Origin of the sequence: Gardnerella sp. KA00243, from assembly GCF_049244105.1 — a bacterium.
In the GTDB taxonomy this organism is placed as follows: Bacteria; Actinomycetota; Actinomycetes; order Actinomycetales; family Bifidobacteriaceae; genus Bifidobacterium; species Bifidobacterium leopoldii.
In genome coordinates this window covers 1-57,671 of the sequence record NZ_CP058375.1, presented here as the reverse complement: position 1 = coordinate 57,671, position 57,671 = coordinate 1, and the positions used below count along the sequence as shown (strand labels likewise).

General features: G+C 43.3%; 31 protein-coding genes and 3 tRNA genes (1 of these 34 running past the window's edge). 10 read left to right on the top strand and 24 right to left on the bottom strand.

What is annotated here, in order from left to right:
* A protein-coding gene (dusB, locus tag HXT50_RS00170; RefSeq protein WP_004573903.1) for a tRNA dihydrouridine synthase DusB crosses the window boundary here: on the bottom strand, positions 1-515 show its 5' end (the start). Its footprint begins 640 nt before the window's first position; only the first 515 of its 1,155 coding nucleotides appear in the window; it begins with the start codon at positions 513-515; its stop codon lies off the left edge, out of view.
* Positions 516-584: 69 nt separating this feature from the next.
* Positions 585-2,105, bottom strand: a complete 1,521-nt coding sequence (locus HXT50_RS00165) for a glycine--tRNA ligase (RefSeq protein ID WP_004105144.1) — start codon at positions 2,103-2,105, stop codon at positions 585-587.
* A 191-nt stretch (positions 2,106-2,296) separates the two neighbouring features.
* On the opposite strand from HXT50_RS00165, the gene HXT50_RS00160 reads away from it, so the two are divergent.
* Both HXT50_RS00160 and HXT50_RS00155 read left to right on the top strand, forming a co-directional pair.
* Positions 2,297-2,662: an MTH1187 family thiamine-binding protein gene (locus HXT50_RS00160; protein WP_116442637.1), complete on the top strand. Its 366-nt coding sequence runs from the start codon at positions 2,297-2,299 to the stop codon at positions 2,660-2,662.
* 84 nt (positions 2,663-2,746) lie between these two features.
* Positions 2,747-3,979 (top strand): M20 family metallopeptidase, encoded by a 1,233-nt coding sequence (locus HXT50_RS00155; RefSeq protein ID WP_004573901.1) that lies wholly within the window; start codon positions 2,747-2,749, stop codon positions 3,977-3,979.
* A gap of 17 nt (positions 3,980-3,996) precedes the next feature.
* Here HXT50_RS00155 and HXT50_RS00150 read toward each other — a convergent pair whose 3' ends face one another.
* Genes HXT50_RS00150 through HXT50_RS00140 form a run of 3 tightly spaced genes read right to left on the bottom strand, consistent with a single transcriptional unit; the run spans position 3,997 to position 7,089 of the window.
* Complete coding sequence (locus HXT50_RS00150) at positions 3,997-4,791, bottom strand: isoprenyl transferase (protein WP_004105147.1); 795 nt, start codon at positions 4,789-4,791, stop codon at positions 3,997-3,999.
* A gap of 2 nt (positions 4,792-4,793) precedes the next feature.
* On the bottom strand, positions 4,794-5,540 hold the full coding sequence (recO, locus tag HXT50_RS00145; RefSeq protein WP_101885947.1) for a DNA repair protein RecO: 747 nt from the start codon (positions 5,538-5,540) through the stop codon (positions 4,794-4,796).
* Positions 5,541-5,571: 31 nt separating this feature from the next.
* A complete protein-coding gene (locus HXT50_RS00140; protein ID WP_421776857.1) occupies positions 5,572-7,089 on the bottom strand; it encodes a DivIVA domain-containing protein in 1,518 nt (505 codons plus the stop codon).
* Between the two features lie 118 nt (positions 7,090-7,207).
* Between HXT50_RS00140 and HXT50_RS00135 the strand changes: the two genes are divergently transcribed.
* Positions 7,208-7,281, top strand: a tRNA-Val gene (locus tag HXT50_RS00135).
* A gap of 58 nt (positions 7,282-7,339) precedes the next feature.
* Here the strand turns inward: HXT50_RS00135 and HXT50_RS00130 are convergent.
* Positions 7,340-8,227 carry a YlbL family protein gene (locus HXT50_RS00130; protein WP_004105150.1) on the bottom strand — a complete coding sequence of 296 codons (888 nt, stop codon included), beginning with the start codon at positions 8,225-8,227 and terminating at the stop codon, positions 7,340-7,342.
* A 260-nt stretch (positions 8,228-8,487) separates the two neighbouring features.
* On the opposite strand from HXT50_RS00130, the gene HXT50_RS00125 reads away from it, so the two are divergent.
* On the top strand, positions 8,488-10,221 hold the full coding sequence (locus HXT50_RS00125) for a zinc-dependent metalloprotease (RefSeq protein ID WP_421776856.1): 1,734 nt from the start codon (positions 8,488-8,490) through the stop codon (positions 10,219-10,221).
* Between the two features lie 208 nt (positions 10,222-10,429).
* On the opposite strand, the gene HXT50_RS00120 is transcribed toward HXT50_RS00125, so the two are convergent.
* Entirely contained in the window at positions 10,430-12,001 is a 1,572-nt protein-coding gene (locus HXT50_RS00120; protein WP_421776855.1) for an ATP-dependent helicase, read from the bottom strand.
* A gap of 155 nt (positions 12,002-12,156) precedes the next feature.
* Between HXT50_RS00120 and HXT50_RS00115 the strand changes: the two genes are divergently transcribed.
* Both HXT50_RS00115 and HXT50_RS00110 read left to right on the top strand, forming a co-directional pair.
* Complete coding sequence (locus HXT50_RS00115; RefSeq protein ID WP_421777135.1) at positions 12,157-13,905, top strand: phosphotransferase; 1,749 nt, start codon at positions 12,157-12,159, stop codon at positions 13,903-13,905.
* Positions 13,906-13,971: 66 nt separating this feature from the next.
* Complete coding sequence (locus tag HXT50_RS00110; RefSeq protein WP_004105154.1) at positions 13,972-14,190, top strand: DUF3107 domain-containing protein; 219 nt, start codon at positions 13,972-13,974, stop codon at positions 14,188-14,190.
* Positions 14,191-14,392: 202 nt separating this feature from the next.
* Here HXT50_RS00110 and HXT50_RS00105 read toward each other — a convergent pair whose 3' ends face one another.
* Entirely contained in the window at positions 14,393-15,313 is a 921-nt protein-coding gene (locus HXT50_RS00105) for a PHP domain-containing protein (protein ID WP_410297421.1), read from the bottom strand.
* Between the two features lie 112 nt (positions 15,314-15,425).
* Between HXT50_RS00105 and HXT50_RS00100 the strand changes: the two genes are divergently transcribed.
* Entirely contained in the window at positions 15,426-16,076 is a 651-nt protein-coding gene (locus tag HXT50_RS00100; RefSeq protein WP_101885943.1) for a vitamin K epoxide reductase family protein, read from the top strand.
* Positions 16,077-16,129: 53 nt separating this feature from the next.
* Here the strand turns inward: HXT50_RS00100 and murI are convergent, their stop codons facing one another.
* Together murI and ileS are read right to left on the bottom strand one after the other, a co-directional pair.
* Positions 16,130-16,900: a glutamate racemase gene (gene murI, locus HXT50_RS00095; protein ID WP_421776854.1), complete on the bottom strand. Its 771-nt coding sequence runs from the start codon at positions 16,898-16,900 to the stop codon at positions 16,130-16,132.
* A 133-nt stretch (positions 16,901-17,033) separates the two neighbouring features.
* Positions 17,034-20,480 carry a mupirocin-resistant isoleucine--tRNA ligase gene (gene ileS / locus HXT50_RS00090; protein WP_421776853.1) on the bottom strand — a complete coding sequence of 1,149 codons (3,447 nt, stop codon included), beginning with the start codon at positions 20,478-20,480 and terminating at the stop codon, positions 17,034-17,036.
* A 382-nt stretch (positions 20,481-20,862) separates the two neighbouring features.
* On the opposite strand from ileS, the gene HXT50_RS00085 reads away from it, so the two are divergent.
* The gene (locus tag HXT50_RS00085) at positions 20,863-21,012 is read left to right on the top strand and encodes a DNA-binding protein (protein WP_004105159.1); all 150 of its coding nucleotides are present in this window, start codon (positions 20,863-20,865) and stop codon (positions 21,010-21,012) included.
* A gap of 6 nt (positions 21,013-21,018) precedes the next feature.
* Here HXT50_RS00085 and HXT50_RS00080 read toward each other — a convergent pair.
* The 14 genes from HXT50_RS00080 to HXT50_RS00015 all read right to left on the bottom strand — a co-directional run bounded on the left by HXT50_RS00080 (position 21,019) and on the right by HXT50_RS00015 (position 56,565).
* Positions 21,019-21,091, bottom strand: a tRNA-Arg gene (locus HXT50_RS00080).
* Between the two features lie 281 nt (positions 21,092-21,372).
* Positions 21,373-21,705: an exodeoxyribonuclease VII small subunit gene (locus HXT50_RS00075; protein ID WP_004573891.1), complete on the bottom strand. Its 333-nt coding sequence runs from the start codon at positions 21,703-21,705 to the stop codon at positions 21,373-21,375.
* Positions 21,706-21,750: 45 nt separating this feature from the next.
* A complete protein-coding gene (gene xseA, locus HXT50_RS00070; protein ID WP_421777134.1) occupies positions 21,751-23,226 on the bottom strand; it encodes an exodeoxyribonuclease VII large subunit in 1,476 nt (491 codons plus the stop codon).
* Positions 23,227-23,346: 120 nt separating this feature from the next.
* Positions 23,347-23,420, bottom strand: a tRNA-Lys gene (locus HXT50_RS00065).
* Between the two features lie 432 nt (positions 23,421-23,852).
* A complete protein-coding gene (locus HXT50_RS00060; protein ID WP_421776852.1) occupies positions 23,853-24,932 on the bottom strand; it encodes a class C sortase in 1,080 nt (359 codons plus the stop codon).
* Between the two features lie 93 nt (positions 24,933-25,025).
* On the bottom strand, positions 25,026-26,795 hold the full coding sequence (locus HXT50_RS00055) for a SpaH/EbpB family LPXTG-anchored major pilin (RefSeq protein WP_421776851.1): 1,770 nt from the start codon (positions 26,793-26,795) through the stop codon (positions 25,026-25,028).
* Positions 26,792-29,746, bottom strand: coding sequence for a hypothetical protein (locus HXT50_RS00050; protein WP_421776850.1), 2,955 nt, complete (start codon positions 29,744-29,746; stop codon positions 26,792-26,794). The genes HXT50_RS00055 and HXT50_RS00050 overlap by 4 nt, the downstream gene beginning before the upstream one ends.
* Positions 29,747-30,115: 369 nt before the next feature.
* Positions 30,116-35,812, bottom strand: coding sequence for a S8 family serine peptidase (locus HXT50_RS00045; protein ID WP_421776849.1), 5,697 nt, complete (start codon positions 35,810-35,812; stop codon positions 30,116-30,118).
* Positions 35,813-36,517: 705 nt separating this feature from the next.
* Positions 36,518-37,276: an Abi family protein gene (locus tag HXT50_RS00040; protein ID WP_102155368.1), complete on the bottom strand. Its 759-nt coding sequence runs from the start codon at positions 37,274-37,276 to the stop codon at positions 36,518-36,520.
* Positions 37,277-37,717: 441 nt separating this feature from the next.
* Complete coding sequence (locus HXT50_RS00035) at positions 37,718-43,858, bottom strand: S8 family serine peptidase (protein WP_421776848.1); 6,141 nt, start codon at positions 43,856-43,858, stop codon at positions 37,718-37,720.
* Positions 43,859-44,762: 904 nt separating this feature from the next.
* Positions 44,763-45,896: a class C sortase gene (locus tag HXT50_RS00030; protein WP_415696238.1), complete on the bottom strand. Its 1,134-nt coding sequence runs from the start codon at positions 45,894-45,896 to the stop codon at positions 44,763-44,765.
* 210 nt (positions 45,897-46,106) lie between these two features.
* Positions 46,107-47,540 carry a SpaH/EbpB family LPXTG-anchored major pilin gene (locus tag HXT50_RS00025; protein WP_421777133.1) on the bottom strand — a complete coding sequence of 478 codons (1,434 nt, stop codon included), beginning with the start codon at positions 47,538-47,540 and terminating at the stop codon, positions 46,107-46,109.
* Between the two features lie 576 nt (positions 47,541-48,116).
* Positions 48,117-54,416, bottom strand: coding sequence for a Rib/alpha-like domain-containing protein (locus HXT50_RS00020; RefSeq protein ID WP_421776847.1), 6,300 nt, complete (start codon positions 54,414-54,416; stop codon positions 48,117-48,119).
* 1,186 nt (positions 54,417-55,602) lie between these two features.
* A complete protein-coding gene (locus HXT50_RS00015) occupies positions 55,603-56,565 on the bottom strand; it encodes an ORF6N domain-containing protein (protein ID WP_421776846.1) in 963 nt (320 codons plus the stop codon).
* A gap of 671 nt (positions 56,566-57,236) precedes the next feature.
* Here HXT50_RS00015 and HXT50_RS00010 point away from each other — a divergent pair.
* On the top strand, positions 57,237-57,512 hold the full coding sequence (locus HXT50_RS00010; protein ID WP_004105185.1) for a type II toxin-antitoxin system RelB/DinJ family antitoxin: 276 nt from the start codon (positions 57,237-57,239) through the stop codon (positions 57,510-57,512).
* A gap of 5 nt (positions 57,513-57,517) precedes the next feature.
* On the top strand, positions 57,518-57,671 hold a 154-nt coding region (locus tag HXT50_RS00005), incomplete at its 3' end, for a type II toxin-antitoxin system YoeB family toxin (protein WP_421777132.1).

The following is a 57,671-nucleotide window of genomic DNA, read 5'->3' as shown; positions in this document are numbered from 1 at the left end:
TCTTGTGCAATATGACCAGCTTGAATAAAAGTTTCATGATTCTCGTCAATTCCAACACGGAATTTAGCCGTAACAGGGATTCCTGCAGGCTCACAAACAGAAACAACGCGATGCAAAATTTCTTGCAACAAATCAGTTTTCCAAGGAAGAGCAGAACCGCCGCCGCGTCGCGTCACTTTTGGAACTGGACAGCCGAAGTTTAAGTCAACGTGGTCAGCCATGTTTTCGTCGACAACAATTCGAGCTGCCTGCTCAACAATAGAAGGATTTACACCATAAAGCTGCAAAGAGCGCACTTTTTCGCTAGGAGCAAAACGGCAAAGTCTAAGCGCTTTTGGATTTCGTGCAACTAGAGCTCGCGCTGTAATCATTTCTGCTACGTAAAGCCCGTCCGGACCAAATTCGCGGCAAATTACGCGAAATGGCCAGTTAGTGATCCCAGCCATTGGAGATAGAACAACAGGAGTTGCAATATGAACTTTCCCTAAATCCACTGGTTTTATAGAAAAATTCATATTGCTTTAACTCCGTTCACTATAATAATAATTTTGCTTATTAATGCTTAAGCACTACTCAAACGCGTATTAGTACAATCCGCCAGCAGTAGCGATTTGTACAGGCTTAGACTCGTCTTCGCCAGCTTCTTTAGCAATATCCGTAGCACCGTCGGCTGCACGAGTACCAACGATTTCAACAGGACCTTGCGGATACTTAACACGTTTTTCGTTAATTCGGCTAGCAACGTAATCTGCAACCTTGTCCAAGGAAACGCGCTCTTGTTGCATAGTGTCGCGCTCGCGAATTGTAACAGCATGATCTTCCAAAGTATCGAAGTCGACTGTTACGCACAAAGGAGTACCAATTTCGTCCTCACGACGATAGCGGCGACCAATAGCACCAGCCTCATCGTAATCGATAACCCAATCATGCTGACGCAAATCTGCAGCCAAATCTTGAGCAACAGCTTGCAATTCTGGCTTCTTGCTCAAAGGCAAAACTGCAGCTTTAACAGGAGCCAAACGAGGATCAAGTCGAAGAACAGTGCGCTTGTCAACTCCGCCCTTAGTGTTTGGAGCTTCGTCAACGTCGTAAGCATCAACCAAGAATGCCATAAGCGAGCGCGTGAGACCAGCCGCAGGCTCAATAACGTAAGGCACATACTTTTCGCCAGTAGCCTGGTTAAAGTAGCTCAAATCCTCGCCGGAATGCTTAGCATGAGCAGACAAATCGTAGTCAGTACGGTTTGCAATACCCTCAAGCTCTCCCCAATCCGAACCTTGGAAGCCGAATTTGTATTCAATATCGACAGTGCGCTTGGAATAGTGGCTGAGCTTCTCCTTAGGATGCTCATACATGCGCAAGTTTTCTGGCTTCACACCCAAATCAACATACCAACGCACGCGAGTGTCAATCCAATACTGGTGCCAAGCTTCGTCGGTTCCAGGCTCTACGAAGAATTCCATTTCCATCTGCTCAAACTCGCGAGTGCGGAAGATGAAGTTTCCAGGCGTAATTTCGTTGCGGAAAGACTTACCAATATTTGCAATACCGAAAGGTGGCTTTTGACGAGTAGAAGTCATGACATTCTTAAAATCGACGAAAATGCCCTGAGCTGTTTCTGGACGCAAATAATGCAAGCTATTTTCGTCTTCAACCGGTCCTAAATGAGTGCGAAGCATCATGTTGAAGTCGCGTGGCTCAGTCCAGTTTCCGCGAGTACCGCAATCTGGGCAAGCAATGTCTTTTAAGCCATTTTCTGGCATTTTGTCGCCATGCTTTTCAGCATAAGACTCTTCCAACTTATCTGCACGATGACGCTTATGGCAATTCAAGCACTCAATCAAAGGATCGTTAAACACGGAAACGTGACCGGAAGCAACCCACACCTGTGAAGGCAGAATAACGGAAGTATCCACTCCAACAACATCTCCACGCGTGGTCACCATGTAGCGCCACCATTCGCGCTTGATATTATCTTTCAACGCAACACCGAGTGGGCCGTAATCCCACGCAGAACGCGTGCCACCGTAAATTTCGCCGGCTGGGAACACAAATCCTCGACGCTTAGCCAAGGAGACGACTTCATCAAGCTTTGAAACAGCCACAATACACCTTTTCGTAAAACTAGAAAATTCGGGTGAAAACGTTGCTATTATAGAAAAACCCTGTGACGCTTGTAAAATTGTTAAAGTAACTGTTAAAGTAACGCAAATTTATAAGTTTGTTGACGCATTATTTGGCGTTGTCTTGTTTTGCTAAATTTGCGTAAGATTACGATTTTAAAGGGATTGTTACTATGAGTGAAAATAATAACGGGAATACAAACGACCACATGAACGAGCACAGAACTAACACGGTCGCAGCGTTGTGTATTGCTCCAAGCGGAGTCGGAGACGAGTTGAGCGAGTACGTGGCGGATGCCGTACAAGTAATTCGCGATTCTGGATTAAAGAACGAAACTAACGCAATGTTCACGAATATTGAGGGCGAATTTGATGACGTTATGCGCGTTGTAAAAGACGCTACAATGGCTTTAGTCAGCAAAGGATACCGTACCGGAGTAATACTAAAATTAGATATTCGCCCTGGTTTTAGCAATCAAATTGACGCAAAAAGTGCACTTGTAGATAAAATTCTCAACGAACGAAATAAAGAAGAATAAAACTGAAATCAAATAATCTCAAATAATCTCAAATAATCTCAAAACTCAAAAAAGTTATAATAAAACAAAGGAAAGCAGGAATTTATGCTGCAACTTACGGCAGTTCAAAAAATATTATCCGATTTAGATGAAACCCAAGCAGAACGAGAAAAACAATACAAATACTTTCATCAACATCCTGAACTGTCAATGAAAGAAGATCATACAGCTCAAACAATTATTGATATTCTTAGCAAAGCTGGGATTGAAACAAAGCGAGTTGGAAAAACAGGCGTTGTGGCAGAGATTAAAAACGGCGAAGGTCCTGTTGTTGCTATGAGAGCGGATATCGATGCGCTTCCAATTAAAGAAAATTCAGGAAAAGATTACACTTCAACAGTTAGCACGCAAGACGAAAATGGCAAAACGGTTGGAGTTTCACACGCTTGCGGTCACGATTTTCATATTTCCAGCCTACTTGGTGCCTTGAAGGCTTTTAATGAACATAAAGATGCTTGGAGAGGAACGTACATTGGCGTTTTTCAGCCTGGAGAAGAAACAGCTCAAGGCGCAAAAGACTTGGTGGAAAATGGCATTACGAGCATGATTGCAAAGCCCGACGTTTACCTTGGTCAGCATGTGTTGGGTGCTATTCCTGCAGGAACAGTCGGTATTCGTTCGGGCGCATTCTTAACTACTGCAGCTTCGATTCGCGTGCACATTTTTGGTAAAGGTTCGCATGGTTCTATGCCTGAGTTGAGCGTTGACCCGGTGGTTGTTGCTTCATCAATTGTGCTTAAATTGCAGACGATTGTTTCTCGCGAACTTGCAGCTAAAGATTACGCAATTGTTACAGTTGGCGCGCTTAATGCAGGAAGTAAGTCGAATATTATTCCTGATGATGCCGAGCTTTTAATTAACACAAGAACTTATAGCGAAGATACTCAAGAATTTGTGCACAATGCTATTGAACGAATTGTGCGTGGAGAGTGCGAGCTTGCAAGATGTCCTAAAGAACCAGAGTTTACGTATTATGATCGCTATCCGCTTACGAATAATGATCAGAATGCGTCTTTGCGCGTGCGTAAAGCTTTTGATGAATACTTTGGAGAAGATTCTGTAGATATTTCGCGCGCTTCTGCTTCGGAAGATTTTTCTATAGTCGCGAACGCTTTTAAAACTCCTTACGCTTACTGGGGCTTAGGTGGTTTTGCGGATATGCAGAATGCTCCTGGAAATCACAATCCGGCATTCGCCCCAGATTTGCAGCCCACTCTTAATCGCGGATTAGCAGCTGCAGTTGTAGCAGCTTGCGCTTGGCTCGCTAGCGAAAAGTAACAAATCTTAGTGAGATACTAGGCGTTTTTTACGCCACCAAATCTGCGGTCGCGATGCGCATAACGGTCGATTGATCTCCACAGCGCTTCGCGGCCGTAATCCGGGAATAGTTCCGGCACAAAATCAAGTTCCGCGTAGGATGCTTGCCAAGGCAAAAAGTTGCTAGTGCGCTGCTCGCCGGAAGTGCGAATCACCAAATCGCAATCTGGAATATCCGGATTATACAAGTGCTCAGCAATCATTTTTTCACTTACGCGATCGCCTTTAATTTTGCCGTCTCGAATTTCTTTCGCAATTTGCGCGCAAGCATCCGCAATTTCCGCACGACCGCCGTAATTTATGCAAAAAACAACGTCAATGGTTTTATTATTTTTGGTGATTTCTTGCGCTTTTTCCAACTCGTCAATAACAGACTTCCACAAACGAGGACGACGACCTGCCCAACGAACTCGCACTCCCCACTCGTTCATTTGTGCAACTCGCCTATGAATAATCTCCCTAGAAAATCCCATTAAAAAGCGCACTTCTTGCGGAGATCGCTTCCAATTTTCGGTAGAAAAAGTGTATAAGCTTAAATAACGAACTCCTGCTTCTATAGCTCCTGCAATAACGTCAAAAACTACCGGTTCTGCAGCTTTATGACCTTCGGTTCGAATCATTCCGCGCTCTTTTGCCCAGCGTCCGTTTCCGTCCATAATCACACCGACATGACGAGGCACTTTGCCCTTAGGAAAATCCGGTATGCGAGAAGGGTCACTAAAAGGAGCCGCTGGAATATCAAGCGACTTATAATCCACGTTTTCAAAAGCCATACTTACGAATGTAACAACCCCATCGAACGAATAGGTCGCTCAAGATAATATTCAGCCCATTGCTGAACGCATCGCATAGTAGAAGAATCAACCGACACTCCGTCAAGAACAGACCAGTTTCCTTGCGCAAGCGCACACAATTGCAAACGCGTCGAATTAGCACAAACTATTGAATCCGGAGTGTGATCACTTGCACACATCATTCCACCTGTGCAAGGCGAAAAATAGCATAAATCTTCATTTTTTCCACATACAACACAAGCCTGTAGTCGCGGAGACCACCCAGCTAATGACAATGCTCGCAATATATACGACATGCCAATAGCATCAGGAGAATGCTTATGCTTAGACAATGAAAGTAAAGCCGCAGTAAGCAGACGATACTGCCCTAGCGTATCTTGATATTCACGCCTGTATTCATCTGTATATTCGTTAGAAACAAGCAAATCCACAACTTCAAGCATGACGTTTGCATACTCATAGGACGTATAATCTGCACAAATTTCACCAGCATAAGCAGCAATAGAAACAGCCTGCGAGACTACATCCAAAGATTTACCTTGCGCAAGAAGCAAATCAACACGCATAAGCGGCTCAAGACGACCACCAAAACGTGATTTAAGCCTACGAACTCCCTTCGCAACAGCACGAACTTTACCATGCCGCTTAGTAAGAAGCACAACAATCCTATCCGCTTCACCTAAAGGAAAAGTACGAAGCACAACAGCTTCATCGCGATACAATGGCATGAATCAAACTATATCTTTTTTAATAGTTAGATTAATTACGATCGTTATTTTCCGAATCGTCGCCGCTTTGAGAAGAGCTACCGAAATTAGTAGATTCATCAATATGGCCAATAATTGGGAATGACAAATCTGGAATATCTAAACTCAATGGCTTACTCGGCTGCAAATCAGAAACATGCAACTCCGGAATATTAAGCGAGGAATGCTGCGACGAATGCTGTGCAGGATCTTGAGGAGCAAATGATGGAATTGACTCAGCAGGAGCCGGTGCAGGAGCAGCAACAGGCTTAGGTGCAGCAGGTGAATTATTGCGATTACGAGCTGCAGGAGTGAAAGAAGGAGGTAGTACAGAAGATTCAGAAGAGTTTCGCATTACTGTAGCGCTTTGCAAAAGCTCATCATTGCTATCAGTATCGTTAAGAACATTAGAAGGCTTACTTGCAGCAGCATGAGGTGTAAATATTGCGCGCTCAGACTTATTTAACGCTTCAAACGAATCATTAGAATCTTGATTAGCATAATCTACAGGGGCAAAAATGCTTTGTTTATCATGATTTGGCACGCTAGGTATTGAGCGAGGTGCAATCTTAGGCAACCTATCCGCAGTGTCTTCATCTTCCACAGCATCCTCAACAGGTTTGAATATCGAAGAAGCTGAAGGTGCAACAGAAGCAGAAGAAGCTGCAGAAGCAGCACTGAAATCAGATGCAGGCTTTATTGAAGGAGCAAATGATGGAACAGGCTCTTCATAATGGTTATAAGATTCCGTAGATTCTGAAGATTTAGCAGGCTCTTCAGCTTTAGTTACAGGAATAACAGAAGGTGGAACGGAAGGAGGAACAGAAGCAGGAGCAGAATAAGATTCAGATTCTGCTCGAGAGTATGAGGAACTACTATTATCCGCATCAACATACTGTTCTACACGCTCAAAAGATTCCAAGCTGCTAAGCAAACGCACACAAGCGTTTAAATAATAATCAACTTGACGCTCATCATAACCGTGCTTACCATTTTTCTGCGTAAAAATCACATTAGAAACATAAGCAGAATCAATATCTTGCAATGTTTCTTTGTCTGTTTCCCACTCAAGCTCATGACCAAGCATAAGAGCAATCTTATCTAAGGCTTGATCGACCATAATATCCACTTGTTTACGCGCATAAGATGGGTGACGCGAAGAGCCACGATCAAAACGATCGCGATAATCTCTTTGAGCATGTTGCAAAAGTTTACGATAAAGCGCTTCTACACGAGCTTTCCATGCAACTCGTCCGCATTGCGCCAATTCTTGCTCAGTGCACTTATCTACTACCGCACGTTCCAAACGCGATAACGCAGCATCAACTTGACCAATAATGTAACCATTACGCTCCAAGTCAAAAGAAACCTCTTGAATATCTTTCTGCGTGAGTCGAGCTTCATCGCTTTCGTACAAAGTGTGAGCGCGCTCTAGAAAAGCATTCACCTGCGCGACGTTATATCCTAACTTACGCTTACCCACACGCTCCATTGCTGAAGCATTACGAGCGGTATCAGGTTTCTGAGCCATCGAATATCGACCTCCTGAGCACATGTTCTTATTCAGTATACTGTACGCGATTGTTACGACGCGCGCCACACGTTGCATTCGTACACACCATCATGTATGTTTTTAATTTGTTGCGAACGGGCGATTAGCTCAGCTGGCTAGAGCGCCACCTTTACACGGTGGATGTCGGGGGTTCGAGTCCCTCATCGCCCACTTTCTTTTTTATCTATTTTCTGTTTTATCTATTTTCTGCTTTATTTGGTTTGTAGTTTTATTTCACATTGCAGCTTGGCAATTTATCTGCCCCATGACCAGAACCAATAGCTTTTAACGCTTTGTAAGCATCATCCAATGTTTTTACACTTACAACGCGCAAACCTTGTGGCACATGCCCAACAACTTCATTGCAATTATCGTAAGGTGCTAAAAACCAAGTGGCTCCATCTCTTTTAGCTGCAATCATCTTTAACCGAATACCGCCAATTTCGCCAATTTTTTGCGATTTTTCAATAGTTCCAGTTCCGGCTATCGTCTTACCACCAGTTTCTTGTTCAGGAGTAAGTTTGTCAAGAATTCCTAGAGTGTACATCATTCCGGCAGACGGTCCACCAATATCTTCAATATGTAAACGAACTTTTACATCTTCTTTTTTAATTCCAAGATGCTTAGACGCGTACTGCAACGCAACATTTTGAGCAAGACTTTGCGAATCATCCATCTCGTTTGTGGATTCTTTCTCATACTCGTCAGCGCTCTGCCCTACTGGCACAATAGCTTCACGAGGCAGCAAACTTTTATGAGGATCCATCCATGAAGTCAATGAATAAAATGTTGAAATTTCATATCCAGGAACACCAGAAACATTGACAGTAATCAACAATAACTTACCAGTATCATGATTCTCTTTTACTCGAGAACCAGACATATCAATCACAGGAGTATTTGATAGGGATCCTAAAACATCCTGCGTTGGACCAGGCTCTTCTACAACGTATGCGCTTGGAAGCGACAACGCAAAAATTGCAACAATTACTGTAAAGAATCCTGCAAAATATCGCAAAGAATGCGAAGTAATGTACAAAACTAAAGCATGAGGCAGCGAGCGCAAGAATCTAAAACACGTACGGAATACACTAGCACCTGTAGAAAAGCGAAACATGTTTGTATCATGACACAAGCCCTATATAGTTTTGCTTTAAAATATATTTGCACGCAAGTTATAGCGCATAAAACCATATTATCGAGTAGAATATTTGTATTAAAAAATATTTTTATTAAGAAGATGCGCTAAACTCGCATATAAAGACGTGTAAAATACGTATAAATACTCATAAAATACGTACAAATACGTGCAGATACGAAACATATAAAAATAAAAACTGTAAATTATGCAACACGTGGCACGAGAAGGATACGCTCATGAATGACGATGCAATTCACCAATGGCTCATTGAATGCTTTGGGCCAATACAAGGAGAAGAAGCATGGAAACAACTTGATCAGCTTCCTTTTGAGCTACGCGAACAACTCTTAAATCAGAATCCAGATAAGCTTCCTAAACCAGACGAAGTTCGCGGAATGATGCAAGCTTTTAGTGCAGGCGGTCTTAATAATCCATACGAAATGGAAGCAACACTTGAAGAAGGGCCAATTAATCGCAAGTTAGCGCAATCTATTGCTCTACAGCACGCTAATGGCGATCAAGGAAATGTAAACGCAGACGTAGCAGATGCCACACGAAGATCTTTAAGCCAAGCGAACTTGTGGCTAGATATAACGTGCAATTTCAATCCTGCTCCTGGAACGCCGGAAGTATTGTCTAGAGCTGATTGGGTAGAAAAAACCCTGGAAGCTTGGGTTAAATTCGCTAATCCTGTTGCAAAATCAGTAAACGAAGCACTCACTTCTGTTATTGAAGAGCGATTCCGCGATGTGGATGATGCTGAAGTAAAAGGATTATTTGCAGGAGTTGTGCCAATTCCGCTGCCTGAAGGAATGAATAATCCAGCGCAACTAATGAAACTGCTTGGAAACACTTCGTTTGCTATGCAACTAGGTCAAGCAGCTGGAGCACTTTCACACGAAGTGCACGGCAGTTTTGATCAAGGTCTTGCGCTTTTACAAAATCCTGCAGGCGGATTAATTCCATATAATTGCATTGAGTATGCAAAAGTGTGGGAATTGGATATTACAGAAGTCATGAATTATTTGGCTTTGCGAGAAGCTGCACACGCAAGATTATTTGCATCCGTGCCATGGCTTATGCCACGATTTGAAGCGCTGATTATTAAGTACGCAAACGGAATAAACATTGACTTAGAAGCTATGGAAGAACAGCTTCGCGACGTGGAAACAATGAATCCGGAAGCAATTTCAGGAGCTGTTAATTTGCAAAATATTGGCAGCAATGATTCTGAAGAGCAGCGTCAAGCTTTGCACAGTTTGGAAACTTTGCTTGCACTTGTTGAAGGTTGGGTTGATTGCGTTACATGGCAATCTGGAATGGCTCATATTGTGCACATTGAGCAGTTGCGAGAGATGATGCGTCGCGAGCGAGCTGCGGGAGGGCCTGCAGAAGTGACGTTTGAATCGTTACTTGGTTTGCATTTGCGCCCTCGCCGTATGCGTGAGGCATCGCAATTGTGGGAAAAGTTGACTCGCGAGCGCGGTATTGAAGAGCGAGATAGCTTGTGGAGTCATCCAGATTTATTGCCAACTTTGCCGGAAGCTAGCGAAGTTACGAAAGACGCTGGCGTTGGTAATGCAGGTGACGGTGCTGGTAACGAAAGTAAAGCTGGTGACGAAGTTACGAAAGAATCCGATGCGGAGGATGCAACGGAAGCTGCTGCAAAAAATGCAACAGAAACTCAGTCTAATCAAACTAATGAAGCAACTGAAAAAACTAGCGAAAGTCACGAAAGTGCGGACAATTACGAAAGTAACAAAAATACTGCTAACGCTATCGAAAATGCGCCTAACGAAAAATCGTTTGAAAAATTAACAGAAGACGATTTAGGCACAAATGATTGGGATGCTGAACTTAGCAAGCTTTTGGAAGAGGATGCGCGCCAAAAGAAGCAAAACAGCGAAACCGGTAACGAAGCTGGCAACGAATCCGGCAATTCCGACGAAACTGATCCTGACGGCGAATAAAACTCTTGTAAAACTCCTGATTCAATAACAATCCAGCTGAATAATCGACATCAACGCTCAAAACGGCAGAAACTGTGCAACTGTGTAAAGAAAAGGTCGGTTCACAACCAAAAAACGGCAGAAACTTTACATGAGCGTAAAGAAAAAGTCGGTTGCAAGCCAAAAAACGGCATAAACTTTACATGAGCGTAAAGTTTATGCCGCGAGATTAAGCCAGAAAGCGGCTAGGCACACGATTCATGCCAGTTCCACTGTCTTTTCTAGAAGCGTAAGAAAGATGCAAAGTCTTTTCTGCGCGAGTTATTGCAACGTACATAAGTCTGCGCTCTTCTTCCAAGGCACTGTCATCAGCCGTAGAGCCAAAAGGAATAAGCCCTTCAGAACAGCCAATTACGTAAACATGCGCAAACTCTAAACCTTTAACAGCATGAATAGTTGAAACAGTAACAGTTGAAATATTAGAAGATGCAAAAACGTCAGAAATACCTTGAGCACCATAGCTTTGTGCATCCTCTAAAACATTTCGCTGCCACCCCACGTCTTTTCTCACGCGATACGGAAGTTTTGCTGCTTTTAACGCTTTACAAACTACTTGCTGTTGAGCATTGGTTCTCGTTAGTATTGCGCACTCCCCAAGATGCGCAGCACCGCTTTTTACAAGTTTTGCAATTTGCTCAACCACGCCCAAAGCTTCTTCAACATCGGTGGCAAAAACTTGCTGACTAACGCGAACACCACCTTTCGTTACAGCTTTAACTTTTACGTAATCCTTTTTATGTGCAGAAGCAGCAAGCACTCTATTAGCAAGACCTACGATGCGTTCTGTGGAGCGGTAGTCAGTATCCAAACTAATATCTGCACCAAGAGGCGCAAATTCTTGCGGAAATGAAAGCAAATAGTAACTATTCGCACCTGCAAACGAGTAGATTGTTTGCGCAGGATCGCCCACTACGCAAATATCGCGGTTCTGCCCCATCCATAATCGCAACAATTCATGCTGTAAAGGAGACACATCCTGATATTCATCAACTGTGATCCATCCGATTGATTGCTTAATACGGTTTGCAGCTTCCGGAAAATTTCGTAAAATATGGCAGCAAAGTAGAAGAATATCGTTAAAATCGATGCAAGTATGCGCATTTTTTTCGGTTTCGTAAGCTTCATATATATCGACAAATTGCTGCGGCTCTAAGCCTGCAGGAGGCAAACGATGCGTAGAAGCACACACACGCAAGTAATCGTCAGGCGCAATAAGCGAAACTTTCGCCCAATTAATTTCTGCCAAAATATCGCGAGTTTGCAACAAAGTCATATCCGCAAAATCTGGATAACGTTTAAGCGCAGAAGCTATGATTTGCTGAGAATCATTCATAATTGACGGGAATTGTGCGGAACAGACGTCGTTCCATACGCTGCGAATTTGTTGCAAAGCTGCAGAATGAAATGTTGAGACGCATCTAACATTGCTTACACCAAGAGTCTCAATACGCGATCTCATTTCCGCAGCTGCTTTTACAGAAAAAGTAACTGCCAAAACTCTTTCAGGATCCCACTTACCAGTAGCGCAAGCATACGCAATTCTGCGCGTAATAGTGCGCGTTTTACCAGCTCCTGCACAAGCTATAATGCGCACAGGACCTTCTAGCGCGGTAGCAGCTTCGCGTTGCGAATCATCCAACCCGTCTAAAAGCGCTCCTGGAGAAGTCACTTGCGAAGTTTTAGACGTCACTTGCGAAGTCACTTGCGAAGTTTCTGGTGAAGTTTCTGGTGAAGAATTCATAATTCTATTGTTGCAGCAATAACAACGCTTACGCAACAAGAATAAAAATATGTGTATAACTTACAAAAAATTGGCAAAATTTCGGTGCTTTGTATTACTGTGGGAGTGTGACACAACTCAGTAGATTCAAGTTGGCAGCACTGGCATCTGCAGCCATGCCCGAAGTACAGTTTGCAGGAACGCGCCAAAGTGAGCAAGTTAATGCCACTGATACCGCGGCTGGAATTTCTCACGCCGTTGTGCAAGATATTTCCGGTAAGCTTTACGACGTTTTTATCAGTGCGGATAGTAAAGGTCGCAAGCGTTTGCATGACCGGGCTCGTGCAGCATGGACTCTTGAGCACAGTAAAGATTTGGCAGCTTTGGGATTCGCTTACGACACTATGCTCACGTTTATGCCAGGAAAACGCGAAGATGCCAATAATAACACTGGAAATGTTGCAAATAATGTAACCGCTGGAAATTCTACAGTTGCTGGCACCCAGCAATATGCGCAAAAGCAATCTACTCAACAGCAATCTACACGAATGTCAAGCATTATTGCCAACGACAACGATGAAGACACTGTGCTTATTTGTGAACATCTTGAAGGTAGCGCTCGCGACTTGCGTCTTCTTACTACCGACGATTGCGCAAATGTTGGAACTGCAATCGGCGCTATTCATCGCTTGCGCCCCACTTTCGTAACGCGCGGAAAATACCCTGCTTTTACTACTGGTCAAATTCGAGCACAGTTAACCGGTTGGATTAAAAGACTTCGTCAAGCCGGCCATATTCCAACCGAAATTACTGACAGTTGGTCGAGAGTGTTGGAAACTGAAGGATTGTGGTCATTTGAAACTTGCCCAGTACACGGCGGTTTTATGGATGGCGACATTTTGTTTGCCGGCTCAACGATTACTGCTGTAACAAATTGGCAAAGAATGCAAATTAACGATCCTGCGCGCGATTTGGCTTGGATTTTTGCAAAACTTAACGAGCAGCGCCGAAACGCAGTGCTTTCTGCATACGGTAGAATTATGGGTTCTCGTTTAGATAGTTTGATTATGCTCCGCGCAAACTTGTGGCTACAAATGGAACAAGTTGGCGATTTTGTTCAAGCTTTGCAACGTGCAGATAATACCAGTATTATGCGTTTTAAGGCTCAAGTTGAGCGTTTAGCGCACGAGCTTAGTCGTATTAGCAATGCACAAACTGCTAAAACTGGTCGTGCTGCAAGAAATCCTGCCTCGACTATTACAGTTGGAACGCTTCTTGAAAATGACAATACGCAAAGTCGCCAAATTTCTAAGAATAATTCTACTGAAAACCAACTAAACACTGGAAATAGCGACGAAACTAATGAGCGAGACATTACTTCAAAAGGAAATACTGAATTAAATAACGCTCAAGACGAGACTTACGATAGCAACAAAACTATAAGCGACGATACTCATGAGCGCAAAGTTCAATATGCTGGCACACACGCAGCTAACGCTGAGGAGGCTGAAAAAGCAGCACAACTCGCTGACGACACAGCAACTCAAGTAATTACTCATGTAAAAACTCAAACAGTACACGAAACCGCAGAAACTATTGTGCAAACTGCAATGAGTAAATCTGCTGATAGCTATGCTAGTGATGAGCATGAAAACGTTAGTAACGCTGGTGGCGTTGAGGAAGCTAAGAACACCAAGAACAACAATGATTCTGAGGTTAAGGATGAAGTTATAGCTGAGCGTGACAGTAAGGTCGATAGTGCAAACGAGACTTCTTCTGACTCAAATACTTCTTCTGACTCAAAACTTTCTGAAGATGAAGAAAAAAATATGCAAGACTATGACGATAAACCAGAAACCGTAATCATTCCTCTTCTGGAACGTGAAGAACGAGCGATGCGCGACGCACAAGCAGACTTAGACTAAGATAAATAAAATACTAAATACTAATTAAAACGATAAATAGCGTAAAATAAGGCAAAAGGAGCATGTATGCGAGTTGTTTTAGGAGTAAAAAACGTTTCTGATTCCATCGATTTTGAAACCAACCAAAGCGCAGAAGAAGTGCGCAAAGTGATTAACGATTCCAAGGATATGCTTGAGTTTACGGACGTAAATGGGCGCACTATTATGGTCTCAGCTTCGTCGCTGTCTTACGCACTCATCGGCGATACGCCAAAGCATTCAGTAGGCTTCGGAGCGCTCAATTAAAATAGCGGAATTTCGCTAAAAACGGCAAAAACTTTACAGCAGCGTAAAGAAAAGGTCGAAATACCGCCAAAAAACGACAGAAACTTTACACGCATGTAAAGAAAAAGTCGGTTTCAAGCCAAAAAGAGGCAGAAACTTTACACGGGAGTAAAGTTTCGGTCGGTTGCGAGCGAAAAAACGACAGAAACTTTACAGCAACATTTTAGAGCTTATAGCCGCGCAAGAGTATTTCCGATACTACTTCGCGGCTTGTTGTTTCTTCGCCCAAACGATTTGGCTTACCATAGCCATGCCAATCCGAGCCGCCCGTCACAAGCAAATCGCACTTACTCGCTAAAGAAAGCAGTCTTTCACGCTGTGCTTTAGAATTTCCGCGATGATACACTTCTAAACCGTCAAGACCAGCTTTAACAAACGATATAATTTGATCGTCCGAAAGAAGCACGCGGTTACGCGTAGGATCAGCAGGATGCGCAATAACAACAACTCCCCCAGCATCTTTAACAGCCTCAATAACTTCACGAACATTTGGAGAAGGAGTTGGTATATAGTACGGGCTACACGGAGAAATAGGCCCAGCAAAAGCCTCAGAACGCGTTTTGTACACGCCAGCTTTTACTAAAGCATCAGCGATATGCGGCCGCCCGATTGTAGTTAAGTCACCGAGCTTCGCTTGAGCTAAAACGTCATCCCAAGTAATTGGAAAATCGCGTGACATACATTCAACCATATGCTTTGTGCGATCAAAACGACGCTTCCTAGTAAGCTCAAACATGCTCACAATCATGCTATTTTGCGGATTGTACTGGTATGCGAGCATGTGCACAAACACGCCTGAGTCTTGCGCAGTAATCTCCGAACCAAATAATACTGGCACATTCGAAGCTTTAGCAGCCTCTTGAAAATCATGCCATCCTGCAGTTGTGTCGTGGTCAGTAATAGCAACACCTTGCAAACCAACGATTTTAGCTTGCGTAATTAAATCTTCTGGAGTTGCAGTACCGTCTGAATAAACAGTATGACAGTGCAAATCCCAGCGTTCGCGCGCAAAATTCATCATGCTGGAGTTGCTATCGCTAGCATGATTTGATGCGTCGTGTTGGTTGTTGCTTATTGCGGTCATATAATCATCGTAAACTGTGCCATGTAACGAGAAATGAATATGCACACATAATTATTTGCTATTATTTATTATTATTCACATCATTCGCAATTAGTAACTTTTAGGAGCAGCAATGGAGCAAACTAACGCCGCTAAAGAAGACTATGAAACAACACTTAGCGGATGGAGGCACTCTGCAGTATGGACGTATGGCATTATGCTATTTTTCTCTGCGGTAGCACTCGTAACTTCGCTTATACTTTCTGCTGAAACCCTTGCTTTAGCGCGCGAACCTAATAAGCTGCTCAGCTGCGACTTCAACAGCGTAGTATCCTGCTCTAGAGTTGCGCAAACTTGGCAGGCAGAAATTGTGAAATTTGGCGAATTAAGCTTCCCAAACGCATTCTTTGGAATTGCTGCAGAAAGCGTATTCGTAACGCTCGCAGTTATTGGAATGATTCGCGTACGCGTGCCGCGATGGTTTGCAATTTGCACTTGGCTTGGTGGATTATGCGCACTTGCCTACGCTTACTGGCTGTTTTCGCAATCTATGTTCGTAATTCACGCGTTGTGCCCGTGGTGCATTGTGCTTATGTTCTCCACAACAATGCAATTTATATCGTTGACTCACGCAAGCGTAAGTTCGCAAAAATTGCTTGTTAAGCGTTTTAGCTTGGTTGAAAGCTACTACCGTTTGCGATACGACTTGCTCATAGACGTGCTTTGGATTGCGGCATTGCTTACTTTGATTTTGTGCCAATATTCTAAAGTATTTTTTGGCTGAATAAGAGCGATTTTTAGCGCAAAGTCTTAACGCAAGATTTTAACGCAAGTCTTTCAGCACAAGCTCTTCGCAAGTTGCTGCATGCGCAAGCTTGTATCCGAATTAGTAAGAGTTATGCTGCCTTCTTGAGAATCGCTTGCAAGCTCATTATTAAGTTCCAATATTTTGTGCAAATGATTAATAGTTCCTTCGTTGCCGTCAACAATATTCGTGCGCGCAGGCAAAAACTCGCGGAAATAATCCCTATAAAACACAAAATGAGTGCAGCCCAGCACAACCGAATCAATACTGTCTAAATCATACTCGTCGAAATACTTGTGAAGAGCAGCAAAAACTACATCACGATCATTAAGCTCCCCACGCTCAACAATACGCACTAAATCAGGACAAGGCTGCGAAAAAATCGTGTTATTTTGCGAAAAACGTTGCAGCAAATCCGCAAACTTGCGCTCGCGAAGAGTAAGCGGAGTTGCAGCTACGATTACGCGCTGAGACTCACCTTTGCCTAAATCGCAAGCTAATTTAAGCGCCGGCTCCATACCTATGATAGGTATATTGTAATGCGCGCGCAAATCGTTCACAGCTGCGGAAGTGGCGGTATTACAAGCAATTACAACAGCTTTTACATTTAGACGAACAAAATGCTCGACGATTGCAAAGCTCAGCTTTTTGACTTCTTCAGGAGTTTTAATGCCGTATGGCGCGTTTGCAGAATCGCCGAAATAAATAATTCGCTCATGCGGAAGAACAGCATGCAACTGACGAGCTACGGAAATTCCCCCAAGCCCCGAATCAAAAACGCCAATTGCTGCCGACGATGCCATAAACTACCTCCTAAAAACGCTTACTATCGTAATGGCGAGCCTCAACATATATAGCGCAGCAATAACAGAAACGTGCCGACGTATTGAAATACACCGGCACGTTTTGTTTAGTTAATTAGCTGTTAGTTGTGTTTTACGCACGCTTAAGAGTTACGCTAAGATCAGTTGCGCTAGAATCAGCCTCAACAACCTCGAAGCTCGTAGCCAAAGTCTCCTCCGCAATCAAATCACGGAACTGCTCAACTTTAGCAACGTCCGAAGCTGGCACGCTCAAAGTCAAAGCGATTCGGTCACTAATATCCAAACCGTTCTCCTTGCGCGCATCTTGAACAGCGCGAATAGCATCGCGAGCATAACCTTCAGCAAGCAAATCGCTAGTCAAAGCAGTGTCAAGCATAACGAAACCGCCAGTTGGCATTGCAGCAGAAGCCGTATTTTGAGCCGCTTGAGCATCCGAAGACTCAACGCGATTTACAAGCTCATACTCGCCCTCAACAAGCGCAACTTCGCCGTTTGGAGTCTGAACAACAGGAGCACCAGACTCGTCAACTCGCCAATCGCCACTCTTAGAAGACTTAATAGCAAACTGCACTTGCTTACCCAAACGAGGGCCAGCTGCGCGCGCGTTCACCTTAAGCTCGTGAACAATCTTCAAACCGTGTTCGCTTGCATCTTGCAACGTGCAGAATGTAACATTCTTCACGTTAAGCTCACGCTCAAGAACCTGCTCGTAAGGCTCTATAGCAGCAGTATTTTCTGCAACAACAGTCAAGTTTGCTAACGGCTGGCGCACACGCAACTGTTCCGCCTTACGCAACGAAAGCGCAGAAGACACAACCTCGCGAACCTTATCCATAGCAGCAACCAAAGCATCGTCGTGCGCAAGAACAGCGCCAAGCTCAGTGACTTCGCCAGCCTTAGGATTTGGCTCACCATCCGAAAGAGTCTCAGGCTCAACCAAATAAGGCCAATCAGCCAAATGCACGGATTCGCCGCCTGTAAGACCGCGCCACACAGCCTCAGCTTCCATAGGAGCAAGAGGAGCAATCGTGCGCATGAACACTTCCAACACAGTGTAAAGCGTGTTGAAAGCAGTCTCGTCTTCATTCCAGAAGCGGTCACGGCTGCCACGAATATACCAATTCGTAAGCACGTCAATAAAATCGCTTACTGCCGCGCAAGCATCGCTAATCGCAAACTCGTTCAAGCACTTTTCTACGCGCTCAACAAGCAAACGCGTGCGAGCAAGCAAGTAGCGATCCATGTTGCAAAGTCCTGCAACCTCATCCGCGCGAAGGCGACGAGCATCGTAACCCTTACCACCGTTTGCAGCGTTCGCATACAGCGTGAAGAAGTAATACGAGCTCCAAACTGGAAGCATAACCTGACGAACCGTATCCCTAATGCCGTCTGCAGTCACAATCAAATTGCCACCGCGCAAAATTGGCGAAGACATGAGGAACCAGCGCATTGCGTCCGAACCGTATTCGTTGAAAACGCCGTTCACATCCGGGTAATTACGCAAATGCTTACTCATCTTCTGACCGTCGGAACCGAGCACAATGCCGTGGCAAATCACGTTCTTATAAGCCGGGCGGTCGAATAGAGCCGTAGCCATAATGTGAAGCGTGTAGAACCAACCACGAGTCTGACCAATATACTCAACGATGTAATCGCATGGGAAGTGCTCTTCGAAGAATTCCTTATTTTCAAACGGATAATGGAATTGCGCGAAAGGCATGGAACCGGACTCAAACCAGCAGTCGAGAACGTCCGTAATACGGTGCATTTGCGACTTTCCGGTAGGATCATCTGGATTTGGACGAGTAAGGCGATCGATATACGGGCGGTGCATATTCACATTGCCGTCGTCGTCGCGCGGATAGTCGCCAAAATCAGCCTTAAGTTCTTCCAAAGAGCCGTACACGTCTACGCGAGGATACTTTGGATCGTCACTCACCCACACTGGAATTGGCGAGCCCCAGAAGCGGTTACGGCTAATCGACCAGTCGCGCGCGTTAGAAAGCCACTTACCAAACTGGCCGTCCTTAACGTTTCCAGGAATCCAATTAATCTCCTGATTAAGCTCAAGCAAGCGCTTCTTAATCTTCGTAACAGACACAAACCAGCTAGAAACAGGCTTATAAATAAGCGGAGTTGCGCAACGCCAGCAATGAGGATAGCTGTGCACGTAGCTTTTTTCTTGGAATAGCAACGCGCGCTGATCTTCCGGCATTTGAGCAAGCGGACCGTCTCCTGCACGCAAGTTACGCAAAATTGGCAAGTTCGCGTCGAAAACGTACAAGCCTTCGTAATCTGGGCAGTCGCTTGTAAACTTGCAGCCTGCATCGAGCACGTCAACGCTGCGAATTTCGTGCGCGTTAAGCGTGTTCATATCGTCCTCGCCGTAAGGAGCCTGGTGAACAAGGCCAGTACCTTCAGCGGTGTCAACATAATCTGCAGTGAAAATCGTAAAAGCGTTAGGACCAGGAGTGCCACCCTCTGCGAGCGCAGAATCGCTTGCAAAGTATGGGAATACTGGGTAGTAGCGCCAACCAGCCATCTGCGCGCCCTTAAGTTCGCGCACAACTTCGTAGTTTTCGCCAAGTTCCTTAGTGTAGGAGCCGAGCAAAGGCTTACCGATGTAGAACTTTTTACCTGCGAACTTGCCTTCAGTTGGGCGAACTTCCACGTAGTCGATGTCTGCGCCGACTACGATTGCGAAGTTGGTTGGCACGGTCCAAGGAGTAGTGGTCCAGAAGACTGCGTAAGCGTCGTCTTCGTCGCGAAGCTTAACGGCAACGGAAACGGTGGTGTCCTGACGATTCTGGTAAACGTCTGCATCCATGCGAAGCTCGTGCGCTGAAAGTGGAGTTTGGTCCTTCGGGCAGTACGGAAGCACGCGGTAACCCTTGTAAGCCAAGCCCTTATCATAAAGCTGCTTAAATGCCCACATTACGGATTCCATGTATGGAATGTTCAGCGTCTTGTAGCCGCGCTCGAAATCAACCCAGCGAGCCTGACGATGCACGTAGTTTTGCCACTCGTTCGTATACTTCAAAACGCTGGCACGGCAAGCATCGTTGAACTTTGCGATGCCCATTTTTTCGATTTGCTCAACTGACTCGATGCCGAGTTCCTTCTGCGCTTCTAACTCTGCAGGAAGACCGTGAGTATCCCAACCAAAAACGCGGTTTACTTTGCGACCGCGCATAGTCTGATAGCGCGGAACGACGTCTTTTGCGTAGCCTGTGAGCAGGTGGCCGTAGTGAGGAAGACCGTTTGCGAATGGAGGGCCGTCGAAGAACACGAACTCGTTTTGGCTACCCTTGCCGGACGGGCGGTATTCGATTGACTTGCGGAAAGTGTTGTTTGCATCCCAGTATTGAAGAACGGATTCTTCAAGCTTTGGGAAGGAAGGATTTGGTGCAACTTGCGCGCCGGCGTTTTCTTGCGTTGATGCAGAAACACTTACCTTTGGATATACGTGATTTACGGACGTATTTGCGGAAGTATTTGCGGACGTATTTTCGGACGTATTTTCGGACGCGTTTGCTGCTGGATTAGTGGATTCGCTCACTGTGCTCTCCTCGCTCAACAGGGTGAATATTTCCCTGCGAGGACGACAGTTGCTGCCGCGGTACCACCTCGCTTGCTATAAGATGATTACGTAACGCAAGTTACGTAGGTTACGTAAGTTACGTAATGCGAATATGCGACGCAAGTACATAACGCAAGTACATAACGCAATCGAACTATTCTTATAGCCTCTCGTGTTTGGCTGTACGGGCCAACCCCGTCGGTTCTAATAAGCGAGAATCTTACGAACACTCGCCGTTCTTCCGAAAACTCCCCGCCGATAACGGATCATCGCTTAAGTTAGAAATAATCTAACACTATCCCCTAACATTAGCAACTTTGCTAATATAAATTGACAGGACAATTACGCGAGGAACAATAAGATGGACAAGGTTAGTTTTTCAACGTTTGACGCAAGTAAATACTTAGACACACAGGAAGCAATTGATGAATATCTTGCTATCGCACTAGAAGATGGAGATACCAAAACAGTCCAACTTGTTCTAAGAGACATAGCAAAAGCAAACAAGTAATAAAAGTGCCCCGGATCAGAATCGAACTGACGACACCCACTTTAGGAGAGTGGTGCTCTATCCACTGAGCTACCGAGGCAACAAATGGCAATTATACACCATGGCGTGATTCGCGCACAATTATGCGAGCAACAATTTAGGCTAGGCGACTGATCGGAACGGCAGAAACTTTACAGGCGCGTAAAGAAAAAGTCGTTTGCGCGCGAAAAAACGGCAGAAACTGTGCAGCGACGTAAAGTTTCGGTCGGATTAAAGCGATAAAACGGCAAAAACTGTGCAACCATGTAAAGTTTCGGTCGGATTAAGGCGACAAAACGGCAAAAACTTTACAGGCGCGTAAAGAAAAAGTCGGTTACGCGCTCAAGATTCAAGATTCGATTGTGTACCAGCTGTAGCCGCCGTTGCCGACTGCTCCGCTTGTGCCGCGTCCAACTTAGCGCGAACAGTGGCAAGCAAACCCTGCGCGCGCTTTGCCAACGCCTCGCCAATCTCCCACTGACGCATGGACTGGTCAAGCGTCAAACCGCCAGCTTCCAACGCTTGAACCGCCTGAACCAGCTTTTCGCGAGCTTCTTCGTACGGCATCGCCTCAATCGCAGCGCGCTCTTCTTTCGTAAGAGTGCTTGCAAATTCTGCACTTTCGTTACTTTCTGCCGCTACTTCTTCCGCTTTTTTCGTTACTTTCTCGCTCATATCTAACCTTTCGTTATATCTAAAATATTTAAAATATCTAAAAAATTACTTACTTGACTTTACGTCAGCTGACTTTCCGGCAGCCGACTTTACTACAGCAGACTTTGTTTCAGACTTCTGCACGCCAGCTGACTTTCCGGCAGCTACTTTTGTTCCAGCTACCTTAGTACCAGTCACCTTGCCAAGTACCACGCCACTTTTAAGCGTAACTGTCATATCGTCGCCAACTTCCGCTAAAGCCGCGTCGTCAAGCACTCGCCCACCGCTGAGCTGCACAACAGCGTACCCGCGATTTAAAGTCGATTGCGGACTTAACGCAGTCAAGCTCGCGTGAGCCTTCTCAACAGTCAAGCTCGCATCGTCAAGAAGTCGCACCAAACCGTGACGCATTCGCTCAACAGCCTGCTCAACCAAGCGCTCGTGCGGTTCAAGCATAGTGCTCGGGCGCGTAAGGCTCGGGCGATTCGCATAACCTTCAACGAGGCGAATCTCATTGTCAACGCGCGCAGAAATTCGCATGCGCATAGTTTGCAACGCGTTATCAATAAGCTGCCACTGCTCGCGCACGTCCGGAACAACGCGCTTTGCAGCATCCGTAGGAGTCGAAGCGCGCATGTCTGCAGCCAAATCAATCAGCGTCCAATCGTCCTCGTGGCCGATTGCAGACACAATCGGCGTCACGCACGCAGCAGTAGCCCGAACCACGCCTTCATCCGAAAAACCAATCAAATCCTCAAAGCTACCGCCGCCGCGGGCAACGATAATAACATCAACCTCTGGGTCTGCATCGAGCTGCTTGATTGCGGCAATAATATCCGCCGGGCACTGCACGCCCTGCACGTGCGCGTGAACAACTTTAAAACGCGTAACAGGCCAGCGCAAATTCACGTTAGTAATAACATCGCCCTCTGCGCGAGCTTGAGGAGCACACACGAGACCGATGCACTTAGGAAATTCCGGCAGCGACACCTTATTCTCCGCGTCAAACAGGCCTTCGCCTTTAAGCTTTTTTCGCAACTCGTCAATTTGCGCTTTTAAGTCGCCTGCACCGACGCGGCGGATTTCGTCTGCAACAAAGCTTAAACGCGTGGCTTTCACCCAAATATCCGCCTTGCCGTGAACGACTACGCGGTCACCCTGGCGAAGATCGCGCGCTTGCTGCACGAAATTACTGAAGCCCATTACGGAAATCGACACTTCTTCGTTGCTGTCGCGAAGAGTGATGTAGCCGGAAGATGCGCGGCGCATGTTAATTTCGACGATTTGACCCTCAATCCACGCTGCTGGCCACCGTTCTACTGCACTGTGGAACTTTTGGCTTAAGATTGCAACAGGCCACGGGTTTTCGGCAGTCGTGTCGGCGGCTTTCAGAGGAAGCTGGCGCGGCTGAGCTTGCTGCGGAGTAAGCGGTTGCGGCTGCTGCTCTACTGTTAGCTGCGACTGTGCTAAATTTAGCAGCGGTTGTTGCGACGGCTGCGGCTGTTCAAGATGGGCATCATCCTGGAATAATTGCGGCATCATATTTGACGAGGTCATGTTTCCAGCTTGACTGCAAAGAAGGACAAACGCGCGCTGCTGCATATGCGTGACGGAGGGATTAGATACGAAAAAACCCAAGCGGTGAAGCTTGGGTTTTGCTTGTGCCCCCTCAGGGATTCGAACCCTGGACACGCTGATTAAGAGTCAGCTGCTCTAACCAACTGAGCTAAAGGGGCGTTGGTTATCTTGGCTCGTTTCGCGAACCGAGTAACTACTATACTCAGAATGAGAGCGTACGCAAGCCGGCGTGTCGCATTAGAGTATCGAGAAGCAGCACAGTGCGCTTCTCGATACACTAATGCGGTAGCGCTTGCATAATGCGTAAAGCCCAGTGGGCTTTACGCGCAAGCGCGCACACGATTGTGCTTTCTTTATTATCTTAAGAAAGCACAATCTGACGACCAACAATCCAATAAGACACCAGTACAATTGACTCGCTTTTCGCTTAATCGTAGCGCTCCAAACGTGAGAGAATCATCTCGCATTTGGAGGGTTACAGAGGGTTAGACGCTCCATTTGCGAGGAAAGTTTCTCACATTTGGAGAGTTGGCGCTACTTTTGCGCTCCAAACGTGCGCAGTCACAACGCTCACAGCACACACTCTCGCGCTACTTGCGCCGCAACTTACGCAGCATTTTGCGCGAAACCGCCAGCAAATGCCTGCCTTGCACACTACTCACACCATTCTTCTTTCGCAACGACGCAACCAGCATCATCGCCATCAACACCGCAGACATCACCATCGATATCACAAACAGCGTCATCCACAGCGGCCACTGCATATGGTCGCCTGGCACGTTAGCAGGATCCGGCAGCACGCGATACCCCGTCACGAGCAGCCTGTGCGTGTTAATTCCATACGGCGTGCACGTAATCAGTGTCGCCAAGTCGCGCCCCTTCTCGCGCCGCAGCAAACGAATATCGTTCGGCTCCACCACATTTATGCGAAACACTTTGTACCGAAGAGTCTTGCCTTGCACATCAAAATAGAAGTAGTCACCTTTTTTCAGCGTGTTTAAATCGTCAAACATCGTGGCATCCGGCATACCCGTATGCGCCGTCACAACCGTGTGCCTGCTTTTGCCGCCCACCGGCAAATCCGTGCCATACAAATGCCCCGCGCCCATTGCGAGAGTATCTTGAGTGGTTCCGTGGTAAATCGGCAGCCTCACGCCGATTTTTGGTATTTTCACGATGCCCATAATCCCCATCGGCTCGCTAAGCACTTTTTCGTACTCTTTATACTCGGGAGTGTCCATGTAATCGTTATTGCCGTTATACGGGTCCGCGCTAATAATTGCTTTGTGGCGAGCGTTGTATTCACGCGCTTTTCGCAAAATTTCCGCGCGATTTTCTTTAGGCTTTTCCTTATTTAATTTGTCGTACTCGATTGAGAGTTCCTTGGCAGCATGATTGTTGACCAAAGTAGAAACCACAGGATAGCTGAAACACAAAATGCCAATAGCAACAAGCGCAATCGGCTCAGCCAGCTTGCGAAGTGGGGACATTGGTTTTAGGGAAGACTGCTCTTGCGATGATGGAGATTGCGCAGATTCAGTATTTTCGGAAGATGCAGTGATTTCAGAGCTTGCGGAATCTTGCGCACTTTTGGAGGACTTATTAGCCCACATACGAGTCAGCCGCTTAAATAGCGCGCGAGCAGACTCTGCAAAATCAGCTAGCTTCATGATTCCTCCAATAAATAAATAAGGAGCCGGGAAAGCGTTAGTTAACGCGCGCCCGACTCCCCATTTTCGTTAATGCTTAAAGAAAGGGATTAACTAAGCGCGGAGCTTAGCCTGCTCCTCTTCCTTCTTGCGACGACGCATGTACACAAAGAATCCGGAACCAACGAAGCACATGCCGATAACTGCGAAGATGATTACGCCAGCAGCACCGGTCTTTGGAAGGTTGAACCAGAAGCCTTTATCCTTTGTAGGAAGATTCTGGAATGTGAATGTTACATCATCGCCAGTTGCCTTAGTTGTAACGACATCAGGATTGCGAATGTATCCGGCTGGAGCAGCAGTTTCTACGATGTAGAAATCTTCATCACGCTTTACAGAATATTCTTCGGTCAAACCAGTATCTTTTGCTGATGCTTTTTCTCCAAAAGCTGAGCGAGGACTACTAGTACCACACTTAGACTCTACATCGGTATTCGTTTTAACTGCTGTAGCGCAAGCTTGTGCATCGTTTGGATTAGCAAATATCACAAACTTTCCACCCTCAAGAGCACTTTGATCCGTAGAAGAAACCTTCTTAATCTTGAACTTTGAGAACTTCACTTCCTTGTACACTTTACCTTCAACAACGTCTGGATTACCAGTTGTGTGCGAAGGAATTAAGCCACCCTTGTTAGCAACAGTGCTGCTGCCAAGAACTGTAGAATCTGCAAGAGTGAACTCTAAGGTGACAAATACCCTTACAACTTTGCCAGCATTGTCGTTTGCAGCTTTAGCAAGCGCAGCTTTACCGGCATCATTGAAAGATACAACAATCTTATCGCGAGCAACGTCAGTGCTTGTAGCAGCAATTTGATTTGCGTCTTTAGCAACGGTGTAGTCAGCAGTAGGAAGCGTCGTATCGCTAGTTGCAGGCGCATCGCCAGTTCCAAGTTGTACCTTTGTAACTACTTTTGCAATGCTGTCAGCAGTAACCTGATGAGAGGTTTTGTCAGTAGGATAAACAAAAGCATTGGCAGGAGCGAGATCGACTACAGAATAGCCGTTAAAATCAGTAGCAGTAAGAGCCGTAGCATCAGCACCCGTCTCCTTCATCTTGTCAAGCTCAGCGCTAATGGTGTAGGAAATCTTATCTCCAGCACCAACAGTCTTGGAAAGATCTACAGTCTTCTTAACGCTCTCACTCAAATCCTTGTTCTTTGGATCCGCGTATGGAGCATAGTTGTAGACTACGTTGCCATCAGAACCCTTCTCAATCCTTGGGATTGTCATATAGAATGGCTTGGATTCGGCAGCAGAGAAGCCCTTTGGAACTGTTGTTTCTTGAACTTGATACAGACCGATTTTAAGATTATCGAACTTCGCAACACCAGCTGCTTTAGTTTGAGTAGCATCAGTACTTACAGTGGTGCCATTACCAGTTTCAGTGGTCACAGTAGCTGTGTTTTTATTAAGCTTATCAATCTGATTGGCGACCTTAACCCAATCTGCGTACTTGGTTAAATCGATATCCTTACCGTCGATTTGCGTCACCTTTTTTACAGTGAATTTAGCACCGGGAACAGGAGTTGACTTCTTCTGCTTTTTTGTGGTTGAGTCAACCTCGTCTTTCCACTTGAAAATAGTGAGGGAATAAGTTGCATTCTTATCCGTATCTTCAAGCTCCCATGGCGCTGACTTAAGCACTGCATCTTGTGATGGAGTATCAACACCAGTCTTACCCCCTTTAGGTTGACTACCCTGTTGTGGATCAGGCTTGCTAGCCCACGCAACGCCGGACACTGTCACAGCACCCGCCGCGCACAGCGTCCCAGCCATTGCGAGCGAGGCGAATGCGGCGACGCATCGTTTTGTGAAATTATTCATTTCTTCTCCTTTATATCAGTGCCCTTGCGAGCAGATACTTCAGTGCCCTTTTGAACAGCTATTTCACTGACCTTTTGAGCAGAATTTCTGTATACAAAATTTTTCATAAATGCGCGCCCCCACTGTGTTTGGTCGAGAGCAAACGCAATAACCATAAGACTTGTGAAAATCGTTGTAGCAACGCTAAGAATCATGTTCCAGCCGGCGAATCCCGTCTTTGGCAGTTTAAAAGGCTCAACAACGTGAATTTTGACCGCGGTCATCGTCCAGTCCTTGCCTTTTTCGAGACCAGCGACGCCGTTAAGAAGAGTATCGCCATTTTGTACGGGAGTTGCGCTACCCACTTTATTTGTATAAGCAGCAAGCGCAGTCGGCTTCAACGCATACACAACGCATTGATAATCGCCCGTTTCTTTAGGCGCACCGCCAATAATCGAATCCGTGCGTTCGACTGCATAGAATGGATTTTCTTCATCCCAATCGCTAGCTTCAACGTCTCGTCTAAATAGGGTACGACTTGCATCACACGAAGCTGAATTATTCTTGCACTTTTCAAGTTCAGCAACAGTTTTAATATGATCCCAATTATGAATTTGGTTCTCCGTAGGAGCAGTCAAGCCATTAACGCTACTAGACCAAACACCCACACCACTAGAGCTATTAGCGTTAACAGAGCCGTCTTTGCTAGCTTTGCTATCTTTGCTAACCTTAGTGCACAAAACTTTCAGCGAAATTTTCTTACCCACTTCACGCAATGACCACGCATCAATATACGGATTCAAAAATCGCATTCCGCGCATCATTGTGATGCCCTGGTCTGGATCTACATCACCATAATCGTCGTTTTGCGAGTCAGACTCATCATCAGCAGAAACTTTTTCGGTCGTCACACGTAACTTTAAATCATCATTATTAATCCGTGGAGAATTATTGACCGAGACTTTCAAATAGATAGGCTTACCTTCGTTACTAGAATCTTCATCCTCTGAAGAGGAGCCATCAGGATAATGCGCAACCACTGGCACATTGTAATGCCCTGTTTCAATCCAAGTGCTCATTCTTACAGTAATTTTTCCGTACACTGCGCCGGAACCATCACTACTATCTTCTCCGACTTCACTTCCAGCTTTGGTAGGTTTGTTACTTTGATCACTGTCATCTTCATCAATAAATGAGGCCCAATCAGGAACTGGATGCTCAGAATCATTTTTATATGGCTTTATTTCAAACCAAGTTCCGTCAGGAAGATTACGAGTTCTAGCTAACTTCTTACTGCAATTTTCGCCAACTCCGCACTGGTTAAGCGGCACAATAGAAGTCGCATATTGACCTGGAAGAGTATTAATTCCATCACCATAATTAGGCTGATAATAGTAAGACATTTTGCGAACAGTAATGTTCAAAGTCTTAGCTTCCCAAGTAATGCCTTTACTTGACTTAAACAAATTTTCTGACTTTAGCGCAGAATCAATTTCATCAATCTTATTGTGTTTTTCTGCAGCTATTTGATCAAACTTCTTTACTAAAGCATCATCTTGCTTGTCTTGCGCGCCGTCATCTTTAACAGAATTTCTTAAAGCATAAACTTTGCACACAAAATCACCGGTTTTCTTTACAGTTCCCTTAAACTGTCCTACTGTACGCTCATTTACTCGCTTAGGTTCAAAATTCGGATGTGTTTTAACATACTCGTTGTACACGTAATCGTCATAAAGTAAATCATCCATCTTGCAGCCATTAGCAGGATCATCAAAGCACTTCTTTTGCTGATCGTAACTGGCATGCTTCCAAACTGTTACGTTAGCATCTTGTTTTAATTCAAGCCCGTTAATTCCACCAGACTCGTATTTTCCATCAACAGGATTTCCATTCTTATCTTTCTTATAGCAAATCACACGCTGATTAATATTGCCTATGCCAAAATGCGCAGAAGCATCAAAAGTGGTTTTCTTAACCTCTTGACCAGCCAATAACACTAAATCTGAGTTATCAGATTGTCCATATTTCAAATCTTCTTTGTCTTTGCTAATTATTGAAAGTTGTAAATCACTATCGTGAGGATCAAATCGCGTAACAACTACATTTGCATAAACAGGCGAAGGCTTACCACCTTTGCTATTTCCAGCATTTGCATCATCGGAAGTAGATTTTCCATCTGGATAGTGCACAATTACATGCACTTTGTAACGACCTGCTTTAGTCCACCTATTTGGACGGAAAGTTATAACGCCATAACTTTTTGAATTATCGGATGGAATAGCTTTCGTTTCCTTGCACTGTTTATTATTGGCTGACGCATCATTGGCTACAGCGCATTGCTCGCCTTCAAAATTAGCCCACTCGTACGCGTCTTCTTTATCATTTGCATCTGGCTTAATTTCAAACCGCGTACCAACAGGAAGATATCCACGCTTAATTTTCCTATTGCCGTGAATTGGCTTACTCCTAGGAGCGCCCGACTTATTGTTTGCACTTGTAGAAAGATTTCCAGCAACAATATTCAGAGTACGTAAATACTCAGGATTATAGAATTGCGCTCCGTTTTCGGTAGTGTTGGTAGAACTTCTGTCACCGTTCGAACCAGTTTGCGCGGCTTCAGCAGCGTTTTTAGCTTTTTTATTTTTACTGTTTTGATCAGCTTCTTTATCTTTATTGGAAACTTCGTTCTTAGGATTTGTATTAGCCGTTGCGGAAGTATGTTGTTCAAGATTACTAACAGGCTGTTGCTGCTCAGTCTTGGGCTCAGCCTTCGTCTTGTCCCCCTGCTCCGAAGCACCGGATTTCTCCCCAGTACCAGCCTTCGCTGAAGTCTTAACTGTTTCTTCGGTTGAAGCACTCGACGGAGTGATAGGCACAATCGCGAGAGTTGCTAGAGTCAGCACGCAGGACGTGAAACCGCAAATTACGCGCATAATCTTAGAAAGACTGTTACGACGACGCTGCGGAAACATCTCTAATCACCTTCGTTAAGTTCAAACTCTCAAAATTTGTGTAGTCATCATTACAAAATCAGAAACCACACAGCACTGCAAAACCTCTCTTAATTGCAGCCACAGTTCTTGCAACTATACCCCCCCCCCAAGGCAGATTTCAACCACTATTTAAGATTTAAAAGATTTTGCGAAAAATATCTAAAATTACGTTATTTTAACCTTAAAATTTATGGAGCAATTAGAATATTCGCAATATATTACATACAACAAAATATGGGTTATTCAGGTTATTCCACAAAATATATTACATACAAAAAGAGCACTCCCACCTTACTAGAAGATGAAGAGTGCTCTTTGTTTATTTACTTTTTTACTTATTTTGTTTATTTACTTGTTTGCGTGCGCATGATGGCGGCGAGTTTTAAACGTTACAGCACCGCTTGCAAGCAACACCATAAACGTCACAACCATGCCAATCACACTGCTACCAGTCATCACCAAGTCAGAAGTCATCTTCTTGGCGGCAGACTTAGCGGCAGCTTGCTCCTTTTCAGCAGCCTTCTGCTTTGCAGCAGCGTTAGCATTCGCAGCACTTGCGTTGCCATTGGCAGCAGCATCGCCGGATGCAGCACCTGCGCTACCACTTCCGCTGGCGGCATTTCCGTCTGTACCAACGTAAGTAGTGCCAGTAAATGTGCCAAATCCAGAACCAGCACCTAATCCGTTACCAAATCCAGTACCAAGCCCGTTGCCGAATCCAGTACCAGAATGAAGCTCCGAATACTTCAGGTTAATCTCTGCAACTGTTTCATCGAACGCTGTAGCATTCTCAGGAACAACCCACACGTTAGCCCAAGCAAGCTGCTCACCTTTATCGTTAAGCAAAACAATCGTATGCTTACCGAAGTAGCCAGCTGGAATCACAACATTAAACTGAGGTTGACCATTCTTATCCAAAGTTACTTTCACATACTTAGATCCATCTGCGCCCTTCAATAACACAGGCGAAGAATACATGTAAGCATAAGCGTAAGCAACCTTGTTTTTCTTAAGTTCCTTGATGAACTCGCTCGTGGCAGAAGAGACCTTAGTCTTGTGAGACTTAGAGCCAGCATCACCCTTAGCAGGAGCATCCATGCCAGCGAAATACAACTTCACAGGATTGCTCTTACCAGCACGAACAACATCATTCATGTGTTCACCAGCAACAAGGCTTCCCTTAAGCGACTGATCTAGCTTTGCGGTAGATTCAGGAGCTTTAGGTGCTGGAGTTGAAGCGGAAGGAGGATTGACAGTTACAGAAGAGGAACCATGATCGTTTCCATGACCATCATTCGACTTCTTTTCAACGAAGAATTCTGCGGAAGTATTCTTCGTTGCAACGTTACCAGCATAATCAACAGCTTCAACTCTGATTGAGTGCTTTCCGGCAGAGAGTGAATTGAAATCAACATCTACCTTCAGTGGATTCTTCAGATCTTTCAGATCAGCAAAAGTAGCATCGTAAGGATTGTTCTTACTCAGCTTAATATCCGTTTCTTTAAGACCATTACTTGCATGATTTACTTCTTTACCATCAATACTCACTCGCAATAACTTCAAATGATCATCTTTAGCTGTTACAGAAATCTTACGATTTGCTTCAACACGATCATTGTCCTTTATTCCAAGTGTCACAGAAGGAGCATCCTTATCAACAACAACAGGAGCACGACCATACAGTGCGCTAGACATCTGATCGATGGCTTGGATTAACACAAACTCTCCATTTTTAACTTCAACATCTCTATCGAAGCTCTGAGCATTAGTTTCTTTGCCTTTAGAATCAGTACTGAAGTTGTCTGAAGCAATAAGATTATTAATCTTAAGAGTATAGCCAGCAAAATCATCACTAATAACACCCTTGAATTTCACAGTATCTTTATTAGTGAATATTCTGTCGCCATACAACTTTGGAGTACTAAACATTACTTCTGGAGCTTGTCTGTCGAAATAGAAAGCAACTGGAGTGTCTAATACCACATCACTTCCCTCTTTGACAATCATCCTAAAGTCATTTATTCCAGGATGCATTGGCAGAGTTACCGTGAATGCAGAATCAGCATTCGCATTAGTGGACTTAGTGATTGTTGCAGCTATAGGATCAAAATCCTCATACCCCGAACCATCATCTTTAACTCGATTAGCTTTTGTAAATAGCATTTCTGTAGCTTTGTTACTTACTTTGCCTTTTGCAGTAAATGAATCGAGCGAAGTACCACTATCTCCAGGAACAATCCAGTTGTATGATCCTATTCCGTTAGCATTACTCAGTGAAATATTATAAAGCTTTGCCTTTGTCTTTGTTGGCATAACGCGATTAGCAAAACCTACATCCTGAGTAGTTGTGTTAACTCCATCACTAGCAACCAAAGTAATTGAATATGTACTAGCAGATGGAATAACTTTTACAGTAAATAAGCCATCAGAACCAACAGTTACAGGCTCTTCCACTTGTTTAGCCTGAATTTCACCATCAATAACCTCATCTTTATTATACTTGACAGTAAGCGTGAGATTCTGCTTTGGAGTAGTTTCGTCCTTAACTTCACCTTTAACTTCTACTGCACCAGTTTGGTCAATTGTTACATTCCCATTACTATCTGCATTAGTTAGTTTAATTGTTGGTGCTTTTCCGTCGAAATTAGTTGCAAGAGTTTCAACCACTTCTTTATTATCAGAACCTTTTGCCTTAACTTTTATTGTATTAGCACCTTGTTTAATAGGGGCTGTAAAGCTAAATTCAGAATCATCTGTCTTAACAGCTAATTCTTTTTCTGCTTCAGTTCCTGATTGAACATAAGCTTTCACATCCTTGCAACCATCAGCAATACGTCCAGAGATTTCGATGCTATATTTATCAACACCGTTATCTTTTTTAGCAGTGACATCCTTAATGCCAATATTCTTAAGATTAACCTCATTATTTATGAGAATCTTTTTATTAGCAAATCCCTTAAACACTTTGGAAGTATTGGTTTCATTGAAACCGCCATCATGCAAACTGACATTGACGTAATAAGCATCCTTACCTACATTAACCTTGCAAGTGCGAGTATAGCCATTTGCGTCATGAGTTTCGCTGCAGTCATTATCATTAACCTTGACATAATCACTGTTACCATTAACTTTTACACCTGGATCACTCAACGTTTCACTTAACTCATCATGAGCTGTAATGGTGATTTTACCATCACTATCAGGTTCGCTAATTGTAACGGTTGGAGCTTTAGTATCAAGGTTAAAATGCATATCAGTCGTCTGGCACATATCCTTAGTCAAGCAAGCTTTTACTCGATAAATATATTTGCCATCAGGAAGTTTCTTATTAAAATGCGCAATATCAGTAGATGTCTTATCATAAATAGTTCCATCAAAATCAATAGAACTATTTAATGCTCTTGGATCACGTAATAATTCTGAGAAATTAGAACGAGAAACGTCATGTTCCTCTCCTACTTCTGCAACAGTCTTACCAGAATTATCCAAAACAGAATACTGTATTAAACTTGCATTACGGAATAATGCTAATGATGGTCGTATCTTATCGAATAACTCATCACCATTTGGAGAAAATTCTAAATGACCAGGAGCTTCATCATTAACTTGCACATCACCAAAATAACTTTCAGCAATCAGCGAAGTAGTCATATTAATTGCATTTTGAAGATACTCTTCACCAGGCTTTACAAGAATTGGTTCCTTATCCCAATTGCCAACAAAGCCAAGATATGGAACAGCCAAATCTGGTTCCCCAGAAGTCTTTGAAGTAAAACGCGCCCAACCTTCAACATAATGGTCGCGAGTCACGTCTGGAGTTAATGTAAACTCTACTTCCTTTTCTGACTTAGGATCTACTGTAACTGTATTAGTCGAAGAAGCTAATGTTTCTGAGCTAATAGAGGTAGTAGTTTCTGCATTAGCATTATTAGATTCATTAACAACATTTTGTTTAGGAACTTCATAAGTTACAGCCTTATCTCCATAATTATGCAGTTTAACAGTGAACTTACGATCTCCATTAACCTGGCGTAGAGCCACGTACGAATTGCCATTGACTGTTGCAATCACGTTAGTAGCAACAGCTTTATCGACCTGAGCTAAGCCAGCGCCGATTTGACGAGGAGCAAATGGTACATTGCTGGAATTATTGAGAATCTCAGCCGTATTCATCAAGGCTTGTTCAACAAGAGTAGCACGATCTTTTGGAGAAAGCTTAGGGAAACGCTTCATATAGCTTTCCATCACCAAAGCTGAAAGACCGGAAACGTTTGGAGCAGCCATAGAAGTACCAGACATATTAGTGTACTTGTTGTTGTTCTGAGTAGACCACACGTTACCGCCGATGCCAGCAATATGAGGCTTAAAATCAAGTTCTGGCGTTGGACCCCAAGAAGTAAAGCTAGAAGGATGCAACTTATCAGGATTTGCAATGCCCATTGTCTTATCAGAGAAGGAAACCTTAACTGTACCACTTGCGTTAGCTTTGAGTGCATCAACAATCTTTAAAGCATCTTCACGACGAATTGATGCTCCAAAGCATGTGAACTTATCAACTCCAGCCATGCCGAGGAACTGTGCCGAATCGCCAGCTTTGTTATAAACGATTACACCATCAGCACCCTTATCAATAGCATTCTGGAATTTTTCACTAAATGCTATTGCGCCACGTTCAACTAAAGCGTACTTTCCGTGAAGATCCAAATCCTTAACTTCATCTTTTTTGCCAAGACCGATATTCACAATCTCATGTTCTTTACCATCAGCTTTTCCTGAGGCTATAGAGTAAGGAATCTCAGTTGTCTTATTAGCTTTATCCGTATATGAACCAGCGGTTTGAATAATATAAGAATTTTCTACAGAAGCAACGCTGAAAGCAGAAGGATAAGAAGATGGCGAGCCGAGAGTTGCATCATCCCACTTTCCTAATGCATCATTAGTTCCTCCAGATGTAGAGAAGCTTAAACCGGAGTTTCCTGCAGAAATAACTGGAAGCACACCAGCTTCGCGAGCCTTCTTTAAAGCGAGAGATGTAGCGTTAGAAGCTCCACCAAAACCGTTATCTGAGCCGAGAGACATGTTAATAACGTCTGCATGAAGCTTTACAGAATCCTCAATTGCAGCAACTATATCAGCATCACGAGCTCCGTGCGCTCCCGGCTTATTTGAAAATACTTTCATTGCAAGTAGCTGAGCATTTGGAGCAATGCCGTTAATATGACCGTTTTTATCAGCTGGCTTATTCTCATCATCACCATTAGCTGCCACAATACCAGCTACGTGCATGCCATGCTGCTCTGCACCACTATCTGTAATAGTGTAATTTTCATCAGCATAGTTGAATCCAGCAGGAACTTTATTAGTGAACTTTACACCATTAGACGGGAATGTCTTCTGAATCTTACGAGCTTTTTCAGCTTTGAAATCAAGCTTCATATCATGGTGACTTGGATCAATACCAGTGTCGATGATAGCCACAAGCATCCCAGTTCCATCAAGTCCACGCTTCTTAAATTCTTCGTTTACACCCTGCAAGCCGCGAGCATAATTTTCAAGAGGGTAATACAAACGTTCTTTTGCAACAGAAGCTACTTCATGTTCATGACGTAAAGCCGCAACTTTGTTAGCTGGTAATGTTGCTTCAAAACCATTCATCAGGTAACCAAATTGGCGACGTACTGTCATGCCATATTTTGAAGACCATTTTCCAATAAGACGATTCTGGTCAGCTTTATTACTGCTTTCAGATTCTTTCGAAGGAAGTTTTGGCTGTTTCTTCAAAGTAACGATAACAGTAACAGGCTTATTAGAAGTACCAGTCCTATTAAATGGATTATTAACTATTCTGCTAACAATCTTAGGATCAAGATATTTAGTAGTTTTATTCTTCTTATTCTTATTCTTTTGATTTACAACTTGTGCGAGATTATTGTTCTCAGCACTATTGTCTTTAGCATTTGCTGTACCAAGCGGTACCATAAGCGTCGCCGCAGCCACGCCTAATGCTGCTAAACGAGTCAGATATGACGTTCGTTTGAACTTCATAAACATACTCTCCTTCAAAATGGTGGTTGTTATCCCGGAAAAATTTCGGTTCGAGCTATAACAAACTCAAGCCAGCTGACAAAATCTTTCATGCGGGTGTAAATATTTTTGTTACGCTGGTTTGAATCATTTCCGCTAAATATCGCATAAGAGGCATACCCCCCCCCCCCATGCAAACAGCAAGTAATGGTGCATTTTTGCAAGTGCAACAAAATATTTTTCATATACTCTAGCACTTGTTTAAAGAGAAAAAATTTTTTTGACTTGTTAATTTCACAAATAAAATTTGAAAAAATTATATTTAGGATAGGAAAATGGCTAAGTTACGCCATTTTCTCGCAAACACTTTTCCGCAAGTAACATGTAAAAAATCTGTAGTTAACATATAATTTACAGAATTTTTCAACAACCTTGCATTTTGACAATGTTTTTTAAAAAAATATTGCCGATTTACCAACTAATGTTGGTGCATTGCACAATATAAACCGTAAATTTTTCAGCCAACCGACGATAGGTGTAAATGACCTAAATTTTACGCTCGCGCGAGTGTTATCTCACGTTTGGAGGGTTGGCGCTACTTTTGCTCTCCAAACGCAGGCGCGACGACATGCTTGAGCGCAGCATTGCGCGCGCTCAGGCAGGTAGTTCGCGCAACTTACGCATTTGCTTTCATACCGTTTACTTCATCAACACCAATCATCAGTATTAATCATCAACACCAATCATCAGTTCCAAATATTTATTAGCAGCTTTACGTATTTTTGAGGGATCAATCCATCCAGTTGTAAACGACTTATTAACCGCATGAAGTAGCGTAAACAGTGCGTTCGTAAGATTCCTCTTTCCCCTAGCTATGTTATATAAATTATCAAAATGAGCTGCTTTATTCCTAATCTCTTTAATATAAATAAGATTTTTTGCTATTATTCTTCTATCCTCATCGTACTCTTTATTCATTTTTGAACAGTTCACAAATGGAAACGCATTGCCTACAGCATCTTTCCAAAGTTTTTGTTGAATGCGATTGCTATTTTTTGTTTCTGAAGATCCAACAAGCTTTACCCATGTTCCCCACATGAGCTTAGATAAAATGTCATCATGATTTACACTTCTACCATCATGCGAGTGAACTGCAATTTCTCTCGCTTGCTTGATTTGATTTTCAATCAAATCTTTAACCAAATCTGGCGTATACAGAGGATTGGTCCATTCCTCATTTTGCTTTTCTTTCAACGCAAGTTTACGAAGTTCTAAATCAATTGAATTACGCACGCATATTTCTACGTATCCAATCTGCTCATGCAATATTCCTGCTAATTCATGATTCGATTTGCATATAAGCATAGCTGTACCTAAATCATTATTTGCATCGCGCATATAACGATTAAATCTAGCCACGCCACAAAATTGTTGCGCTTCTTGCAAAGTAAAAAATGTATTAGCAGACATGAAAATATTGTACATTATTGCACATTTAGTTTGACATTCGCCACGAAATATAACATGGCAAACGCAAATTCTAAGGGGATGTGGTAGACTCTAATTTACCTGTGTAGGTTGCTCCTACACGTGATTTCATTGAGCTCTTGTTTGTTTAGAACAAGAGCTCAGTTGTTTTTGGATGGTGGGTTTACTAAACGTAGGTTTGTGTGGTACTCCAAAAGCGAGGAAAGTTTCTCACATTTGGAGGGTTTTAGGTTGTGTTTTGCTCCAAACACGGGGAACTTGTCTCGCATTTGGAGAGCGAACGAGTATCCACGTGAATGAATGATGAAGCAAATTAATATGTAAAACAAACTATGGATTATTCTCCAAAATATATTACATACAAAAAGAGCACTCCCATCTTACTAGAAGATGAAAAGTGCTCTTTGTTTATTTATGTTATTTATTTATTTTGTTTACTTACTTTCTTGCGCGCACATGACGGCTGCGAGTTTTAAACGTTACAGCACCGCTTGCAAGCAGCACCATAAACGTCACAACCATGCCAATTACACTGCTACCAGTCATCGCCAAATCAGAAGTCATCTTCTTGGCGGCAGACTTAGCGGCAGCCTTCTGCTTTGCAGCAGCGTTAGCATTCGCAGCACTTGCGTTGCCATTGGCAGAACTTGCATTGCCATTGGCAGCGGCATCGCCGGATGCAGCGGATGCGCCTGCATTAGTAGAATCCGCATCATCCTTTGAGGACGACTCCGAATTATTACTGGAATTACCTCCAGTAGTAAAGGATTTTCCACCATGATTACCGCCGTGGTTAGAGCTGTGGCTACCGCCATGATTAGAGCTGTGGCTACCGCCATGATTACCACCGCGGCTATCATTGTTGGTATCACCGCTTGCACTACCGCTAGTGCTGCCACCGTTGTTGCCACTATCCTTACCGTGACCTGAGCTTCCACCTTCGCTATTACCAGTATTACCAGCGTTACCAGTATTACCGCTACCACTCTGGTTCTGATTATTCTTATTATTCTGATTATCAGAATCAGTTTGGCTGCCACTATCAGAAGAAGCAGAGGAAGATACAGACACCTCTCCAGAAGCAATCTGGTTACCATTTGCATCCATAAGTAAGATTGTGTGCTTACCTGAATATCCGCTAGGAATCAAAACCTTGAAATAGTACTTACCGTTCTCACCAGTACGCACTGTCACATATTCATGACCATCTTCACCCTTAAGATCCTTAGGATCAGAGTAAATGAACGCATACATGCGAGCATCGGCTTTGGCTTCCTTCAAAGCTTTAGGCTGTCCAGAAACATAAATCTTTACTTCCTTTCCAGCTGTAACATTCTTGGTTTCTAAGCCAGCAATAGTCTTTGAGATCTTTTCTGTAGAAGCAGGAGGAATTGGGGCAGAATCAGTTTGAGTTGATTCATCCTTGGTTCCTGGATTCTTTGGCTTAGCCGGATCCTCGCCAGGCTTCTTCGGATCCTCACCAGGCTTCTTTGGATCTTGACCAGGCTTAGACGGATCCTCACCAGGCTTAGACGGATCCTCACCAGGCTTCACACCATGCTTCACTTTGAATGTATATGCAGTAGCTCCCTTTGCATTATCACTTGTGGCGCTTGCTGTATTACCGGCAAAATCGGTCGCCTCAATGGTGATAGTGTGAGAACCATCAGTCAACTTATTAGTAGGAATCTTCAACGTTAATGTTGTAGAACCTGGCTTATCTGGAGTTGGATTATCGTTAACCTTAGAAACATCCACTAATGTGTTCTCTACTGCTGTAGTTGGAAGATAATTTTCTGTATACGCTACTGGACGACCATCAACCATAACGCGCAAAGACTTCAAATTATCATCTGTTGCTTTAACAGTAATTTCGTGACCATCATCGATTTCTTCACCTTCAACCAAACCTGCTTCAACAGTAGGATCCGTTTCGTCAAGAACAACTGGAATCACACTAAGTAAATGAGATTCAACCTGATCACTTAAGTGCAGCAGCAACTTATCACCATTGTCTACTGGAATGTCAGTTGAGAATTGGCGACGAGTTGTTTCTTTACCATTCGTATCCAAAGTGTAGAAATCACCAACGGAATCGTTGTTAATTCGCAAACTTTGACCGAAAGCATCATCTGATACATTTCCACTGAAAGTCACTGTGTCACGATTGGTGAACAACGTGTGACCATACAGTTTCGGAGTATCGAAATGTGCTGTTGGAGGCGTAATGTCGAAGTAGAATGCTGCAGGAGTATCGATTACATTCGTTTCATCGTCTTCATCAGCATCTTCGTCATCTGCTTTAGTATTCACCTGCAAGCGGAAATCATTTATACCCGGATGCATTGGAAGCTTTACACTAAACTTTCCGTTCTTAATTTCAGCACGCAATGGGTTTGGAGTTACAAGATTTTTAGTTGTAGCATCAAAACGCGAAGCTGGAGTAAACACCACGCTAGTCACCTTGGAACTCACATCACCTTGAGCAACAAAGTAATCAGAGCCAATAACGTCTGGACCATAATTCTTCTTATGAATTAACCACGCATAAGAACCCATAGAGCCAGCATTAGTAAGCACGAAATCTTTTGTTGCAGCTGCAGGTTTAGGTGTAGGAGTTGAACGACCAGCGAGAGCCAAACCTATAGTTGTAGTGTTTTCAGCAGAATCAGTAGCTACAAGAGTTACCATAACAGCTTTAGCGGCAGGAGTAATAACTGTTTTGAAACTACCGTCTTTGCCAACAGTTACTACTTCTTCAGTTTCTTTACTAGCTGCAGCTGCATCTGCTTGCTTCACATTTGCATCAATACTCGTTGCTGAAGTTGTATTAGCGCCAAAAACAGCTTTAGTAGTAGATCCAGAAGCAGAACCAGAAGCATGATTGTTTACAGAACCAGCAACTGCATTAGCTGGAGTAGTGTTGTCAGCAGCCTTTTGATAAGTAAGCTTTAGCTTTACAGTATCTCCAGGAGTATCAGTTACTTTACCAGCAACAGTTACTTTACCATCTGCACCTACAGGCAAATTACCCTTATCATCTAAGCCATTAACAGTAATCTTAGGTGTTTGCGCATTGAACGTTAACTCAAGTTTCTTATTGCCAATACGGTCACCATTACTATTAAAAGCTTTAAGCATTACAGTATTTTTGCCATTTTTCAGTGGCACAAACGCATAGAAAGTATTCTCACCCTTGCGCTTTTTAGCTAATTTGACTTCCTGCTTTTTACCGTCTTTAGGAGTCACATAAGCTTTTATAGAAGCAACATCTTTAGTGAGATATCCCTCAAGATAGAACTTACCATTAATATCTGGGTTAGTCTTACTTTCTTCTAACTGATTTGCTTTAATTTGGTGAGAAGTAAGTTTTTGTTCATTTGGAATAATAAACTTCTTGTTCTTCTCAGGTTTTCCTGAACCATTCGGGACATATGTGTCGAATACCTTCTTAACCTCAGTTGGATTCATAGCATTGTCTCGAACAAGCACATCTATGTATTGAGCTTCATTACCAATGTGAATAGACTTGCACACTCGCGTACGAGTTGCTTCATTCAACGGGCATTGAGTGTCTTCATCACCATAGTTCAAAGCATCCTTTACACCAGGAAGATGAATAGTTGGCACGCCAGGATCAGGACTCAATTCATCACTAATAACAATCTTCACATTGCCTTTATCATCACGATCAGATACTGTGACCTTAGGTCCATGATTATCGATTGCTACCTTCATATCATAAGTTTGCCAATCAAACTTATCTCCTAAGCGAGCTTGAATACGATACGTGTACCATCCATCAGGAAGAATGTCAAACCTACTTGTTTTTGGATTCCACACAGACCCGTCGAAATTTCCAGCTAAACCATCTGTTGTTCCAGCATTAGCAATAGTAGAACGATGCACATTGTGTTCCGTTCCAAGAACAATCTTAGTTTTATTATGAGAATCCAATACAGAATACTTTATGTCAGATGCACCGCGGAATATAGCCATAGATGGAACAACATAATCCATCCAGCCATCTTGATTTGCAGGTGAAAATTCGCCAAGTACATAAGGTTTAGTTTCATTATTAACCGGAAGTTTACCCATAAAACCAGCTACCGAAAGCAACGATGTCGTAAGATCACTATGTTTTGCACTATAGCTTTCTCCCGGTTTTACCATTATAGGTTCATCATTCCAATCGCCAACAAAGCCAAGATATGGCACAGAAACATCTGGTTGAGAATCAGTGAGCGATTCAAATCGCACCCAACCTTCAATATAATGATTGCCTTTAGAACTATTTGGACTTAACGTAAACTTAACATCAGCGGTTTTCCCAGGCTTTACTGTAACTGTACGCGTTTTTGATTGCAACGTTTCAGTATCACTAATAGAGGTTACTGTATCTTTATTTGCCTCATTAGACTCATTTACAACTTCCTGATCTGGGACAGCAAATTTTACTGGAGTCTTACCATAATTATGCAAAGTAACCGTAAACTCGCGATTAGAATTCACGTTTTTAAGAGCCACATACGAATTGCCGTTTACTGTTGCAATCACGTCAGTAGCAACAGCTTTATCTACCTGAGCTAAGCCAGCACCGATTTGACGAGGAGCATAAGGAATTTTCTTACTATTTGCAGAATCTTTATGTCCAATAATACTTGCTGTATTCATTAATGCTTGGCTTACACGGGTAGCCATTTCAGACTTGTTAAGCTCAGGGAAACGATTCTTATAGCTTTCCATCACCAACGCTGAAAGACCGGAAACGTTTGGAGCAGCCATGGAAGTACCAGACATGCTGGTGTACTTATTTCCATTCTGCGTGGACCAAACATTACCACCGATACCAGCAATCTGAGGTTTAAAATCAAATTCTGGAGTTGGACCCCAAGAAGTAAAGCTAGAAGGCTTCCCATCATCCGGATTGGCGATAGTAACGAATTGTTCAGTGAAAGCTATCTTTACTTTCTCACCTTTATCTAATGCTGCTTTAATTTCCAATGCATAAGAACGAGGAATAGATGCACCAAAGCAATTTTTGATTTTCTCCAATCCGCCCATTCCTATGAATAAGGATGAATCTTTGTCGTGATTGTAAACAATCACACCTTTAGCACCTTTAGAAATCGCATTATTAAACTTTTCAGTAAAACTGATTCCACCACGTTCTACAAGAGCATATTTACCGGTAAGATCAAGATCTTTAACATCAGCTTTAGTAGCTTTTTTAGCATCCACAAGTTCATGCTGAGATAGTGCATCTGTTAAAGAACCAATAGAATAGCTGTACGGCAAAGTATGTGACTTGCCATCTTTTCCAACCCAATTTGCAGACTGCTGAGTAATGTTGGAATTTTCTACAGAAGCAACGCTGAAAGCAGAAGGATAAGAAGATGGTGAACCAATAGTTGCATCATCCCACTTGCCTAAACTATCATCTATGCCACCGCTTTCAGAGAAGTTCAAGCCGGAGTTTCCTGCAGAAATAACTGGAAGCACACCAGCTTCGCGAGCCTTCTTTAACGCGACACTAGTAGCACTTGACGTTCCACCGAAACCGTTATCTGATCCGAGAGACATGTTAATAACGTCTGCGCCAAGCTTTACAGAATCTTCGATTGCAGCAACAATATCAACATCACGAGCACCATGCGAACCTGGCACATTTGAGAAGACTTTCATAGCGAGCAGCTGAGCGTTTGGAGCTATGCCATCAACACGATGATTTTCAGATGCTGGAGCACCATTTTCATCGCCGTTAGCAGCCACAATACCGGCAACGTGCATACCGTGCTGTTCACCATTAGCGTCTGTGAAATTAGTATTTTCATCAGCGTAATTGTAACCTGCAGGAACTTTATCTGTTGTATTTCCTTTACCAGTTGGCTTCAAGCGAAGATTCTTTTTTGCTGAATCGTCAAGCTTCATATCTTGATGATTTGGATCGATGCCCGTATCGATAATAGAAACAAGCATTCCGGTTCCATCGAGGTGATGCTTTTTAAACACCGTCTGCACGCCTTGTAAATCGCGAGCATAATTTTCCATTGGATGATATAAACGTTCTTTTGCGACAGAAACTACACCTGGCTCACGTTTCAAATCTTGAACGTGTTTTTCAGGGAGAGTAGCTTCAAAAGCACTCATTAAATAACCAACTTGGCGACGAACCGTCATATTGTACTTTGACTTTACGCGGTTAATTAAAACATTCTGCTCATGAATGTTGGCTTTTTCGTCAGCATCCGTGAGTTGCGAACGATAATTTTTCAACGTAACAACAACAGTTACTTGAGCATTTGAATTTTTATTAAATTGATCTTTTTTACTGTAATCCTCAAAAGCTTTAGCAAGAGTTGGATTAACATGGCGTAAATCTTCTATAGACTTAATCTCACTATTAGCTTTTAAAGATGAATCAAGCATCTTAGAGACAAGTGCATTCCCATCTTTTTTAGTTTCATTATCATTTTTTGCAAATGCCGCAGGAACTTGCCCAAGCGGTACCATAAGCGTCGCCGCAGCCACGCCTAATGCTGCTAAACGAGTCAGATATGACGTTCGTTTGAACTTCATAAACATACTCTCCTTCAAAATGGTGGTTGTTATCCCGGAAAAATTTCGGTTCTAGCTATAACAAACTCAAGCCAGCTGACAAAATCTTTCATACTGACTGCCAAAATTTTTCATACGGGTGTAAATATTTTTGTTACGCTGGTTTGAATCATTTCCGCTAAATATCGCATAAGAGGCATACCCCCCCCCCCATGCAAACAGCAAATAATGGTGCATTTTTGCAAGTGCAACAAAATATTTTTCATATACTCTAGCACTTGTTTAAAGAGAAAAAATTTTTTTGACTTGTTAATTTCACAAATAAAATTTGAAAAAATTATATTTAGGATAGGAAAATGGCTAAATTACGCCATTTTCTCGCAAACACCTTTCCACAAGTAACATGTAAAAAATCTGTAGTTAACATATAATTTACAGAATTTTTCAACAACCTTGCATTTTGACAATGTTTTTTAAAAAAATATTGCTGATTTACCAACTAATGTTAGTACGTTGCGCAATATAAACCGTAAATTTTTCAGCCAACCGACGATATGCGCAAATGACCTAAATTTTACGCTCGCGCAGTAACGCGCTCACCTACAAAACTCGCGCGAGTGTTATCTCACATTTGGAGGGTTGGCGCTACTTTTGCTCTCCAAACGCAGGCGCGACGACCTGCTTGAGCGCAGCACAGCGCGCGCGTAAAGTTTCTGCCGGAATCTAGTTGGGAAGCAGCATAAACTGCGCGCGGTTGTAAAGTTTCTGCCGTTTTTTCGCGCGTAACCGACTTTTTCTTTACACGCGCGTAAAGTTTCTGCCGTTTTTTGTTACTGGTGCAGATTAGTGACTGCGTTAGTAACGACCTGCTTTAGCGCTGCGATTTAGCGCGCGCAGTCACAACGCTCACCGCACAGTCGTCGCGTTACTCGCGACGCAACTTACGCAGCATTTTGCGCGAAAGAATCAGCAAATGCTTGCCGCGAATGTCGAGCTGTCGCCCTCGCTTAGACGTTGCAGCGGCAATCATCATGGACAAAATAATCAATGAGAACGCCATTGCAACCACGAATAGCGTCATCCAAAGCGGCCATTGCACGTGGTCATCCGGCGGCTTCACAGGGTCCGGCAGCACACGATACCCCGTCACCAAAAGCCTATGCGAGTTCACACCATACGGGGTACACGTTAGCAGAGTCGCCAAGTCGCGCCCCTTTTCGCGCTGCAACAAACTAATATCGTGTGGCTCAACAACGCTGATGCGGAACACTTTGTATCGTAAAGTTTCGCCTTGCACGTCGAGGTAGAAGTAGTCGCCCTTCTTTAAATTCACCAAATCGTCAAACATGGTGGCGTCAGCAAGACCTGTGTGCGCGGTAATAACTGTGTGGCGGTTCTTGCCGCCAACCGGCAAATCCGTACCGTACAAATGACCAGCGCCGTGCGCCAAAACTTCTTGCGAACTGCCGTGATAAATAGGAAGTTTTACACCAATTTTCGGAATTTTTACGATGCCGATAATGCCCATAGGTTCCTCAAGCGCCTTAAGATAACGCTTGTATTCAGGCGTGTTAGTTACGTCTTTTTGACCATTCGGACCATACGGATCCGTGGTAAGCATATTCTTGCGAGTTTTATTGTAAAGCTTCGCGGCGCGAATGTGAGCGCGGCGCACATCACCAGCCTGATCGTGGTTATACTTGTCGTACGCGTTAGAAATTTCCTTCGACACGCGATTGTTCCAAAGCGTTGAAACAACAGGGTAACTGAAGCACAAAATACCTGCCAACACGAATGCGATTGGTTCAACGATGCGGCGGAGCTTGGATTTTTGCTTAGATTTTTGCGCGCCTACGATGGGCTGTGCGCTTGCGGAAGTCTGCTCGGAAGAGTTTTGATCTGCAGGATTAGTTTCGGATATAGCAGTTTCGATTGCGGTAGTTTCAGCAGTACTAGTTTCAGCAGTGCGATTCTTAAAAAGCTTACTTACGATGGGGATATTCAGGGCAATTTTGTTGAGGAAAGCATATACTTTAGCAACAGCGTCGTTTAATTTCATGCTTCCTCGTTTCGTGAGTTTTTCGTTGGATTTAGATTTGATTTACGATTTATTTATTTTGCGCTCGCTAGTTAGTTCAATTAAAGCGCACAAATATAGAGCCGGGAGCAACAAGTCGCACCCAGCTCCAATATTTATGCCATGCAAACAGATATTTACATTCATGCAGCAGTGACTGCTGATTTTTTTCTCAGCAGTCACCAACTACAATCAGGCAGCCTGCTGCTCTTCATCCTTCTTGCGGTTGCGCAAGAAGATGAACATGCCAACAGCAACCAAGCACATGCCAGCCAACGCAAAGATGATCACGCCTGCAGCACCAGTCTTTGGAAGGTTGAACCAGTCATGATCACTGGTTGGAACGTTTTCGAACGTTTCTGTATGCGTCTGATTAGCAGTAATTGTAATTGCCTTAGGAGTGTCAGAAAGAGCATAACCTTCTGGAGCCTTAGTTTCTACAAGATAAATAGCAGTTCCCGCCTTAGCCTTATATGAAGTATCAAATTCACCATTTTTGTTAGTTTTGCCATTAAATGTAGAAGCAGATGCACATTCAGTTACATTTGCGATTGCTTTTCCTTCAGCAAGACCCTTAGCGCAAGCATTAGCCTTATCTTGCTCTGCAAATAACTTAAACTCTGCATTAGCAAGTTTCTTAGCATTATCTGAAGCGTTAACCTTATTTACCTGAAGGTAACCAAATTCAGTCTTAGCTACAGAACCAGGAGTACCTTCACCTGGAACAACAGGATCGCCAGGGTTTTCGTTATTGCCATGACCATTAGTAAAACCAGACTTGTTTACTACGGAAGTGACATCTTTTTTCTGATTATTGTTTTTATCTCGGTTGTCTTTAATCTTAAATTCAAGACTTACAACAACTTTAGATGGTTGTGATGGATCTGCATCTGTATTCAACACTCCAACAATCTTTTTTAAACCTTCACTAGTAAATTTCACAGATATACGCGTATAACCATCGGCAAGTTTCTTAGCCTGAGTCTTATCAGTCGTTTTTTCGACTGTATAATCTGTTGTTTTACTTAAATTGCTTGAACCAAACTTAACTGTCTTTACAACAGATTCATCAATGGTTTCAAAAGCGTCAGTTGGTGCATCATCGAAAACGGTATAACCTTGAATATCAGTTTCTTTTAAATTACCACTAGTAGGCTTGCTCTTGTTAACAGCTGCAGAAATAGTATAGGCAATTGTATCTCCAGCACCTACAAACTTCTTAGTGTCATCCACAGCCTTAGTGATGTTACCAGAAACATCCTTGTTCTTTGGATTAGCAGAAACCTCGTATACAAACTTGGCTCCGCCGCCATTAACTTTATCAATCTGAGGCACAGTCATGTAGAAAGGCTTAACATCAGAGGAATATCCATTTGGAACGAAAGATTCTTCTACCTTGTAAAGACCTAAATCAAGATCAGTAAATTCAGCTTTACCATTTTTAATTTCTTTTTCTGTACCATTTGCAGCAAGGGTAACACCTGACTCATCATTGGTGTTTAATTTAGTTACTTGCTTAGCAATATCTTCCCATCCTGCATAAGTAGTAACGTCAACATTGTTTGCGCCAATTTTTGTAACCTTGGTAACTTTAAACTTTGCACCATTAACTGGCGTATTTTTGATATTCTCACCTTCATACTTCCACTTATTGATGGTGATCTTACCCCTTCAGCTTCTTACCAGCGTCAGACCAAGGTGCTGGCTTAGCAGCTGTTTGGTCAGCACCCGTAGCAAATGCCACGTTGTTTGCCACCACGGCGCCGGCGACGCACAGCGTGCCAGCCATTGCGAGCGAGGCGAATGCCGCCACGCATTGTTTAGTGAATTTATTCACTTTCTTCTCCTTTGTTCAGTGCCCTTGTGGGCAGGTTTTGAGGAAAATACGTTTATTGTTTTATTTTGTGTTGCGGTTTGCGAGTGTGACCACATTCAGAGGTTCCCACATGCAGAGGTTCCCACAACTTGCGAGTGAGAGCCACATTCCGTACGCGTGCCGCATTCAGTGATCTAGCCACTGTTTGCCGCTAGCTACTTTTTTGCCGCGCACCAGGGTATGTGAACTAGCCACCGTTTTCCGCTAGCCACTGTTTGCGCGCGTCGCATTGCGCAACAAGTTTTAGCGAGAATCGCACTGCAAGCTTGCGAGTCAGTTACGTCTTGCGACTAGCCGGCTAGCAGGATTGCGTGCAAATGTTTTCATCAGCATCGCCACCTTTCGCTACGTCGCCTTAAAGCGCGAAGCTTTTTGGCAGTTTTGCAGATAAAATCTTTAATCAGTGTCTTACGCAGCAACGCATCAAGCATCGCGCGCCCCCACTTGGTTTGCTCAAGGAAGAACCCAGCCGCCATCACGCCCGTGCCAATCACAGCAAACGCACCAAGCAGCACGTTCCAGTTCATTCCGCCGGTCTTTGGCAGCGCGAATTTAGGCGGATCGATCACGTTCACTTTGAAGGTAATACGCTGCCAATTGTTTCCAAATGCGCCCATTTGCTTTTTGCCAAACACACCTTGACTTGGCTGCAAAGTAGACCAATCAATGCCTGTTATATACTTTCCGTCATTGGTTTTATCTGCATGGTCATAAATCTCTTGGAATTTATCAAGATTGCCGCCAAGAACATGCTTTTTGTCGGTGTTACCTACATTTTCAACTCTATCGCCTTTAAGAGCATACACGGAACATGTGTATGTCCCAGCTTGCTGAGGAATACCAGAAATCTCTACTTCACTTCGCGCAACAGCGCTAACTTTGTCGAGAGGACCAGTTCCCTTTGTAAAACCGTACAGCAAATTAGGGTAGCAATTGTTATCATTCATGCTACATGCGATTCTTTGTTCACGAGTTGCAAACGGCCATGGCTCTACGAACTCGCCGTAACCACCCTTCTTATCGTCCAAATGCATATTCAACGAATCATCAAGGCCACGACTCCACTTTTGCTGACCATCTTTTGTACACAACATGCGGAATGTAATCGGATTCTTATTAGTAACGCTCCACGCGCGCACATACGGGTTCTTAGTAAGACTCGTGCCGCTCATAACGGTAAGTGGATTACTGGTACCTAGAGAATCTTGCTTAGGATCAGCATCTTCAGACCTTAGCAACTCCATTTGAAGGTCGTTAAAGTTATTCTTTTTCGTAACCTTTACAGGAGCAAACACCGGATTCATAGTGCTGGTTGCGCTCGATGAAGCCTTAAACTGGTTATTGCCAGCATCAGGATCGTCCGAAGTGGAACCGTCCGGGTAGTGCACAACAACATACTTTTTGTATGAATTGGCTTTAATAGATAAGTCTGGATTAAATGTTATCTTGCCATACTTAGCACCGTCGCCTTTTTCACTGTGCTTGCCCTTGTGATTATTAGGATCGGCAAGATTGTCAGGCTTATTGCTTTGGTCTTCATTGTTATTGGTTCCCCAATATGCCCATTCTGGTTGCAGTTCGCGAGTAACGCCATCCTTGCCCTTTTCTGTCTTAAACTCAAACCAAGTACCATCTGGGAAAGATCCTTCCTTGATGTAATCATACTTGTTTGGATCATTTGCAGGAGCAACAGGCTTCTTGCTACTAGGTACAGCAGTTTCAACACTTCCACCAGCCTGAACATTCACATTCTCATACACGGGATTATAGAAGTGAGCGTCGTTGTGAATGCGGACCTCGAAAGAGCCAGTCTTATAACCTTTACCGTCTTCACCGTACGGATACTTATTGTCCTTAGTCTTATCAAAGATACCAACAGCTGGATCAGCAGAAGTATCTTTCTTGAGTTTAGCTTTAACCGCATTCTCAAACTCAGTGGACTTCTTATCTCCACTTATAACGTAGACCTTGCACTGGTAGTCTCCAGTCTTTTGAGCCTTTCCGCCAAAATATCCGCGCGTCTGCTCGGAAGCGCCGTCACTGTCGTACAGATAGTTGTTTTTATCGCATTTCTTACTATCTGCGCGGCACTGCTCCTGCTGCTTAAAGCTCGCGTGATCCCAGATTTTCTGGCTCTTAAACCTCAATCCGTCTTTTTCGTCATCTTTCGCATTCTTACCTTTTTTATCAAAATGACCCGGCAAAGCATTATATGTATACTCGCTATACTTACCGTCCGTTCCCTTCTTAGAGCAGATTACATGCTGATGTAACTTACCAACAGACTTAGTCATCCACGAGTCGAAGGTTGCATCGTTAGTTAAGGACTCGCCTACTTTAAGGTCGTAGCCGTTGCCCATGCCCTTATCGTAGTAATGCTTATACAGGTTAAGATTAAGCGTATTTTTATCGTCTTCACGACCAACAGCAACAGGAGCATACACAGGATTGAATGTGTCTTTAGCATTCTGAGTCTTACTGAACTGATTGTTACCAGCCTCAGCATCCTCAGACGTAGAACCATCAGGATAATGCACAACAACAGGCTGATAATATGTAGCGGCATCCTGCCACTTATCAGGTCTAAAGGTCACCTTACCGTATATTGCACCATCACCAGTATCATGATGCTTACCTATATGGTTATTAGGGTCGTTTTTGTTGTCCGGTTCGTTACTATTTGTAGCAGGATCCCACTTAGCCCATTCAAGAGAATCTTTGCCATACTTAGTTTTACTTCTATCTGGCTTAGAATACTTTTTCAGCTCATACCAAGTGCCAGGAGGCAAAGCGCCTTCCTTAATAGCGTCATATGCATCCTTCTGAATATAAATATTATCTGTAGTTCCACTACCTGGCTTCACACTCGTTGGAGAATTAGATGTTACTTTATTTCCAGCTATCACTTTTGAAAGATCATAAACAGGATTGTAATAATATGCGTCAGGATGCACGTGAATTGGGAAAGTAACAGATTCCCAATCAATGTGTCGCACAGAGTTATTTTGAGGATTCTTCGTATCTACTTTGTTATTGAGTAATTCGTTAATATTACTTAGTGTTCCGCTTGTATCAGTTTTGATATTTTTAACAAAAGTATCGAAACGAGAAACAAGACTGCCGTTGTTACCTTTATGCGAAAGAGTTTTCAATCCATAAACCGTACAAACAAAATCGCCATAATCTTTAGGATTACCGGTAATACGACCTTTCGTTCGTTCTGTGGTTTCCCTATTGCCGTCAACACCATCTTTTACATCATAGTCATAAAGATAAGTTCCAGTTTCGCAACCACTCCTATCATTACGATTGCATTTTTGACGCTTTTCACTATGCTTCTTAACATCAGCATGCTGCCACTGCTTAGGCTTACCATTACTGTCACCAGTAAGGCTCAACCCATTAATTCCACCAACTTGATACGAGCCAGCAATTGGCTGATCAGTCTTAGGATCCTTCTTGTAACAAATCACTCGTTGATCAATAGGTCCAGGCTTATAAGTAGACCATGAGTCTACTAACATATCAACATTTTGATTCTTTTTGAACGTAACACCCTGTGGATCGTTATCTATAATAATAGTTCCGCCAGTTCTGCCAGTATACAGATTCAAATGAAAATCTGGATTTGCTGTTTGTCGCTCTACATTAACTGGAGCATTCACAGGTTTGCCGCCATTAGCAGACCCACGGTCAGTTGACTTAGAACCATCAGGATAATGCACAACTACCGGATAATTGTAAGTGTCTGCTTCCTGCCACTTATCTGGACTAAAAGTTACCTTACCGTATTTTGCACCATCTCCATCATTATGATGATTACCTACATTATTATTATTAGCAGGCTTGTTGTCTTGGCCATCTTCAAAAGAAGCCCATTTCGACAATTTGTTATTCAGATTCGAAGGCTCAAACCAAGTTCCATCTGGCAAAGGTGCATTGTTCTTCACATAGCTAGGATTATTCGTAACTCCATTAGCATTTCTGAAGCTTCTTGGAACTTTAGAAACGTTATTATTCTTATCAAAGTTACCTGCCTGCACAGTAGAAGTCTCGTACTTAGGATTGTACATTTCTGCCATTGGGTGCACTTGGAAACGGAATGTGCGCGAAGCTATATCTTTAGAAGTAAGACTAGTAAACATAGCTAACTGTTCAGGATGATTTTTTGCAAGCTTATCAAGGTTATTGAGAGTATCACTACCCGCATGCAACGCGAATACAACACACGTAAAATTGCCATTATTTTTAGGCGTTCCACTAATAACAGCTCGAGAACGCTCAGCTGTATCACTATCATCAGTGTACAAATATTTTTTTGCATCACATTGCTTATCTTTGCAATTTTTTTTAGCTATATTGAGCTTTTCCCATTGTACAGGCTTACCAATTTTCAAGCCATTAAATTCTTGATTTTCATTAGATAAAAATGTGTACTTACGGTTAGCTGTAGAATCCTCACTGCACAATGTTCGGAAAACAATTTTACCAGGCTGAACATTAGACCATGAGTCAAGTACTAAATTAGGCTTAATAGGCATGCTGTTCGTATAATGCAAAATATCAGAGTCTCTGATTGGAGCACCAGCAAGACTATATTCATTATTTCCATTATGAATATTCAAATGCATATCTTGATCGCCAACTGGAAGCTTATTGACCTCCACACTGGCGTACACTACACCTTTACCGCCATTGAAGTTAGCAGCATCAGAATCCTCAGATGTAGAACCATCTGGATACGTAACAATAACAGGAGTTTTCCCCTTCAGTCCAGCTTCTTTTCTACCTGGCTTAAAATGTACTCTACCTGTTTTCTTATCTTCATTTTCAATATGTGACCACTTAAGCACTGGGTCACCAATGTTGCCACCCTTTCCACCATTACCTTTATATTGCCTTAAGGTAAAAGTAGTTCCCTCGGGCAATGGGCCTTCCTTAACCCAATACTTGCCATTTGGTCGCACGCTCTTAGGACGCTCAGTAAAAGCATTCGATGACGTAGGTTCCACATTCTTCAATGTTTCATATTCAGGGTTATACCGGGACGCTTGCGAAACGACGTGTATATCAACGCCTTTAACCTTCACAATTGAATTGTTCATTTTACAATTGTTAGGTCTAGGATCAGGATAGTTTATTTGAACATCAAAATGTATGGTTCTGCCTCTATCAGAAGGCTTAGGACTATACTTAATTTCGCCTGTTCTTAGATTAATATATGCCTGACCAGGCTTCATATTATTAGGACTACTAGCCTTAGTAACACCAGACGGGAGTATCTCCCTATTCCCAATTTCATTCTTTTTAAACGTAAATTCTATTCCAGCATCAGTTGGAATCATCTCAGACGTAGTTCTGCCTCCATGATTTGGCATGTCCTTATAATATTTAAAATTGCCGTTATAAGAATCACCAACCCACTCACCAGTATTTATATACGGTTTCACGGAAGTAACTTCACCGTAAACAGCGTCCTCTTTAGACCTCTTTGGGAACTGGATGTCATCATCATTTTTAGGATTTAAACCATACTTAAACTCTTCCAAGTCTGGTATGCCATCACCATCGTGATCATACGGACCCCAAGCTGTAAACTTATGCTTGTCACCTCTAAGCGAAATCCAGCCAGCAAGGAAAGGCATGTCATAAGGATTCACTCCATCTTTAACTTCAGCAGAAACAATCCAGCGAATAGCATCTACACCATTATCTTGTTCCCAAGATTTAAGAATTCTGCCAAATTTACCAGCTCTACGCCATGTATTAATTTCACAAGCATTGTTTGAACCCATACCACATTGTGAAATAGAATTATCCCATAGGCCATCGTATCCTTTATCACCAGGCAATTTGGTTTCATTGCTTCCACCATTAAAATCACCTGGTGATTGATTTTCGCCTCGAGTCTCCCAAGAGTACGTATTAATAAATGAATAGCCACCATCCTGTCTCTTAACAGGATGTCGACCGTCACTCCTAGTTCTATAACGCGTAATCTTAATAGTATTGTCCTTAAGATCCGCAGGGAGAATAAGATAAAAGTCAGGTCTACCACCATAAGTATGCTCAGCAGCTTCCTCATCACAGTCTAGAAATGGATTCGCAATTTTTTTAATTCTGCAAGAAGTGGCATTAAAAAGAACATTCCAAGTGATAGTTGTTGTTTTCTTTCCATTAACGGTTACTGTATTTATATCTGGCGGCTGAACACCGAAATCCCTATATACATCATAACTCGCAACAGAGTTAGGAGAAATATATCCATTACCAATGTAATCCCAACTAACATTAGCTGCATTAGCTTCTTTTACCGGCGGCACTATGAGCATGGTTACTATGGTGGCGGCGGCTACGAACATTGCGAAGAGCGCGCGGCGAAGAGTGTGAGATGGGCGTGCTGCGCGAGCGATGGTGACGCTGCCGGAAGTGGCTGCGTTGCTGGAAGTGACTGCATTGTCGAAAGAAGTGCTGGCAGCGCCGAAAGTATTGGCATTGCTGGAAGAAATAACTGCGGTGCTGGAAGTACGAACGGCGTCGTTAGCGCTGGTCTTACGCCAGACCAAAGCGCGCGACGCAAGACGACCCACGCGTGATGCGAATCCACGGAACTTTGCTGGTAACATTTTCTCGCCTTCCTGGTCCTCAACCGCCGCACAAGCCGCAGTATATCCCAAATTCCAACTCTCTAATCTTTAAGACTTCACGTACTCAACCTGCATACGATGCCAATGCTTAGCGTACTAAAACCTTGTACGCATACTACTGCAAATGCCATAGACAGAGCTAACCACAGGTAGTCAGTATAACATATCTGTATGCCCTATATGCAAGCATGGTTGCTGAAAAGCCTCTAATATTTATACCCCCCCCATGAATGATTTCAAGCAAAACACGTGTTATATTCGTGCATATAAAAAATTTCTATAATTCACGAATATCGCTAAAAAATCTACTGTAAAACGCATTTATAATGAATAATTTCCGACGCCAAAACGACGAAATCGCGTCTTCGGCGTGTCTAAAAACCGACCACTTTCCCAACACAAAGTACTACATGTTGTTATAGCGCATGCATCGCACCGCTATATACTGTGCTGGTATATGCAGTGCTTGTATACGCTGTGTGTATTGTGTGCTGTGTACTTCGCTGCTGTATCCCATGTGAGATTCGTCACTATATGCCGTGCTGCTATATGCTTCGTCTCTATATACTGTGTGCTTCGTCGCTATATGCCGTGCTGCTATATATACTGTGCAGCACTCAAGCATGTCATCGCGTCAGAAAGAAAATCCGGCAGAAACTTTACACACGTGCGCAGTTTATGCCGCTTCCCAGCCAGATTCCGGCAGAAACTTTACAGCGGTGTAAAATAAAGGTCGTCTACGCACCAAAATCCGGCAGAAACTTTACAGCCGTGCGCAGTTTATGCTGCTTCCCAGCCAGATTCCGGCAGAAACTTTACGCACATGTACAGAAAAAGTCGTTTCCGCGCCAAAAAACGGCAAAAGCTTTACAGCTATGTAAAGAAACGGTTGTTTGCGCACCTTAATCCGGCAAAAACTTTACGCGAGTGCAGACAGAAAGCGCGAGCAGAAGTGCGGAGCCGAAAGAAACGGCAGAAACTGTGCAGCCGTGCGCAGTTTATGCCGCATACGCACGCACACAAAACACAACCGAATTCACAATGAACCACCACACAAACCTGCCCTGCCTTCGTCTTTATTGACGAAGGCAGACCTCGCTTGCATTGAAAGCACACCGTGCTTTCAACTTTGAGCAAGCTCAGCGCTCCGAATTACCTTTGCGCGCTACGCTTTAAGCGCAAAGGTAGGTCGTCGCGCACAAACGTAAACAGCCTCATCATCCGTTCCATAATCTATAACCACATACCTATCGTGATACTTTCTGCCAGCAGTCTTAAACTTCAAATCAACACCAGGATAATCGCTTACAAAATCTCCCAACATGCTTTCCGTAAGCATATTCTTATTCCTAGCATTATCACTAAAAACTACTATTCCCACCCCTTCACCAGCAAAACGTAATAGTTCCAAAGTTTTAAGACCAATATAATTATCTACAACGTAAATGCTTTTCTTAGCTGACTCATATATTTTGCAATACGCAAGATCCGCTTCTATTTTATTGCCGTCCATAAGAAGAAAATGTTTATACGAATCTGGATTAATAAAATTATCCATTACCTTATTAAAATCTTCCTTCGTTGCCATTTGAGATTTTATTTCCGCTATATCTTTAGTATTCTGATTCGTTTGAATCGCAAGCTTAGCTAATTCCTTCGCGCCAATAAAATCCTTATTTTCAACAATATAATCCTTCATTTGCTTAAAGGTTCTAATAAGCGCTTTCGACTGAATTATGGCAAGTTCGCCTCTTAACACAGTCATGAGCATATAAATACCTTGCTCCGTAAAAGCATATGGAAGCTTTCTGCGACCACCCCAACTTGATGTAGAATTTTTCGACATCAAGTTTTTGAACTCATCAGCAGTTAGCTGAAACATAAAGTCATCATCAAACTTTTCTATGTTATTTTTTACCTGCTCGTTGAATCTTGCCGTAGTATACCCATAAATTTCAGCAAGCTCAAAATCAAGCATAACTTTTTGATTGCGAATGTTATAGATCTTCTCTTTTATCGTTTTAGCATCTATAAGCGCTTTAACTGGCACGCTTTTAGCGTCTATAAGCACTTTAGATGGCACACTTCTAGCGTCCGCGATAATTAAATTTTTATTCTGCTCTACCATAAAACCCCTCCTAAAAATGTGCGTAAAACCTAGCGCAGTGCAACAAAAACGTAACTTCTAACACAAGACCCATAAATCACAAGTAACACTGCAAAATCACAAGCAACACTGCAAAATCACAGAAACAAATCACAGAAACAAATCACTAAGTTACTAAAATCACGCAAATCACATATAAACGCATCGTTTAAACGCATCAGCGCATATACAACTATTCTACAAAACAGTACAGGAAAAGCAACGAGTAGACAGGCACGACCGAAACGACTCAACCGCGCGCAGTTTATGTCGCCTACGCGCACCAAAAAGCGGCAGAAACTTTACGCGCGTGTACAGAAAAAGTCGGCTACGCGGCAAAAAGCGACAGAAACTGTGCAGCCGCGCGCTACGCTCCAAGCGAAAAGGCAGGTCGTGTCGCTCGCGCGGATTAGCCGCGTTCACGTCCTCGCTTGCGTTGAAAGCACACCGTGCTTTCAACCCTAAGCAAGCTCGGCGCTCCGAGTTGCTTTCGCGCGCTAAATCGCAGCGCTCAAGCAGGTCGTCGCGCGCTAAAATCATCAATAATTGCTTGCATAATTAATGATATTTACGTTACATTATATAGAATTATTGTATACTTATATGAGAGTATGAGAAAAAGTACAAAATTCACCATAGACATAGGAGTCAAAATGACTACAGCAACAACAGATATAGTAAACGTAAACTTTCGAGCAAAGAAAGAAGACAAACTCAACGCGGAACGAGTTTGCAAAGAGCTCGGAATCTCTATGAGCGCCGCGCTGAACGTGTTTATTAAAACTATTGGTCGCGAAAAGAGGATACCGCTAGATTTTTCGCTAGATCCGTTTTACGAACCGTCAAATCAAGCATATTTGAAATCGCAGATTGACGGCGTGAGAAATGGAACCATCAAGCTCGAAGAGCACAATCTAATAATGAATTAGGACGTATGGTTCAAACAATGAGAAAGATTGCTTGGACTCCAGATGCCTGGAACGACTATCTCTATTGGGAAAGCGATAATAAGACTCGCAAAAAGCTCAACAATATTATTAAAGAGATTATGCGGAATCCAATAGACGGAAAAGGTAAGCCTGAACCAC

What these genes read in the sequence shown, in the direction of transcription:
- HXT50_RS00160 (WP_116442637.1), top strand. Translation starts at nt 2,297, where the DNA reads ATGAGTGAAAATAATAACGGGAATACAAACGACCACATGAACGAGCAC.
- HXT50_RS00155 (WP_004573901.1), top strand. Translation starts at nt 2,747, where the DNA reads ATGCTGCAACTTACGGCAGTTCAAAAAATATTATCCGATTTAGATGAA.
- HXT50_RS00150 (WP_004105147.1), bottom strand. Translation starts at nt 4,791, where the DNA reads ATGGCTTTTGAAAACGTGGATTATAAGTCGCTTGATATTCCAGCGGCT.
- recO (WP_101885947.1), bottom strand. Translation starts at nt 5,540, where the DNA reads ATGCCATTGTATCGCGATGAAGCTGTTGTGCTTCGTACTTTTCCTTTA.
- HXT50_RS00140 (WP_421776857.1), bottom strand. Translation starts at nt 7,089, where the DNA reads ATGGCTCAGAAACCTGATACCGCTCGTAATGCTTCAGCAATGGAGCGT.
- HXT50_RS00130 (WP_004105150.1), bottom strand. Translation starts at nt 8,227, where the DNA reads ATGTTTCGCTTTTCTACAGGTGCTAGTGTATTCCGTACGTGTTTTAGA.
- HXT50_RS00125 (WP_421776856.1), top strand. Translation starts at nt 8,488, where the DNA reads ATGAATGACGATGCAATTCACCAATGGCTCATTGAATGCTTTGGGCCA.
- HXT50_RS00120 (WP_421776855.1), bottom strand. Translation starts at nt 12,001, where the DNA reads ATGAATTCTTCACCAGAAACTTCACCAGAAACTTCGCAAGTGACTTCG.
- HXT50_RS00115 (WP_421777135.1), top strand. Translation starts at nt 12,157, where the DNA reads ATGCCCGAAGTACAGTTTGCAGGAACGCGCCAAAGTGAGCAAGTTAAT.
- HXT50_RS00110 (WP_004105154.1), top strand. Translation starts at nt 13,972, where the DNA reads ATGCGAGTTGTTTTAGGAGTAAAAAACGTTTCTGATTCCATCGATTTT.
- HXT50_RS00105 (WP_410297421.1), bottom strand. Translation starts at nt 15,313, where the DNA reads ATGACCGCAATAAGCAACAACCAACACGACGCATCAAATCATGCTAGC.
- HXT50_RS00100 (WP_101885943.1), top strand. Translation starts at nt 15,426, where the DNA reads ATGGAGCAAACTAACGCCGCTAAAGAAGACTATGAAACAACACTTAGC.
- murI (WP_421776854.1), bottom strand. Translation starts at nt 16,900, where the DNA reads ATGGCATCGTCGGCAGCAATTGGCGTTTTTGATTCGGGGCTTGGGGGA.
- HXT50_RS00085 (WP_004105159.1), top strand. Translation starts at nt 20,863, where the DNA reads ATGGACAAGGTTAGTTTTTCAACGTTTGACGCAAGTAAATACTTAGAC.
- HXT50_RS00075 (WP_004573891.1), bottom strand. Translation starts at nt 21,705, where the DNA reads ATGAGCGAGAAAGTAACGAAAAAAGCGGAAGAAGTAGCGGCAGAAAGT.
- xseA (WP_421777134.1), bottom strand. Translation starts at nt 23,226, where the DNA reads ATGATGCCGCAATTATTCCAGGATGATGCCCATCTTGAACAGCCGCAG.
- HXT50_RS00060 (WP_421776852.1), bottom strand. Translation starts at nt 24,932, where the DNA reads ATGAAGCTAGCTGATTTTGCAGAGTCTGCTCGCGCGCTATTTAAGCGG.
- HXT50_RS00055 (WP_421776851.1), bottom strand. Translation starts at nt 26,795, where the DNA reads ATGAATAATTTCACAAAACGATGCGTCGCCGCATTCGCCTCGCTCGCA.
- HXT50_RS00050 (WP_421776850.1), bottom strand. Translation starts at nt 29,746, where the DNA reads ATGTTTCCGCAGCGTCGTCGTAACAGTCTTTCTAAGATTATGCGCGTA.
- HXT50_RS00045 (WP_421776849.1), bottom strand. Translation starts at nt 35,812, where the DNA reads ATGAAGTTCAAACGAACGTCATATCTGACTCGTTTAGCAGCATTAGGC.
- HXT50_RS00040 (WP_102155368.1), bottom strand. Translation starts at nt 37,276, where the DNA reads ATGTACAATATTTTCATGTCTGCTAATACATTTTTTACTTTGCAAGAA.
- HXT50_RS00035 (WP_421776848.1), bottom strand. Translation starts at nt 43,858, where the DNA reads ATGAAGTTCAAACGAACGTCATATCTGACTCGTTTAGCAGCATTAGGC.
- HXT50_RS00030 (WP_415696238.1), bottom strand. Translation starts at nt 45,896, where the DNA reads ATGAAATTAAACGACGCTGTTGCTAAAGTATATGCTTTCCTCAACAAA.
- HXT50_RS00020 (WP_421776847.1), bottom strand. Translation starts at nt 54,416, where the DNA reads ATGTTACCAGCAAAGTTCCGTGGATTCGCATCACGCGTGGGTCGTCTT.
- HXT50_RS00015 (WP_421776846.1), bottom strand. Translation starts at nt 56,565, where the DNA reads ATGGTAGAGCAGAATAAAAATTTAATTATCGCGGACGCTAGAAGTGTG.
- HXT50_RS00010 (WP_004105185.1), top strand. Translation starts at nt 57,237, where the DNA reads ATGACTACAGCAACAACAGATATAGTAAACGTAAACTTTCGAGCAAAG.